This window comes from Paenibacillus sp. FSL R7-0331 (assembly GCF_000758645.1).
GTDB lineage: Bacteria > Bacillota > Bacilli > Paenibacillales > Paenibacillaceae > Paenibacillus_AQ > Paenibacillus_AQ camerounensis.
In genome coordinates, this window is the sequence record NZ_CP009284.1 from 752,843 (window position 1) to 810,513 (window position 57,671).

Annotated in this window: 44 protein-coding genes (2 of these 44 running past the window's edge); 31 read left to right on the plus strand and 13 right to left on the minus strand. The window is 50.8% G+C overall.

Annotation, left to right across the window (positions count from 1 at the left end; all coding sequences use genetic code 11):
* The 6 genes from R70331_RS03270 to R70331_RS03295 all read left to right on the plus strand — a co-directional run.
* Nucleotides 1–1,238, plus strand: partial view of an EAL domain-containing protein gene (locus tag R70331_RS03270; protein WP_052418898.1) — the end only. The gene continues 1,846 nt to the left of window position 1, outside the view; only the last 1,238 of its 3,084 coding nucleotides appear in the window; its start codon lies beyond the left edge, outside the window; it ends in the stop codon at nt 1,236–1,238.
* Nucleotides 1,239–1,334: 96 nt separating this feature from the next.
* Nucleotides 1,335–2,204, plus strand: coding sequence for a hypothetical protein (locus R70331_RS03275; RefSeq protein ID WP_231576482.1), 870 nt, complete (start codon nt 1,335–1,337; stop codon nt 2,202–2,204).
* 147 nt (nt 2,205–2,351) lie between these two features.
* Complete coding sequence (locus R70331_RS03280) at nt 2,352–3,647, plus strand: carbohydrate-binding domain-containing protein (protein WP_197071386.1); 1,296 nt, start codon at nt 2,352–2,354, stop codon at nt 3,645–3,647.
* Between the two features lie 807 nt (nt 3,648–4,454).
* Complete coding sequence (locus R70331_RS03285) at nt 4,455–12,431, plus strand: S-layer homology domain-containing protein (RefSeq protein ID WP_197071387.1); 7,977 nt, start codon at nt 4,455–4,457, stop codon at nt 12,429–12,431.
* A 109-nt stretch (nt 12,432–12,540) separates the two neighbouring features.
* On the plus strand, nt 12,541–12,894 hold the full coding sequence (locus R70331_RS03290) for a carbohydrate-binding domain-containing protein (RefSeq protein ID WP_331281508.1): 354 nt from the start codon (nt 12,541–12,543) through the stop codon (nt 12,892–12,894).
* Between the two features lie 183 nt (nt 12,895–13,077).
* Entirely contained in the window at nt 13,078–14,499 is a 1,422-nt protein-coding gene (locus tag R70331_RS03295) for a stalk domain-containing protein (protein WP_042172840.1), read from the plus strand.
* A 114-nt stretch (nt 14,500–14,613) separates the two neighbouring features.
* Here R70331_RS03295 and R70331_RS03300 read toward each other — a convergent pair whose 3' ends face one another.
* On the minus strand, nt 14,614–15,222 hold the full coding sequence (locus tag R70331_RS03300; protein WP_042172841.1) for a DUF4304 domain-containing protein: 609 nt from the start codon (nt 15,220–15,222) through the stop codon (nt 14,614–14,616).
* 146 nt (nt 15,223–15,368) lie between these two features.
* Here R70331_RS03300 and R70331_RS03305 point away from each other — a divergent pair, with 146 nt between their 5' ends.
* Both R70331_RS03305 and R70331_RS03310 read left to right on the plus strand, forming a co-directional pair.
* On the plus strand, nt 15,369–16,106 hold the full coding sequence (locus R70331_RS03305) for a hypothetical protein (RefSeq protein ID WP_042172843.1): 738 nt from the start codon (nt 15,369–15,371) through the stop codon (nt 16,104–16,106).
* Between the two features lie 136 nt (nt 16,107–16,242).
* Nucleotides 16,243–17,409 carry a DUF4317 domain-containing protein gene (locus R70331_RS03310; RefSeq protein WP_042172845.1) on the plus strand — a complete coding sequence of 389 codons (1,167 nt, stop codon included), beginning with the start codon at nt 16,243–16,245 and terminating at the stop codon, nt 17,407–17,409.
* Between the two features lie 510 nt (nt 17,410–17,919).
* Here R70331_RS03310 and R70331_RS03315 read toward each other — a convergent pair.
* Together R70331_RS03315 and R70331_RS03320 are read right to left on the minus strand one after the other, a co-directional pair.
* Nucleotides 17,920–18,105, minus strand: coding sequence for a hypothetical protein (locus tag R70331_RS03315; RefSeq protein ID WP_042172847.1), 186 nt, complete (start codon nt 18,103–18,105; stop codon nt 17,920–17,922).
* Between the two features lie 42 nt (nt 18,106–18,147).
* Nucleotides 18,148–19,089, minus strand: a complete 942-nt coding sequence (locus tag R70331_RS03320; RefSeq protein ID WP_042172849.1) for an AraC family transcriptional regulator — start codon at nt 19,087–19,089, stop codon at nt 18,148–18,150.
* Nucleotides 19,090–19,366: 277 nt separating this feature from the next.
* Between R70331_RS03320 and R70331_RS03325 the strand changes: the two genes are divergently transcribed.
* From R70331_RS03325 to yaaA, 3 genes are all read left to right on the plus strand, one after another.
* Nucleotides 19,367–20,386, plus strand: coding sequence for a glycoside hydrolase family 88/105 protein (locus R70331_RS03325; protein WP_042172851.1), 1,020 nt, complete (start codon nt 19,367–19,369; stop codon nt 20,384–20,386).
* Nucleotides 20,387–20,398: 12 nt separating this feature from the next.
* The gene (gnpA, locus tag R70331_RS03330; protein WP_042172853.1) at nt 20,399–22,558 is read left to right on the plus strand and encodes a 1,3-beta-galactosyl-N-acetylhexosamine phosphorylase; all 2,160 of its coding nucleotides are present in this window, start codon (nt 20,399–20,401) and stop codon (nt 22,556–22,558) included.
* A 153-nt stretch (nt 22,559–22,711) separates the two neighbouring features.
* Entirely contained in the window at nt 22,712–23,455 is a 744-nt protein-coding gene (gene yaaA, locus R70331_RS03335) for a peroxide stress protein YaaA (RefSeq protein WP_042172855.1), read from the plus strand.
* Nucleotides 23,456–23,506: 51 nt separating this feature from the next.
* Here the strand turns inward: yaaA and R70331_RS03340 are convergent, their stop codons facing one another.
* A complete protein-coding gene (locus tag R70331_RS03340) occupies nt 23,507–23,908 on the minus strand; it encodes a retropepsin-like aspartic protease (protein WP_042172857.1) in 402 nt (133 codons plus the stop codon).
* A 401-nt stretch (nt 23,909–24,309) separates the two neighbouring features.
* Here R70331_RS03340 and R70331_RS03350 point away from each other — a divergent pair, with 401 nt between their 5' ends.
* The 4 genes from R70331_RS03350 (at nt 24,310) to R70331_RS03360 (ending at nt 28,173) form a co-directional block, all read left to right on the plus strand.
* Complete coding sequence (locus R70331_RS03350) at nt 24,310–25,578, plus strand: helix-turn-helix domain-containing protein (RefSeq protein ID WP_042172861.1); 1,269 nt, start codon at nt 24,310–24,312, stop codon at nt 25,576–25,578.
* Nucleotides 25,579–25,632: 54 nt separating this feature from the next.
* Complete coding sequence (locus R70331_RS03355; protein WP_042172864.1) at nt 25,633–26,799, plus strand: GyrI-like domain-containing protein; 1,167 nt, start codon at nt 25,633–25,635, stop codon at nt 26,797–26,799.
* Between the two features lie 558 nt (nt 26,800–27,357).
* Nucleotides 27,358–27,531: a hypothetical protein gene (locus R70331_RS31395; RefSeq protein ID WP_156131070.1), complete on the plus strand. Its 174-nt coding sequence runs from the start codon at nt 27,358–27,360 to the stop codon at nt 27,529–27,531.
* A 135-nt stretch (nt 27,532–27,666) separates the two neighbouring features.
* Nucleotides 27,667–28,173 (plus strand): hypothetical protein, encoded by a 507-nt coding sequence (locus tag R70331_RS03360; RefSeq protein ID WP_042172867.1) that lies wholly within the window; start codon nt 27,667–27,669, stop codon nt 28,171–28,173.
* Between the two features lie 58 nt (nt 28,174–28,231).
* On the opposite strand, the gene R70331_RS03365 is transcribed toward R70331_RS03360, so the two are convergent.
* Nucleotides 28,232–28,645 (minus strand): VOC family protein, encoded by a 414-nt coding sequence (locus R70331_RS03365; RefSeq protein WP_042172869.1) that lies wholly within the window; start codon nt 28,643–28,645, stop codon nt 28,232–28,234.
* Between the two features lie 17 nt (nt 28,646–28,662).
* Complete coding sequence (locus tag R70331_RS03370; protein ID WP_052418900.1) at nt 28,663–29,649, minus strand: phosphotransferase enzyme family protein; 987 nt, start codon at nt 29,647–29,649, stop codon at nt 28,663–28,665.
* A gap of 116 nt (nt 29,650–29,765) precedes the next feature.
* Here R70331_RS03370 and R70331_RS03375 point away from each other — a divergent pair, with 116 nt between their 5' ends.
* Nucleotides 29,766–30,149: a DUF7674 family protein gene (locus tag R70331_RS03375; RefSeq protein WP_042172871.1), complete on the plus strand. Its 384-nt coding sequence runs from the start codon at nt 29,766–29,768 to the stop codon at nt 30,147–30,149.
* 406 nt (nt 30,150–30,555) lie between these two features.
* On the opposite strand, the gene R70331_RS03380 is transcribed toward R70331_RS03375, so the two are convergent.
* Nucleotides 30,556–31,077, minus strand: coding sequence for a ClbS/DfsB family four-helix bundle protein (locus tag R70331_RS03380; protein ID WP_042172873.1), 522 nt, complete (start codon nt 31,075–31,077; stop codon nt 30,556–30,558).
* A gap of 362 nt (nt 31,078–31,439) precedes the next feature.
* Here R70331_RS03380 and R70331_RS03385 point away from each other — a divergent pair, with 362 nt between their 5' ends.
* From R70331_RS03385 to R70331_RS03425, 9 genes are all read left to right on the plus strand, one after another.
* Nucleotides 31,440–32,771 carry a methyl-accepting chemotaxis protein gene (locus R70331_RS03385; protein ID WP_042172875.1) on the plus strand — a complete coding sequence of 444 codons (1,332 nt, stop codon included), beginning with the start codon at nt 31,440–31,442 and terminating at the stop codon, nt 32,769–32,771.
* 78 nt (nt 32,772–32,849) lie between these two features.
* A complete protein-coding gene (locus tag R70331_RS03390) occupies nt 32,850–34,403 on the plus strand; it encodes a glycosyltransferase family 39 protein (RefSeq protein WP_042172877.1) in 1,554 nt (517 codons plus the stop codon).
* 3 nt (nt 34,404–34,406) lie between these two features.
* On the plus strand, nt 34,407–34,658 hold the full coding sequence (locus R70331_RS03395; protein WP_042172879.1) for a hypothetical protein: 252 nt from the start codon (nt 34,407–34,409) through the stop codon (nt 34,656–34,658).
* Between the two features lie 165 nt (nt 34,659–34,823).
* Nucleotides 34,824–37,100: an AraC family transcriptional regulator gene (locus R70331_RS03400; RefSeq protein WP_042182092.1), complete on the plus strand. Its 2,277-nt coding sequence runs from the start codon at nt 34,824–34,826 to the stop codon at nt 37,098–37,100.
* 507 nt (nt 37,101–37,607) lie between these two features.
* On the plus strand, nt 37,608–38,534 hold the full coding sequence (locus R70331_RS03405; RefSeq protein WP_042172881.1) for a hypothetical protein: 927 nt from the start codon (nt 37,608–37,610) through the stop codon (nt 38,532–38,534).
* 86 nt (nt 38,535–38,620) lie between these two features.
* Nucleotides 38,621–38,884: a hypothetical protein gene (locus tag R70331_RS03410; protein WP_042172883.1), complete on the plus strand. Its 264-nt coding sequence runs from the start codon at nt 38,621–38,623 to the stop codon at nt 38,882–38,884.
* Nucleotides 38,885–39,139: 255 nt separating this feature from the next.
* Entirely contained in the window at nt 39,140–40,099 is a 960-nt protein-coding gene (locus R70331_RS03415) for an ABC transporter permease (RefSeq protein WP_042172885.1), read from the plus strand.
* Nucleotides 40,100–40,114: 15 nt separating this feature from the next.
* The gene (locus R70331_RS03420; protein WP_042172886.1) at nt 40,115–40,987 is read left to right on the plus strand and encodes a carbohydrate ABC transporter permease; all 873 of its coding nucleotides are present in this window, start codon (nt 40,115–40,117) and stop codon (nt 40,985–40,987) included.
* A 68-nt stretch (nt 40,988–41,055) separates the two neighbouring features.
* Nucleotides 41,056–42,738 (plus strand): ABC transporter substrate-binding protein, encoded by a 1,683-nt coding sequence (locus R70331_RS03425; RefSeq protein ID WP_042172887.1) that lies wholly within the window; start codon nt 41,056–41,058, stop codon nt 42,736–42,738.
* Between the two features lie 1,166 nt (nt 42,739–43,904).
* Here R70331_RS03425 and R70331_RS03435 read toward each other — a convergent pair.
* Complete coding sequence (locus R70331_RS03435; RefSeq protein WP_042172889.1) at nt 43,905–45,680, minus strand: ABC transporter ATP-binding protein; 1,776 nt, start codon at nt 45,678–45,680, stop codon at nt 43,905–43,907.
* Complete coding sequence (locus tag R70331_RS03440) at nt 45,667–47,442, minus strand: ABC transporter ATP-binding protein (RefSeq protein ID WP_042172890.1); 1,776 nt, start codon at nt 47,440–47,442, stop codon at nt 45,667–45,669. Before R70331_RS03440 ends, R70331_RS03435 begins: the two co-directional genes overlap by 14 nt.
* A 306-nt stretch (nt 47,443–47,748) precedes the next feature.
* Between R70331_RS03440 and R70331_RS03445 the strand changes: the two genes are divergently transcribed.
* Entirely contained in the window at nt 47,749–48,651 is a 903-nt protein-coding gene (locus R70331_RS03445) for a GNAT family N-acetyltransferase (protein WP_042172891.1), read from the plus strand.
* Nucleotides 48,652–48,775: 124 nt separating this feature from the next.
* Here R70331_RS03445 and R70331_RS03450 read toward each other — a convergent pair whose 3' ends face one another.
* Entirely contained in the window at nt 48,776–49,762 is a 987-nt protein-coding gene (locus tag R70331_RS03450) for a DUF4003 family protein (RefSeq protein WP_042172893.1), read from the minus strand.
* Between the two features lie 198 nt (nt 49,763–49,960).
* Here R70331_RS03450 and R70331_RS03455 point away from each other — a divergent pair, with 198 nt between their 5' ends.
* From R70331_RS03455 to R70331_RS03465, 3 genes are all read left to right on the plus strand, one after another.
* Complete coding sequence (locus R70331_RS03455; protein ID WP_042172895.1) at nt 49,961–50,302, plus strand: zinc ribbon domain-containing protein YjdM; 342 nt, start codon at nt 49,961–49,963, stop codon at nt 50,300–50,302.
* A gap of 135 nt (nt 50,303–50,437) precedes the next feature.
* Nucleotides 50,438–51,139 carry an ABC transporter ATP-binding protein gene (locus R70331_RS03460; protein WP_042172897.1) on the plus strand — a complete coding sequence of 234 codons (702 nt, stop codon included), beginning with the start codon at nt 50,438–50,440 and terminating at the stop codon, nt 51,137–51,139.
* A gap of 13 nt (nt 51,140–51,152) precedes the next feature.
* Entirely contained in the window at nt 51,153–53,801 is a 2,649-nt protein-coding gene (locus R70331_RS03465) for an FtsX-like permease family protein (RefSeq protein WP_042172899.1), read from the plus strand.
* Between the two features lie 84 nt (nt 53,802–53,885).
* On the opposite strand, the gene R70331_RS03470 is transcribed toward R70331_RS03465, so the two are convergent.
* Nucleotides 53,886–54,332, minus strand: coding sequence for an acetyltransferase (locus tag R70331_RS03470; RefSeq protein WP_042172901.1), 447 nt, complete (start codon nt 54,330–54,332; stop codon nt 53,886–53,888).
* 184 nt (nt 54,333–54,516) lie between these two features.
* On the opposite strand from R70331_RS03470, the gene R70331_RS03475 reads away from it, so the two are divergent.
* The gene (locus R70331_RS03475; RefSeq protein WP_042172904.1) at nt 54,517–55,413 is read left to right on the plus strand and encodes an SDR family oxidoreductase; all 897 of its coding nucleotides are present in this window, start codon (nt 54,517–54,519) and stop codon (nt 55,411–55,413) included.
* A 516-nt stretch (nt 55,414–55,929) separates the two neighbouring features.
* A complete protein-coding gene (locus R70331_RS03480; protein ID WP_042172906.1) occupies nt 55,930–56,583 on the plus strand; it encodes a M48 family metallopeptidase in 654 nt (217 codons plus the stop codon).
* 27 nt (nt 56,584–56,610) lie between these two features.
* On the opposite strand, the gene R70331_RS03485 is transcribed toward R70331_RS03480, so the two are convergent.
* Nucleotides 56,611–57,516, minus strand: a complete 906-nt coding sequence (locus R70331_RS03485; protein WP_331281509.1) for a GNAT family N-acetyltransferase — start codon at nt 57,514–57,516, stop codon at nt 56,611–56,613.
* A gap of 30 nt (nt 57,517–57,546) precedes the next feature.
* Nucleotides 57,547–57,671, minus strand: partial view of a GNAT family N-acetyltransferase gene (locus R70331_RS03490; protein WP_042172910.1) — the 3' end only. 460 nt of this gene lie beyond the right edge of the window; 125 of the gene's 585 nt are visible here — the last part of the coding sequence; the start codon falls outside the window, past its right edge; the stop codon is at nt 57,547–57,549.

Genomic DNA, 57,671 nt, shown 5'->3' on the forward strand with positions numbered 1-57,671 from the left:
AGAGTATCCGGTCGGCCGGGGAGAATGACAGGCATATTGGTGTGCTTTTTATTGATCTGGATGCCTTCAAAATCGTCAACGACACAATAGGACACCTCGGCGGAGACGAGATGCTTAAGCAGGTGACAAGCAGAATAGCCGGGTGTCTGCATGAACAGGATATGGTGTCGCGTTTTGGCGGCGATGAGTTCCTGGTAAAGGTGGCCGGGATAGAGCGGGTAGAAGACATTGAAAAAATGGCTGAAAGCATCATAAATGCGATTGCCCGGCCCGTAATTGTCAAAGGCCAGGAATTCTTTATTACGGCCAGTGCAGGGATCGCGGTCTACCCCGGAGACGGGGAAAGCACGGAGGAGCTGATCCGAAATGCTGATCTGGCGATGTACGCGGCCAAAGAAAAAGGTAAAAACCAGTACCTCTTATGCTCACCAGCTATGAAGGAGCAGGTATCGGAGAAAACACAGCTTACGAACAGCCTGTACCGGGCACTGGAGCGAAATGAGCTTGTTCTACACTACCAGCCGCAGGTGAATGTGCAGACGAAAGAAATTGTAGGTCTGGAAGCGCTGATCCGTTGGAATAATCCGGAGCTAGGCATGATTTCACCGGCTGCCTTTATTCCCTTGGCTGAGCAGACCGGACTGATCCTGCCTATCGGCAAGTGGGTGTTAGAGACCGCCTGCCGGCAGATGAAGGAGTGGCAGGAGCTGGGGGTGCAGGGGATACGCATGGCAGTGAACCTGTCGGTTGTCCAGTTCAAGGACCGGAACCTGCTTAGCATTGTTGAACGGACACTCCGTGAGACGGGCCTCGGGCCGGAGTACCTGGAACTGGAGATCACTGAAAGTGCTGCCGCTGACGGTGATGACAATATTCTAGAGGTGCTTCATGCGCTTAAGGAGCTGGGCGTCAGTATCTCCATTGATGATTTTGGGTCGGGGTATTCCTCTTTAAGCAGATTAAAGACCATGCCTGTAGACCGGATCAAAATTGATATGCAGTTTGTGCGCGGGATTTCAACAGGCAACGAGGATGAGGCTATCGCCAAGACGATCATTCAGCTGGCCAAAAACCTGAAGCTTCAGGTTATTGCCGAGGGTGTCGAAACCGGGGAGCAGTTCGCCTTTTTCAACAAGAATAAGTGTGATGAGATCCAGGGGTACTTCTTTTATAAGCCGATGCCTGCGTCAGAAGTGGAGTCTATTTTGTTGGATATGAACGGAATTCCAAATAATTGAATTAATTGATAATTAGTGAATAATGGTACAGGGGATTCTATTCCGTGTATACTTATGCTAACGAATATATTAGCAGGAGGGAATACGTTGAAGAAGGTGATTAAAGCGTTTTCTTTGGTGATGGCATTCTTTCTATTACATATGGTGGTTTCACCGGCACCTGCAGCGGGCGCGGAAGGCAGTCAGGCTACTGTAGAGCAGCTGACGCAATTAAGCGGAGAAGAGGTCCTGGATAATCTGCTTGCGAACGGACTCCGGTTACCGGAAGGCCTGGAAGCGGATAAATTCACACGGAATGCGGCAAAAGAGATCGTCACAGGTATTGAGAGCGGCGCAATAACTGCAGACCGTATCCCGTACAGCTACACGAAGATGGTGGAGCTTGCACACAATATTTTGGAGGTCACCGGTACCCCCGCGGTTGCTGCAAGAGGCATCTCTGCCCTGGCCGGCTATACGCTGCAGGATAGTACCTTAATCGGGGCCTGGTCGAATGACTACAGATATTATAATTGCTACGGATATGCGATCGGCCAGCAGGTCTTTAAGGACCCGGGCTACCACTCCGGAAAAAGCTTCTCGGTAAGCATGGGGGTTGCAGAAATAGCAGATTTGGCAGTCAGTGACCTCAATGCGCTCGGATATTGGGGATACAAGACTACGTCGAAGCCCAGCTCCCTGGCCTATTACGAGCGGGTGGTTGCAGTCCGTAAGGGAAGCAACGATTATCATTTTATGAAAAGTGATACTTCAGCCAATGACTGGACGCATAAACCGGCGGGAAACCAGCCTATGCGCTGGAACTATGCTTCCCCGGGATATAAGATCTGGACGAATGAGAACTCCTTCCAGAATGTTAACTATGCAGGGACCGTTAGCTATAACAGCACTATTTACTACATTGTCTACTGGGCTAAGAACGGCGCCGGGCCGCAGCCTACCAAGAAAATTCAACCTGTACTATAAAAGAAACAGAGGGGTGCTATCCGGCATCCCTTATTTTTGTGTCTGTTTAAGCTTGGTTAAAGGTATACGGGTTATTCTTTGTATAAGCCAGGAGGCAATAATGTTTATTCAAACAACGATTGCATCTGATTATACAAGGAGTGTTCAATGATGAAAAACAACAGTCTGATCAGCATAAAGGTTCTAACGTTCGCCGCATTATTAAGTCTATCTGTCGTAGGGTGCTCGAGTGTACAGGACAATAGCGCGGCAGTAGTTACAAGTACACAAGCAGCAGCTACGCAGACAGCAGCTTCTACCGTGTCTTCCGGCACAACGTCAACAGGTGAAGCAGCTGAAGGCACTGCAACAACCGGAACAACGGGAACAATGGGAACAACGGGTACAGATACATCGGCACTATTCACGGACCGTGATCTGGAGCAGACGGCGGATCTGACAGCTGCCACCCGGATGAATCTGGTAAGCAATCAGGATGTCACCCTGAGCGAGGAAGGCGTATATGTCTTAAGCGGTGATGTGGAGAATGTAACAGTGACGGTCGATGCTGCCGAGGAGGCAAAGGTGCAAATTGTTCTTGACGGTGTCAGCATAACAAATGATGATGCACCTGCCATTTACGTAAAAGCAGCAGATAAAGTCTTCGTTACCTCGACTGACAGCGATAACTATATGGAGGTTACCGGAACCTACACGGCGGATGGGGAGACCAATCTGGATGCGGTGATTTTCTCCAGAGCCGATGTGACCCTGAACGGAACCGGAAGCCTGAACATTGTGTCGGCTGAGGGCAATGGTATTTCTTCCAAGGATGATCTCAAAATCACCGGAGGTGTCTATACCATTAATTCATCGGCGGATGGGCTTGAAGCCAACGATGCCATACTGATCAGCGATGGAACGATTACCATTGATACCGGTAAAGATGCGCTGCATAGCGAAAATGAAGAGGACACTACACTTGGAAATATCTACATTGCAGGCGGCACTCTTAATATCACTGCTGCGGATGATGGCATTACGGCTAACAACCTTGTGCAGATCGACGGCGGAACCCTTAATATTGAGACCGCTGTGGAAGGCATCGAGGGTAATAATATCATAATTAATGACGGTCAGATCACAATATATGCGACAGATGACGGCATCAACGCCACGCCAAAGGTGAACGATAATGCGTCCATTGAAGTCAACGGCGGTACGATCAAAGTAACGATGGGCAGCGGAGATACGGATGCTTTTGACTCGAACGGTAATCTCTATATTAATGGAGGAACTATTGATGTAGAAGCCACTTCCGCCTTTGATGCGGACGGGACTGCTGAGCTGAACGGCGGCACGGTCACGGTTAATGGCGAGCAGATCACTGAAATTACCGAGTCGCGCGGCGGCGGCGGCGGATTCCGGGGTGGCGCTGGCGGTGGTAGAGGGACGGGGCAGTAATTTAGGGACTGGAGTCAAAACATTGATCCGTTCAGTAATAAGATGAGCAACAAAGCGGTGTCATTCGTCTGGACAGCATATAGAGGCTGCATCCAGGCGATGACTACCGCTTTTTTCATGATGAATCGTCATTATTCCTCTATCAATCAATTGTCTGTATGGTCCACGCTTGTTGCTCACCTTATTGAATGGCATACCTCCTTCTGCTGGTGTTTGAGCGGATTTGACCGCTATATAGTAAGTAATTATTATAGAACTATTTCTCTAAAATTTGTGTTATTATCGAAATTACCAACACGAAGAATTTGCTAATGAAGCCTATCCATTTTCAGAAAGGCCAGGTGATAGAGCGGACCGCTGAGATAGCGACAGACCAATGTTTTCAAGGATAGATATAATTCATACGTATTACGTATAAAGAGGGATATCTTCCGAGGGAGGCGTTACGAACTAGTAGCTGAAGACACTATACTTATAGCGAAAAAAATAGATTATAGTCGAGATTGATCGCATCGTGCCGGGAATTCTTCACTAAAGCATAATGTTGTGACAATATGAAAGGAGTGAACTTCTATGATTCTCGGATATTTAAGGAGAAAGAAGCTGCCTGCTGTATTCGCTTTAAGGTGGATGACCGCTCTTGTATTAGGTTTACTTTTTCTTTGTTTTTTTGGTTCCTATGCATTGGCCTCAAATCAGAATTTAATTAATATAACAGGGGCTGATTCCAGTTCCAGCATTACTGTTAGTGCTACTCAGGTAGATGGAAGCGGTAATACATATACGACGGGTTTTTTTAACGGTAATGTGAAATTCGATGGAATAAACACGGTTGTCGATCCGAATACCGGGACAGGCAGCTCTATTTTTATTGCCAAGTATGCTTCCGATGGTACTTTAACTTGGGTAAAAGTGATCGGAAGTGTAAAGAGCGCCTCCAGCTATGGCGATTATGGAAGAGGAATTGCCGTTGATAGTTCGGGAAATGTGTACGTTGCCGCGCAATTTATGGGTGACGGCACAACGGGGCTGTTAGATGTAGACCCGGATCCTAACGCAACTCATACGATTCAAGGGGAAACAGCGAACAGCCAGGCTTTCCTATTAAAATTAAATAGCTCGGGCGTATTTCAATGGGTCGTTACGAATCGAGGCCCCCTCTCCACCACACCCAACGATGCCATAGCCATTAACAGCGCAGGTACATCGGTTCATTGGGGAGCCGCATCCAGCCCGCAGAGCGGTAAATCTAACACTGTTACTGACGGTACAGGTGCTATATTCACTCAAACGGCAACGACAACTACTCTTTTTGTTATGAAAATAAATGCCGCTACAGGCGCCTTGACCTGGTTTACAGCGAATCCAACAACAGACAGTTCAAGTAGTAACCTTTATTCACTTGCTGTGGATAGCAGTGAAGATGTGTATGCAGTGGGTAATGTCTACGGAGCTCCAACCTTCGGAAGCAAAACTTTTGAAAATACCGGCACTGCTAATTCTTTTGTATGGAAATTGAACAGCTCCGGTGTTACCCAGTGGGCGGACCAATTCAAGTCTTCCTCAATCAGTCATGCCAGAGGTGTGATCACGGATAGTACCGGAGTATATGTTACAGGGCTCTTCCAAGGAACCAACGATTTTGACCCAGGAACAGGTACCTCCAACGCCACATCGGCAGGTGCTAATGATGTGTATGTGGTGAAATTGAATCCTTCAGACGGGGCATTGCTTTGGAAGTTTACTGGTGGAGGTACCGGAGCCGACATTGGATCGAACTTAAACATTGATGATTCCGGAAATCTGTACGCATTAGGTACTTTTAATGGAACGGCAACTTTTGGTTCCACCAATGTTACTTCTGTTGGGGGCACGGATTTGTTTGTAATCAAGCTCTCTTCCTCCAATGGCAGTACGCAGTGGGTTAATACTATCGGAAGTAGTGGCGGAGATGCTGCAGGTGGAATAGGCATCTACAGCAACGGCAATATCAAGGTTGGTGCTACCATTAAAGGAATTGCCGATGTTGATCCAAGCGGAGCGACCTTGAATGCTACGAACAATAGTGGAACCAATTCAGCTATCGCTTTGGTTACATGGAACTCGTCAGGGCAGTTGCCGAGCGGCGCAACCGCGCCGACAGTTATAACAAGCTCTTCTGTAACAGGGCTTACTAGCAGCTTAGCAACGATTGGAGGGAATGTGACCTCAGACGGCGGAGCAGCTATAACAGAACGAGGTGTGGTTTATTCCGAAAGTGCAAATCCTACGATAAGCAACAGTAAGGTCACTACCTCGGGAACCACTGGAACATTTAGTATAAATTTGAGTGCCTTAAATGCAAATACGACCTATCATTTCCGCGCTTATGCGAAGAACTCGCAGGGAATCAGCTACGGAAGCGATCAGAACTTTACAACCAGTACGACGAATTCTAGTATTTCACCTGCCATTGCCAGCTTCGATAAGAAGACAACGGCGCAGGCGGACGTAACAACGACGATGACGCTGAACGGCAACACGCTCAGCAGCATCCAGAACGGCGCTTCGACGCTAGTTCTGAACACGGATTATACCGTATCCGGCAGCACGGTAACGATCAAGAAGGAATACTTAGCGCAGCAGTCGGCTGGCACGGCGAGCCTGACGTTTACCTTCAGCGCGGGCAATACGCAGACGCTAACGATTACTGTAAGCGATACGACGCTGACGCCGGAGGCAACTCCGACAGCAGCGATTGATTTTGCAGTGGAGGAACTGACTGGCCTGACAGCCAACGGGACGTACACGGTGAACGGTACAATCGTGACGGCTGATTCAAACGGCCAGATCGCAATAGACAGCGGCTGGCCGGGTACAAGCCTCTCGATTGTGAAGAAGGGAAATGGCACAACGACGACAGACAGCGCAGCGCAGACGCTGCCAGTGCCAGGCCGGCCGGCGGTACCGACAGGTGTGACGGCGACGGATGAAACGTCAATGAATGCGAATAACGGCACGCTTACAAATGTGGTAACCACCATGGAATACAAGCAAGGCACGACAGGCACGTGGACGGCTATCACCGGCACGAGCGTAAGCGGACTTGCCCCGGACACCTACTACGTCCGGGTGAAGGCAACGTCAAGCGCATTTGCTTCTGCTCCGGCACAAGTGACGGTTGGAGCCTTCACAGCAACGGCGGAGGCAACCCCGGCAGCAGCCATTGACTTTGCTGCCGAGAAACTGGGCGGTCTGACAGCCAACGGGACGTACACGGTGAACGGTGCAACCGTGACGGCCGATTCAAACGGCCAGATCGCAATAGACAGCGGTTGGCTGGGTACAAGCCTTTCGATTGTGAAGAAGGGAAATGGCACAACGACGACAGACAGCGCAGCGCAGACGCTGCCAGTGCCAGGCCGGCCGGCGGTACCGGCAGGTGTGACGGCGACGGATGAAACGTCAATGAATGCGAATAACGGCACGCTTACAAATGTGGCAAGCACCATGGAATACAAGCAAGGCACGACAGGCACGTGGACGGCTATCACCGGCACGAGCGTAAGCGGACTTGCACCGGACACCTACTACGTCCGGGTGAAGGCAACGTCAAGCGCATTTGCTTCAGCTCCAGTACAAGTGACGGTTGAAGCCTTCACAGCAACGGCGGAGGCAACCCCGGCTGCAGCCATTGACTTTGCTGCCGAGAAACTGGGCGGTCTGACAGCCAACGGGACGTACACGGTGAACGGTGCAACCGTGACGGCTGATTCAAACGGCCAGATCGCAATAGACAGCGGTTGGCTGGGTACAAGCCTTTCGATTGTGAAGAAGGGAAATGGCACAACGACGACAGACAGTGCAGCGCAGACGCTGCCAGTGCCAAGCCGGCCGGCGGCACCGACAGGGGTGACGGCGACGGATGAAACGGCAATGAATGCGAATAACGGCACGTTTACAAATGTGGCAAGCACCATGGAATACAAGCAAGGCACGACAGGCACGTGGACGGCTATCACCGGCACGAGCGTAAGCGGACTTGCCCCGGACACCTACTACGTCCGGGTGAAGGCAACGTCAAGCGCATTTGCTTCTGCTCCGGCACAAGTGACGGTTGGAGCCTTCACAGCAACGGCGGAGGCAACCCCGGCAGCAGCCATTGACTTTGCTGCCGAGAAACTGGGCGGTCTGACAGCCAACGGGACGTACACGGTGAACGGTGCAACCGTGACGGCTGATTCAAACGGCCAGATCGCAATAGACAGCGGCTGGCTGGGCACAACGCTGAGCATCGTGAAGAAGGGAAATGGCACAACGACGACAGACAGCGCAGCGCAGACGCTGCCAGTGCCAGGCCGGCCGGCGTCACCGGCAGGTGTGACGGCGACGGATGAAACGGCAATGAACGCGAATAACGGCACGCTTACAAATGTGGCAAGCACCATGGAATACAAGCAAGGCACGACAGGCACGTGGACGGCTATCACCGGCACGAGCGTAAGCGGACTTGCACCGGACACCTACTACGTCCGGGTGAAGGCAACGTCAAGCGCATTTGCTTCAGCTCCAGTACAAGTGGCGGTTGGAGCATTCACAGCAACAGCGGAGGCAACCCCGGCAGCAGCCATTGACTTTGCTGCCGAGAAACTGGGCGGTCTGACAGCCAACGGGACGTATACGGTGAACGGTGCAACCGTGACGGCCGATTCAAACGGCCAGATCGCAATAGACAGCGGCTGGCTAGGCACAACGCTGAGCATCGTGAAGAAGGGAAATGGCACAACGACGACAGACAGCGCAGCGCAGACGCTGCCAGTGCCAGGCCGGCCGGCGTCACCGGCAGGTGTGACGGCGACGGATGAAACGGCAATGAACGCGAATAACGGCACGCTTACAAATGTGGCAAGCACCATGGAATACAAGCAAGGCACGACAGGCACGTGGACGGCTATCACCGGCACGAGCGTAAGCGGACTTGCACCGGACACCTACTACGTCCGGGTGAAGGCAACGTCAAGCGCATTTGCTTCAGCTCCAGTACAAGTGGCAGTTGGAGCATTCACAGCAACAGCGGAGGCAACCCCGGCAGCAGCCATTGACTTTGCTGCCGAGAAACTGGGCGGTCTGACAGCCAACGGGACGTACACGGTGAACGGTGCAACCGTGACGGCTGATTCAAACGGCCAGATCGCAATAGACAGCGGCTGGCTGGGCACAACGCTGAGCATCGTGAAGAAGGGAAATGGCACAACGACGACAGACAGCGCAGCGCAGACGCTGCCAGTGCCAGGCCGGCCGGCGTCACCGGCAGGTGTGACGGCGACGGATGAAACGGCAATGAATGCGAATAACGGCACGCTTACAAATGTGGCAAGCACCATGGAATACAAGCAAGGCACGACAGGCACGTGGACGGCTATCACCGGCACGAGCGTAAGCGGACTTGCACCGGACACCTACTACGTCCGGGTGAAGGCAACGTCAAGCGCATTTGCTTCAGCTCCAGTACAAGTGACGGTTGAAGCCTTCACAGCAACGGCGGAGGCAACCCCGGCAGCAGCCATTGACTTTGCTGCCGAGAAACTGGGCGGTCTGACAGCCAACGGGACGTACACGGTGAACGGTGCAACCGTGACGGCTGATTCAAACGGCCAGATCGCAATAGACAGCGGTTGGCCGGGTACAAGCCTTTCGATTGTGAAGAAGGGAAATGGCACAACGACGACAGACAGCGCAGCGCAGACGCTGCCAGTGCCAAGCCGGCCGGCGGCACCGACAGGGGTGACGGCGACGGATGAAACGGCAATGAATGCGAATAACGGCACGTTTACAAATGTGGCAAGCACCATGGAATACAAGCAAGGCACGACAGGCACGTGGACGGCTATCACCGGCACGAGCGTAAGCGGACTTGCACCGCACACCTACTACGTTCGGGTGAAGGCAACGTCAAGCGCATTTGCTTCTGCTCCGGCACAAGTGACGGTTGGAGCCTTCACAGCAACGGCGGAGGCAACCCCTGCTGCAGCCATTGACTTTGCTGTCGAGAAACTGGGCGGTCTGACAGCCAACGGGACGTATACGTTGAACGGTACAATCGTGACGGCTGACTCAAACGGCCAGATCGCAATAGACAGCGGTTGGCCGGGTACAAGCCTTTCGATTGTGAAGAAGGGAAATGGCACAACGACGACAGACAGCGCAGCGCAGACGCTGCCAGTGCCAGGCCGGCCGGCGGTACCGGCAGGTGTGACGGCGACGGATGAAACGTCAATGAATACGAATAACGGCACGCTTACAAATGTGGCAAGCACCATGGAATACAAGCAAGGCACGACAGGCACGTGGACGGCTATCACCGGCACGAGCGTAAGCGGACTTGCACCGGACACCTACTACGTTCGGGTGAAGGCAACGCCGACAGCGTTCGCATCGGCAACGCGAAGTCTGACGGTTAATGCGTTTACGACATCGCCGGAAATGACTCCGGCAACGGTGATCGACTACGCCACTGAGCAACTGACCGGCCTGACGGCAAACGGCTCGTACACCGTAAACGGCACAGCCGTTACGGCGGATGGCAACGGCAAGCTGGCGCTGGAAAGCAGCTGGCTGGGCGCATCGTTGAGCATTGTGAAGAAGGGCAATGGTGCTACGACTTCCGACAGTATAGCGCAGACATTGAGTGTTCCGGCCCGTGCGGCTGCGCCTGCAGGAGTTACAGTTACAGATGTGACGTATAAAGCGGCTAATAACGGCGCTATTAACAATGTGACTCTGCAGATGGAGTATAGAAAAGGAAGCGCCGGTCCATGGGCTGACGTTGAGGACACAGTAATAGCAAACCTTGACCCGGACATTTACTATGTTCGTACAAAGGCAACAGCAACGGCCTTTGCTTCGGTCGCTCTTCAGGTTACTGTGCATGACTCCGAGGCGGTTACCCCTTCTGCACCTGCAGTTACGGCTGACGACCAGAACAATGTCATCATCGGTCTGGATACAAGCATGGAGTTCTCGGTGGATGATCAACCTTATGTGAAGTACGATGGTACCAACCTGCCGGATTTGAGCGGAGAGCATACAGTCAAAGTACGGGTGGCTGCCAGCGGTTCTGTGCCGGCTGGACCTTCTGCTACGCTGACCTTCACGGCTGATGTACCTGTTCCCGCTGGCGGCCTCACTGTGAGTGCCAGCGATCCAAGTGGCTCGGCTAATGACGGTAAGACTCTGGTTTCCATCACACCAGCAACTGCTGACGGACATCAGCTCTACTATAAGAATTTTGGCACTGGAAATGCTGTGACCCCAAATGTGGGTGAGCTTCTTACCGGATACACACTTGTAGGCAGTGACAGACTGATTCCTTCAGCTAACGGGGAGAAGATAGGTATTGCAGAAGTGGATGCCAGCGGCAGAGTGGTCAAATACGGAAGTGCAACCGCAGTAGTAACTGCTGAACCAGTGAGTATTCCGGGCGGCAACAACGGCAATACCGGAGGTAATACTAACAGCGGTAACACTTCTGCTGGCACAAATACTGTAACTGATGTAATTGTCTTGGTTAACGGTAAACAAGAGAATGCCGGTACAGCGACGACAACAGTTTCCGGGAACGTAAAAACAACTATAATCACCGTTGACCCGGTAAAACTCCAAGCAAAGCTGGATGCGGAAGGCAACGGGGCAGTGATTACGATTCCTGTAACGCTGGACTCGAATATTTTTGTCGGTGAGCTCAACGGCCAAATGATCAAGAATATGGAAAATACAGCGGCGACGCTGGTGCTTCAGACGAATAATGCTTCCTATACTTTGCCGGCATCGGAAATCAACATCGGGGCGTTGGCAGAGGCATTGGGTACAGGAGTGAAGCTGGAAGATATCAAATTGAAGATTACCATCGGTGAGACTTCAGCTGCTATGAATCAGGTGATTGCAGAAGCAGCGGGCAGAGGCGGCTTTACCCTTGTTGCGCCATCCCTGGATTTCACTGTCACTGGCACGTATGGCAACAGAACGGTAGAAATCAGCCGGTTCAATGTGTATGTGAAGCGGACAATGGCCATTCCTGACGGTATCGACCCGAACCGGATTACGACGGGAATTGTAATCGACCCGGACGGAACAGTGCGTCATGTCCCAACCAGAATCATTCTGAAGGATGGACAATATTATGCGGAAATCAGCAGTCTTACAAACAGCTCCTATTCGGTGGTCTGGCACCCGCTGACTTTTGCGGATGTAGCTAATCACTGGGCCAAGGATGAAGTTAATGATATGGCTTCACGTATGGTTATTAATGGAGTGAATGAAACCACCTTTAATCCAAATGCGGACATTACCCGGGCAGAATTTGCAGCTATTATCGTACGGGGTCTGGGATTGAAGCTTGGTAAAGGAAACACTGCCTTTGGGGATGTGTCACCGGATGCCTGGTATGCAGGAGCGGTCGAAGCTGCTTCTGAGTACGGCTTGATTACCGGCTTTGAGGATGGAAGCTTCCGTCCGAATGACCCAATTACCCGTGAGCAGGCAATGGTTATTATCGCCAAAGCAATGAAGCTGACAGGACTTGCCGAGCGGACTGGCGCTGCAGATGCAGCAGAGTTGCTTGCGGGCTTCCAGGATGCAGGCAGTGTAGGCAGCTGGGCGAAGGACGGTCTGGCACTTGCTTTCAGGGCCGGCCTAATTACTGGACGCAGCGGCAATAAACTGGATGCTAAGTCTAATGTTACGCGTGCAGAAGTGGCTGTCCTGATTCAACGGCTGCTACAACATTCAATTCTTACCAACGAATAATATTACAAGCAGAAAAAACGGATTTCAGACCAGGTCTGAGTCCGTTTTTTTGTTGCAACCGGGATAGGGATTGAGTACAAATTGAATATTGTGACTGCTGTGGAAAGGCATCAAAGGCAATAATATCATAATTAATGACGGTCAGATCACATTATATGCGACAGATAACGGCATCAACGCCACGCCAAAAGTGAACGATAATGCGTCCATTGAAGTCAACGGCGGTACAATCAAAGTAACGATGGGCAGCGGAGACACGGATGCTTTTGACTCGAACGGTAATCTCTTTATTAATGGAGGAACTATTGATGTAGAAGCCACTTCCGCCTTTGATGCAGACGGGACTGCTGAGCTGAACGGCGGCACGGTCACGGTTAATGGGGGGCAGATTACTGAAATTACCGAGTCGCGCGGCGGCGGCGCTGGTGGCGGATTCGGTGGCGGCGCTGGCTGGTGCTGTTAAAGAGCCCGGTTCGGCTGCTGGTCCGCCTTCTTCGCTGAAGCTGATGCCAAAGTTCCGCTGCTTCCGCTAACTCTTTTACCAGCAATGTTTCTTTCCTCTTGGTTAAAGGTAAAAATATCCATAGTGTATAATGGAGCTAACTAATCTTAGCGTGTATTCCTAATCCAAGAGGAGGACAAATCTATGAAAAAATCAGCTATACTGGCTTTCATCCTTACGATCCTGTGCCTGACGGTTCAACCTTCGCCTACATATGCAGCCTCGCCTAAAATCACTGAGTTTCACACTGCGGGCAGCTATACGTATTTCTACAAAAGCGACGACAGCCTGTGGAGGTTCGGGATGTATGAGTCCGTTCCGCACCGTGTCGAGCTGCCGCAAAAGGCTGTTAAGTTCCTTATGGACGCTTATGATACGCTGGTGCTGTTCGAGGATGGCACGGTGTGGAAATATCCCTCAGAGGGCAGCAGTGCTCCGTCACAGATGACGGCTCTAAACGGTACTACCGATATCGAGGGCAGCAATAATCATTATCTGGCTTTAAAAGAGGACGGTACCGTCTGGGCTTGGGGCATTAATTCCCAGGGTCAGCTTGGAAACGGCCAGCTCAGCGATTCCTGGGACAATCCTCCACAGCAGGTGCCCGGTCTCAACGGGATCAAGGCAATTGCTGCCGGGGAATACAGTCTGGCGCTTAACAGCCGCGGAGAAGTATACACATGGGGAGGCTGGGAACATCTTAGCAGGGTTACTTCATCCAATCCTTATGGCTTCCGGATCAGCCCGCTGCGGGTATACAGTCTTCCGGAGATTACGGCGATAGATATGTACGCCACCAGGGCATTGGCGCTCGATGCTTCGGGCCATGTTTATACTTGGGGCCAGAATTTTTTAGGTCTGAATCCTAAAAATAATTACGGAATTTTAGATACCCCGGCACAGATCCCCGGGCTGGATGAGGTGAGGGAGATTTCGATTGGGCATACAGCGCTGTTCCTGAAGGCAGACGGGAAGGTGTACGAAGCGGGGGTGGATTACAGCAAGCCAAATCTGGCTCAGGCAGAGTATGAGCAGATGCAGCGTCCGCATCCGGTTCCTTCCTTAAAGGGAATTACGGATATTGCCTCAAAGGGGGATCAGCGCTTTGCCCTGGATGCCACAGGTGACTTGTATGCTTGGGGTAACAGCTCGTTCGGGCGGTTGGGCGACGGGCTGATGACCTGGAAGAGCCGGCTGGAGCAGCCGGTCCGGATTCTCGATACCGGTACGGTCATAATCGACGGTGTTCAGCAGGACTATCCGGGCGTTATCCGTGAGGGCGTAACGATGGTACCGCTGCGTAAGCTGGCTGAGCCGCTGGGGGCGGCGCTGTCTTTTGTAGCACAGACCAAGGAAGTAACGATCAGCTACCGTAATCAAAAGGTAACGATGAAGCCCGGCGGCGCCACTGTAACGGTTAACGGCAATAAGGTGCTGCTTGGGGGACCGATCCGGATCTATAACAATGAGACGCATGTTCCGCTGCGCTTTATCAGTGAGCTGTTTGGAGCAGAGGTGGGCTGGAACGCGGATAAAGCTGAGATTAGTGTAATAACGGCAAAATAAAGCTTGATAACCGAGCTGCTTGGACCGGACTTCTCTGAGCTGTAACCATAGGCAGCCCAAGAGGCGGACTCAGACCTGTTCTGAAATCCGCTTTTTGGGGCATATTTATTCCCTTCATTTATCCAGCCCGTACTCCGCCCAAATTGCATCATACTTCCGCTCAAAGATCGCCCACCGCTTCTCGGCACCGTATTTCTCTTTAAGTCTGGCTAAGTAATCCGTTGCCGTCTCCTGATCCCCTGAGTGCAGCAGTAGCCGGAAAATCTCTTCACTCATATACAGTGCTGTCCTATCCATATAGTAATCTGCGATGTCCCTGGCGCTTGTCATGGCATGCATGAAGCTGAGGGCCTCCTCCAAATGACGGATAAGCTCAGCTGTGAAGGTCTCCCGGTCCGTCTCGGGTGTCAGCGTATAATGTTGGGGAGCAGCGGGACAGAGCTCTCTGATCCGGGCGTTTAAGTGAGCCTTGAAGTCCAGAGGCGGCAGAGCAAGATCCTCGGGCTGCTTGGACTGGAAAGGTATCAGCTCGGCAGAATGGACACTGCAATTGATATAGAACATAAGCTTGCTCGAAGTATTGTATGGGTACTTTTGAAAATTGATTTTGTAGATAAAGCCAGCCTCTGTTTTGTGGAAATTCAAATCCTTTTTACGGTAACCATGCTGTTTGAAAAAGGGTTTGATGTCATTCGTAATGATCTCTTTAAACAGCTCTTTCATAAGAACCCTCCCGGCTGAAATGAATTAGGATGAACCTCATTTTTTCCTATAACTATGTATACCCTTAATATAGTAAGGTGCCGCCGTCACAATCCACGCTTGGTTGGGTAATAATGTATTAGCGCTGAAGAAAGGGGAATCGGTACGTGAAGAAGAATGCTAAGGTTTTGCTGTACGTTTCTTTATTTACAGTTGTTATGGTCATGCTGTTCGGCTGGGTTTTGCCTGCGGTTTTGCAATTTTATCTTCATAATATGTACATAAAAGGGTTAACGCTGCTGTTCATATTTAGTGTGGTGGTGCTTACCAAACGCTTTACGTGGAACAATAATATGGTTTACGTTATTGCGGTTTTCACGCTGCTCAGCATGCTGCTGGACACCTCTGGTAATCCGGTAACCAATAAGCCGCTTGAGTGGGTAGTTTCGCCCATCGGGAAGCTGCAGGTCATGCAGGATGTCAACAATTATGCGCCTGGTGAGTATGTCATTAGGGATAATCTAACGATTCTGAAGGAGAATGGCGAGGTGCTGGAGCTCAGCACAGTCTGGCTGTATCTGTACCGGTTCGTACAGTATCTGGTCCTGTATTCGGTAGTCGGAACTCTGCTCGGCGCCATAATTGGAAAGAGGCCGCAGCGGGGGATGCCGTTCATCCAGACCGCAGCTGAAGCGCCGCTGACTGCAGAACAGGAGCAGCGGGCAGCCGCTGAAATGAAGCGCAGAGGAGAAGCCGGAAGTGTCCGGCCCATTCCCCCGCAGGAGATCCTGGACGCAGTCCGCCAGATGAAGAAGGACGGGAAGCTCATTGCCGCGATCAAGCTCGTCCGCCAGCATTCGGATATGTCTCTGGGCGAAGCGAAGCAGTATGTTGAGCAGTTATAAAAGGAATGATTCTCAGGAGGAATACCTGCGGCGGAACGCCGCGGGTATTTTTTTATCGGTGAGGCCTTAGAAAATTCCGGCGTGATCATTTATACTGGGTGAAGTGACATTTTATCGAAGGAGCCCCGAATCCATTATGAATAAAAAAGAAGTAGCGCATATCCGCAAGCAGTTTAAGCTCGACCATGATTTGCTTAGCCTTTACGATATTCTGAACGTGTACGTCATGAAGGAAACCAACGAGATTTACCACTGGGAGCGCCTGCCGTTTGGTCTCGTGGACCGGGAGAAGCAGGAGCTGTACATGGGCAATTTCAAAAAACTGCTGACCGGCGAGCTGGACCACAAGCTGTTCGAGCTGAAGTTTCAGGATGAAGCAGAGGAGCCGGCCAAGGTTATGCTGCACCAGGGTCTGGTAACCGGTGATCCGGAAGAGTGGCAGGACCTCATGCTGCTGCTGGTCGACCGGATGCTGGCTGATACCAAGTATGAAAAGGACACGGTAATCACCTTCGTACGCGGGCAGTACCACCGGCCGACCAAAGCCAGAAATGAAGCAAGTGAAGAGAGCGAGAAGAACGAGACGTTTGCACACCAGTTCATTCTGTGCAGCGTGAATTCTACCGAGCAGCAGCGGAAGCACCTCATGTTCGACTATGTAGAGAAGGAATTTAAATATAGTGTCATCGTTGATCCGATTGTGAAGCTCAGCTCACCGGAGCAGGGGTTCCTCTATCCGAGTGTGACGGACAATTATTCGGATATTAACCGCGTTCTGTACTGTACGGGCAAATCAAATTATCCGGACCCGCAGTTCATCGAGCAGGTGCTGAATGCAGAATCTTCTATAACGGCGATGGAGGAGAGAGCTTATTTCGAGGATATCGTGAAGGAGATTGCCGGCGAGCATCTGGATTCAACCACCATCGCCCAGGTGTATGAGCAGATTCAGCAGGTTATCGAGGACGGGCAGGGTGAGGAAGAGCCGGCTACGCTCGATTTCAAGGATGTGGAACGCGTTCTGAAGGTAAGCGGCGTGGAGGATGTTACGGCGGAAAAAGTGGAGCGTGCCTTCGAAACGATCATCGACGACCGGAATTACGAGATGAAGGCAGCCAGCGTAATGCCGAAATTCACCACCAAATCGATCAAAATCGAAACCAAGGTAGCGACCATCTCCGTCAGCCCGCAGGATCTGCGATATGTGAAGCAGGTTAATTACCAGGGCAAACGCTGCATCATGATCGAGGTTGATGAGGATGTAGTAATTGAAGGATTTACGCTTAGTACGGAGGAGTTGTAATTTAGGCAGGAGCTTGGCGTATGGATAAGCTGTATTTTAAAAGTTCATCCTTTCAGTTAACCGGTTAACTCCGTTAACTGGAGTTAACATCAATCCATCTTTGTGGTATACTCGGCTTAGAAACAGCGTACAATGCAAAGAGAGCCGTGCGCGAACACGACTCTCTGTTGCAACAGCCGCTTTTAAGGGCGGAGGCTTAACAAGGTTTACCTACCGAAATAGGACCGCTACCTTTGACCGGGGCGGCCTATTTCTTTTTGTGGAAAGATAGAATCAACGCGGGCCAGAGTCGCGAATGATATCATTAGCGTCAATGCTTGGTATACCTCCACTGGCATCACCTGAACGCTTTCATAGAAAGCGACTTCGTAAGCATATGCTTTTCCGGGAGATTAGCCGGCCTATAGTATGCTGATTAATTGATTGGATATATTAAACAAAAACAGGACTCTCCTTGTTATGCAAGGCGAGTCCTGTTTTCACTATTACTTCTATTATCCAAGCAATAATTCAGTCGCTTCCCTTTGACTCGCCAAAGAACTTTATCGCTGCCTTTCGAATAGCAATTTCCTCTTGCATCTCAGCAATCAGTTTATCTTTACGCTGAATTTCTTTTTCCAGTTCGGCTATCTGCTGCTCGTTCTGGCGATCATGTTCAATCTTGCCGGCTTCGCTGTTTTTCTGTGGTTTAGCCATAGTCAATCCCTCCCTGCTGCATTTATTCTTCATTATTCCTCACTACACCCAGCCTGTAAACTCCAGGATTGACGCCTTTGCCGACTGCGCCTCGGACTGTGCACCTTTGCGCCATTCTTTGGGCGAGGCGCCCATCAGCCGGGAGAAGCAGCGGTTAAAGCTGGAGATGGAGTGAAAGCCGACCTGCTCGGAGATGGAAAGGATGGAATCATCCGTGCTTTTTAGCTGCTTGCAGGCTTCCTCGATACGTGTGCTGGTCAGGAAATCGAGCGGGGCCGTACCCATGATTTCGTGGAATTTTCTGCGGAAATGGGTGGTGCTCAGGTGGCATAGCTCGGCCAGTGAATCAATCGTGATCGGCGTCATGTAGTGCTTTGTTATATACTCCAGCGCCGGAGAAATCACAAAATCCCCCTTCAGCGCCTGCTCGCTTTCCTGTCCGGCCAGCAGCTCACTCGCAGAATAAATCCTTAGCAGCTCGATATAGAGCGATTGCAGCAAACCATAGGCACTTTCCTGATAATACGGCCGCTGCTGCTTCAGCTCCTCCACGATGGAGGTAGCCAGATAATACACCTTGGGGTGCAGCTCCCTGCTCAGCACACAATTTCGGCCCTGAACTCTCCACAGATTAGGCTCGAAGCTGCTGTAAGCGCTTTTGAAGGAATGCTGGAACAGCTCCTCCGGTGAGAAAAAAAGATAGGACCATAGGCTGGCAGAATCCTTCGAGCTGTAGGTGGTATGGGGAAGGAAGCGCGGCAGAAAGGTAATATCTCCGGCTTTAAAAGGGACGGCCTCCCCTTTAATCTCCATGATCCCGCTGTCCGAATAGCAGATCCCAATTTCCAGATGGTTGTGAAAATGCAGATGCTCCGATTTGATGTCGGAAATTCTCCAGCGGTCCCCGCTCAGCAGCAGGACAGGGAATTGAATGGGCAGGCTGTAGTGGCGGTACTCGATGACGGGCTTCTTTTTTCTGGGCATGTCCGTATGGCCCCCGTTCCAATATATGGATTAGTAATTAAATTACACTATAGTAGCTAGAATGATAGCATTGTGCCGGCGTTAAGAGAATGGGATAGAAATCCCAACTTTACAGAATTTAATTATAAATGATCGAAATTGCGCAGGTTTGATATGAATATGCTTAGAATATGACTATTATACACCTTACAATAGAATTCATAAAGCGTTTACAAACTGTCAGACGGCTCTCAATCGCCATTGGGGGACCGTGTGCGAAGGAGAGGGGAATTTCAACATGCTTCAACTGGATTATGATAAGGAACTGATTTTGAGCGTTATCGACAAGGTTGCCAAGAAGACACTGGCTATGGACTTAACATGGGACTGGCCTTGCGGCGTAGCTTATTACGGGGTATCCAGAGCCTACAAGGTTACTGGTAACAAAGAGTATCTCGACACGCTGATCCGCTGGGCAGATGAATATATTGAGCTGGGCCTGCCAACCTGGACGGTTAACACCTGTGCGATGGGGCACATGCTGATTACACTCTATGAAGAGACCGGCAACCAGAAGTACTGGGATATTGTAATGAGCAAGGTGGACTATCTGCAAAATAGTGCGCTCCGCTTCGGAGACAACGTGCTCCAGCATACGGTATCGGCGAACAATGATTTCCCTGAGCAGGCTTGGGCGGACACGCTGTTCATGGCAGCCTTCTTCCTGCTGCGTGTCGGCAGCAAGCTGAAAGACCAGACCTTGATCAACGATGCCCTGAACAATTACTACTGGCATATCAAATATCTGCAAAATCCAAGCACAGGCTTCTGGTATCACGGCTACAACAATGTGAAGCAGGATCATATGTCCGGCTTCTACTGGGGCAGAGCGAATGCCTGGGGTGCGTACACCATGTCGCAGGTTAAACCGCTGCTGCATGACTGGTACCTGTACCCGCAGTGTATGGACATTGAGTGCTCGGTACGTGACCAGCTGGCAGCTCTGAAGCTTGTCCAGACTGAGAACGGCCTCTGGCGCACGATACTGAATGACGAGGGGTCCTATGAGGAAGTGTCCGCGTCTGCAGGTATTGCGGCAGCAATGGTTAACAACGGCAATCCGCTGCACACCAAATATGTACAGAAGGCACTTAAAGGTGTTCTTGAGAACATCAGCGAAGACGGACGTGTACTGGGTGTATCCGGCGGCACTGCTGTCATGAAGGACCGTGAAGGCTACTGCAACATTCCAAAAGACTGGATTCAGGGCTGGGGCCAAGGCTTAGCGCTTGCCTTCCTGTCCGATATGATTCAATAGGAGGTAAGGAATTTGACTGAACATACTAAGGGCTCTTTTACACTGCCGGGCGAATCCGGATATGAAAAGCTGACACTGGAGCTGGCTGATCGCTGGGGTGCGGATGTGATCCGTGACAGTGACGGCACCAAGCTGTCTGATGAAATTATCAACGCGGGGTACGGCATCTATTCCACAATCTGTATCATCCGTGACCATAATGAATGGGCGTCGCAGAATCCTGACAAGCTGCAGCAGTCCTTTCTGATCACCAATCCGAAGGTAGCGGTACAGGATTACTTGTCCATCTATGTTATGGAGGATTTCTTTGCTGACCAGTTCAGAGTGAACGACTCCAAGGAAGCGTTCAAATACTGGCAGGTTGTTGACCGTACGACGGGTGAGGAGCTTCCGCGTGAGCAGTGGAATTACGACCGTGAATCGGGGAATGTGGTGCTGACCGGGATTACGCCTTGGCATAAATACACCGTCAGCTTCATGGCTTACCGCATCTGGGAAGAAATCTCCATGTACAACCACACCACGAACAACTGGACCAAGGACCACCTCATGCAGATCGACCCGATGTACTCGGAGACTCAGGAGTATATGCTGGACTGGATGGAACAATGGTGCGTGGAGCATAAAGAAACAACCGTAGTCCGCTTTACTTCCCTGTTCTATAACTTCGCCTGGATCTGGGGCAGCAGTGAGCGTAACCGCCACCTGTTCTCCGACTGGGGTTCATATGACTTTACCGTGAGTGCCAGAGCGCTTGATCTGTTTGCTAAGAAATACGGCTATTCCCTGACCGCTGAGGATTTCGTTAACGGCGGCAAGTACCGTGTCAGCCACATTCCGGCCGAGCAGCGTAAGCTGGACTGGATGGAGTTCATTAACGACTTTGTCATTGGCTTCAGCAAGCAGCTTATCGATATTGTACACAGTCACGGCAAGCTGGCTTATGTCTTTTATGATGACAGCTGGGTTGGCATGGAGCCTTACAATGACCGGTTCGAGGAGTTTGGCTTCGACGGCATGATCAAATGTGTATTCTCCGGTTATGAAGCGCGGATGTGCTCCGGTGTCAAAGTGGACACGCACGAAATCCGTCTGCATCCTTACCTGTTCCCGGTTGGACTGGGCGGTGCTCCTACCTTCATGGAGGGAGGAGACCCTACCCTGGATGCCAAAAAATACTGGATCAACATCCGCCGCGCCCTGCTGCGCGAGTCGATTGACCGTATTGGACTGGGAGGCTATCTGCATCTGGTTGAGCCATACCCGGACTTCTGCGACTACATCGAGAAGATTGCCGATGAATTCAGAGAGATCAAAGAGCTGCATAGCCAAGGCAAGCCTTATCAGGTGAAAACCAAGGTAGCCGTGCTGCATAGCTGGGGCAAGCTTAGATCCTGGACGCTGTCCGGCCACTTCCACGAAACCTTTATGCATGATCTGATTCATATCAATGAAGCACTGTCCGGCTCGCCGGTGGAAGTGCAGTTCATCGATTTCGAGGACATCCGTCAGGGCGTACTAAGTAACGTTGATGTAGTAATCAATGCAGGTGCAGCAGGTTCCGCCTGGAGCGGCGGCAAGCACTGGAACGACAGCAAAGTGGTCGATATTCTGACCAAATGGGTATATGAAGGCGGTACGTTCATTGGGGTGAACCAGCCTTCTGCAGTAGAAGGGTATGACACGTTCTTTAGAATGGCCCATGTTCTCGGTGTGGATGAGGATACGGGTGCCAGAGTGGTGCATGGCCGGTGGGCTTTTGAAGCCAAGGATGAGCTGGGCCTGCTGCCTGAAGGAGCGAGCATTGAAGCGAAGCAGGGCATTTATCTGACTGATGGTGCGGCTTCGGTTGTGCAGCAATCGGGAGGCAGAATCACGTTGTCCTCGAACGCTTTTGGCAAAGGAAAAGGGATCTACCTGCCTTCCTTCGAGTTCAACCTGGAGAATACAAGACTGCTGCTCAACCTTATCCGTTACGCGGGCGGCGAGCTGAATGACAATAAGTACATCACGGATAACCTCTACACAGAGTGTGCTTACTATCCGGAGAGCAAGATTCTCGTTGTAATCAACAACAGCTCGGAGACGCAGAAGACCTCGGTTGAGACGGAATTCGGCGTGCAGACGCTGGAGCTTGCTCCTTATGATACTGTGATTAAGACGATCGGCTAATATTAGTAGTATTACAAAGCTCAAGCGTGCGGCGGTCTGCCGTATGCTTGGGCTTTTTTGCTGTGTGGCAGTTGGAGATAAGAGCTGCTGAGCACAAAATATGATAGGATAAGAGTACATTATTACCGCCATTGGGCCAGAAAAGAGAGTAGCATGAAAATCATTATTTCACCTGCCAAAAAGATGAAGATCGACACGGATGTATTTACTGAGCGTCAGCTGCCGCAGTTTATCAGCGAGTCGGAGACACTGTTAGCCGCATTACAAAAACTGAATTATGATGAGTTAAAAAGCATCTGGAAATGCAATGACGATATCGCCGCGCAGAATGTGGAGCGCATTACCCATATGAATCTGGAGCGGAATCTTACGCCGGCGGTGTTCGCTTACGAAGGGCTGCAATACCAGTACATGGCGCCGGGCGTGCTGCAGATGGAAGAGCTGGAATATCTGCAGGAGCATCTGCGGATTCTCTCCGGATTCTACGGGATGCTGCGTCCGTTCGACGGTGTGGTTCCTTACCGGCTGGAAATGCAGGCCAAGCTGGCCGGACCCGGCTATAGCTCATTGTACAAGTTCTGGAACCGGAAGCTGGCGGACCAGCTGTTTGCTGAAACCGGCTGCATCGTGAACCTGGCCTCCAAGGAGTACAGCAAGTGTATCTCTCCGTACTTGGGCGAGAATGCTCGTATGGTCACATGCGTGTTTGGGCAAGAGGTCAATGGGAAAGTAACTGAAAAAGCCACCTTCGCCAAAATGGCCCGGGGCGAAATGGTCCGCTTCATGGCCGAGCGGCAGATTAGCCGCGTGGAGGAGATCAAGGAGTATAAAGGGCTGAACTTCGCTTACTCGGATGAGCTATCTGATGAGGGGACTTATGTGTTTTTGCAGGGGTAGGGAAGCATAATGCCATAATTGATAGAACGGGGCAGGATGACCCCACGCCCCTTATCTATTTTTTTCGGAGTCCCCGGCGTACATTACCATATGCTGCAGGTCGATAACCATATTGCAGCTTTTAAGAATATCCAAACCAATGAGACCATTAATATAGTTAATGTCTTCATGAAAAATGCCAAAATCAATAGGAATATTGCTTACAATTAAATCTCCTATAATGATTTGATCAACATGTTTTTGAAAAGTGTATTCATCCCCGCCAATACCAAAGTTACGTATAAGCTTATCTCCGTTTTCGAACTTGATTCCAATTTCAGATACAACATCAGAGGACAAAAGTGAGTGGGCTGCTCCCGTATCTATTACTAGGTTGTCGATAGTTAGAGAGCGGCCTTTGTAATAAATCACCATAGAAATTTGAAGTAAATCATTAATATAGTTAATCTGCATCTTTTCGAGTCCTATACAAGGGATGGTGTCTAAGCTCAATGGCTATTTCGTCTTGTCCGGTATGATATACAATACTATTATTTTTGCAGCTAAGTAGTAATCTGGTAGCTTCATTAGGATCCTCTATTGACCGTACTAGAGCAACGTCGTCTACAAATTGAATGTTATCTTTAGTATGTGAATCTAGTATTTCAAGTAAGACATATTGATTAGGATATATTGTACGCACTTCTTGCCACTGCATCGGTATCACGCTCCAATATAAGGCCTTAATACATATTATTATACCCTATTTAAACATCTATGCCTGTGGAGGAATTATCAAAGCCCTTGTGGAAATATTAGGATAATGAATTAGACGTGCTTCATCTCCTATACTCTAATCTTCACGGAGGACCACTATGGACAAAGCAGCCCGATTCAAGAAGTCCATCTCTTACATAGAAGAACATCTGCATAGCGAGATCAGCCTTGAGCTGGCGGCACAGGCCGGATACACCTCCCTAATGCAGCTCTACCGGGACTGCTACACCTACACTGGGCATTCGGTAAAGGAGTACATCCGCAAACGCCGGCTGTCGGTTGCCCTTGCCCTGATTAGAGCGGCAGAGCTGCCGCTGGCCGAGATTGCCTATGCCTGCGGCTACAGCTCCCAGCAAGCCTTGTGCAAATATGTGAAATCCGCCACAGCTATGACTCCGTTGGAATACCAGAAAAATGATGCCTGCTATTACTTCCCCGCATACGACAGCCAGCCTGTAAGGCAGGTAACGGTTACTACAGATATAATCCCCAAGACGCTGCATACTGCTTTTTATTATCCTGAACCAGACGGCATTGAACACCGGGCATTACACGCACTGAGCACGCTTTTACCAGAATATAAAGGAAGAATCTTTGGCAGTAACGGGCAGCCGCGCAGCGGAGAGTTCTGTTATAAGCTTGCTGTAGAATATGAGCATGAGTTAATAGACCGCTTTGCTGGCAGTGTTTTTCAGGAAGCGGCTGTGCATCCGGAGGTCACCCGTACTTTTGCCAAAATAACGGTTAACAATAATGAAGCTGAGATTACGCCGGCCTGGAACTACCTTTACGGGGAGTGGCTGAGAGTAAGTATGTTCAAGCCGGCTGAGGGCGGTTATTTTGAGGAGTATATAGGCAAGAGCCGTGCCATAAACAGGCTGGTCCTGTATCTGCCGGTGGTCAAGCGGCCGGATTATAACAGTATCCGTGTGGAGTATTGTGATGAATGGTTGTTTCTGGCCGCCAACCGCTTGGGAGAGGACGCCGAGGAACAGGCAGCTGCAGCGGTAATCGCATACTTATCCATCCATAATCCCAGTGCGATAAGACAAGACGGAGAATTCTACGTATCTCAAAATGGCCTGAGCTGTACGTGTGGTGTTAGGGTGGAATCAGCTCACGTGCTGCCGGCAAATTGCGGGCTTGAGCTTTTGCAGCTTCCCCCAGGCCAATATGCTGTATTAGAGAGCAGCTGCTGCAGCGACAGCAGGGTGTTCGGCGAATTGCTGGACAGCTGGATCAGAGAAAACGGATGGAGCAGGGGGAAGGAGCCCGCTTTTACTACATACAAGACAAACGGCAGTCATGACCCGGAGAAGATACAGATGAAGGTGCGGATCAGGCTGGAAGCTGTTATAAACCGATAATACCGCAGGCCTGATTGTAAATAAAATAAAGGTATGAAAGGAGCTGGAACAAACATGAGTCTAAGAAAAAAGGACCTCCCCGAACAGGCTTCGGAAGGTTACAGCCCCCGGGTTAAGCCGGCAATACTGAGAATGGTGGAGGAGATGAGCCAGATGGAGCTTCCAAATGAAGTGCTTGTGGAGCAGGTTACTGAGTTATGTGCGATTGTGGACAGGCCGGAGATGAAGATTGTCGGAATTGCGCTGCCGGTGACGTTCGAAAGCCGGGGTTATGGGGGATTTTCAGGATTCGGGCATGCGGGCTGTATTCTAAATGACTACTTTTATACCAAAAAGCTGATATCCGAAGGTGATATGACCCTGCTCTCCAGCCTAATCAGCAGCAGACTCCAAGGCGGGGATAATGTTATTACAGTACGGACAGAGGTTAAAGGCGACGGCAACTATAAGGTGATTGTGGGCTATGAGGTGGACAGTCTGGAGGACTTGCCGGACCATTTGCCGGAGTATACGGAGACGCTTACAGTACCGGCCTGCCGGTATGCCAAGGTCCTGATTAATGAGGGGCAGCAGGAAGGGCGGCTGGGGTACGGCGAACGTATGCACGCGGATGAGTACTTTGTGGGGGATTTCCGCAATGATACCAGCTATGTATATAATCCTGCGGGCTGCGGGTTCAATACATATGACGGCAAGGGAGAGGTTCTGACCAAATATGAACCGGTTATGACGGCACAGACGGTTGCCGAGCGCTACGCCTCCCTGCGTTTTAAGGCCGTTACTCTTCCAGAGATGAAGATCGCCTGCAGTATGACTCTGCCGGATAGCGAGGAGTTTGTGATTACGAAGTATTTTGGCGTGCAGGACCAGGTGTTTGCCACTGAAGCAGCAAAATATTATCTGCATGATTACTACGGGTTTGCAGCGGATAGCGGTCAAGAGGGGAAGTACAATTCCTGTTTTGGCACAAGAGTCAGCTCGTTCACCGGACTGCCGGATGGCGTAGAAAAGATAACGCTGCCGGGTGGCATCTATCTGCATATCAGCCAGCTTGAAGTGAACGGTGATAATCCCGGTATCCCATATGATGCTGCGTTCAATCATCTGGAGGAGCTGTATCTGTCAGAGCATCCCGAGTACCAGCGCGACTGGAACAGACAGGTCATCGCCCGGTTCCGGCAGGCTAATGCGGCTTCGGTGTTTGTTCCGCTGATGATGTGAAATTGAACGAGAAGAGATGCGAGATGAAAGATAAACGATGAGGCCCTTCCCGGCGGGAAGGGTTTTTTCGGCGGGAAGGGGAATTTGTATGTAGGGTGTAGTATGTAGGCTGAATCTGTTGATGAGCTGTGTATTTGCCATGGGCAGAGATTTTTTACGTAAGGTTATTGCGCGAGTGCAGTTTTTAATAATGGAGGCGAATTTAACATCTCTACTACTGTCTATGTAAATGTCCGGCACTGGCTGTTCTGGTACGGGCTTTATGGGTTTTGTAACAAAAGTGCTAACGATGAGATCACTATATATGCAGATGAAGGGAAGAGTAAGCGTCTGGGGTATTTTGACCTTATAACAGAGCCTTGTCTAGCCTATATTTTAAAGCATGATCTGGATCGGATTGACGATGCGGAGTTTTGTGAGGAGATTGAAGCCTTTTTACAGGGAGAGCAGGATGTAGCCTATAGTTACAGTTATCCGCCTAATGAAAAAGAGCTTTCCCGTCAGGTAGGCCATTCCGCACCCATAAATGATGAAGGGTATAAGCCTGTTTACATCACAATGTTTTCGAAGCTGTCAGCAGCCTGGGATATGTATGCGATTGAACGAGCTGTGAAGATCATTGATGAAGAATTTTTGCATATAAAGGTTGAAAAAATAGAGTTTCTGGATATGCCGACGTACGAGGAGGCTAAGGTGTCTTATGAGCGGGATTACGCGCCTTATGTAGGCTGAGCAGATATTGACTTGAACGCTGATAATAGAGTAAATGCTAATAACCATTGTGTAGAGAACCGGAATATCTGATCCCGGGATATATACAGTGTTCAGCTATTAATGGGTAAATAAAAATAAAAAGGAGAATCAATCATGAGGTTTGAGCTGTTTATTGCTATTCCTATTGTAGCGGCTCTTATTGTAGTAATCTGGTGTATAACTGTAATTATACGGAGACAAGCGATCCGGAGAACAATGGGTAACCGGCTGCTGATCGTCAGGGATGCAAGGTTTACTCTTGATGTGATTTTCGGATTGTTATTTTTAGCTATCGGAGGGTATCAAGTGATCCGGTTCTATGGAGCAGAGGGCGATATAGAGCTGATGTTTATATTTTGGCCGATGTACTTAATCCTTTTGGCACCTGTTTATTTGGTAAGAGCGCTCAGTAAAATTGAGATTTATGATCAGGGCATCCTAACGAGAGATGGTATGTGGAGATGGGAGCAGACAGAGAAAGTGTCCGTTAAAGATGAGGGCAATTCTGTAATAGTCAAATTTAAACTAAAACGCAATTGGCTTAATAACAAGAAGATAACCATAAATAAAAACGAAAAAGAGAATGTAATAACGTTGCTGAATGATGTCATTAAATTATAAAGGGATCTACCGGAGCCGTCCGAACTTTAATGAAGGGGGCGGTAATCCGCCCTCTTTCTTAATCCTCCATCATCAGTCCCCAGCGGAAGCCAAACCTGTCCACCACGGAAGCCATAGAGGAGCTGTATGTCGTTGTGCGCAAAGGCTGGATGATGCTCCCGCCTTCCTTGAGCGTTTCGTAGGCTTTTTTCACCAAATCATCTGTTTCAAAGGTAATAGTCAGGACGAGATTGGGGTTTCCGGAGGCCTCCGGCCCGATTTCATCCGCGAGCATAATGCGCTGAGTGCCGATGTAAGCCTCTGCGTGATATACATAGCTTCGTTGCTCTGCCGTTATGCTGAAATCCCAGTCTTGCGGATCGGCGTCTGCATAGTGCAGAAGGTAAGTGACTTGCAGGCCGAACGCTTTCTGATATAAACCGATTGCTTCTTCACATTGTCCATAAAAATGCAGAGTAGGTGTAACAAGCATGAATGTGCAGCTCCTTTTTAGTTCAACAGGAAGGGTTCCCCGTTCAGATACTTATTGCAGAAGCGTTCAACTACATAAGGAATGGTTCTGGACAACTCTTCATGCTCCAGCGGATTAGCGGAGAGGAATGCAAAGTTTCTGAGAATAGCCCAGATAAAATAGCTCTCCAGCAAGTGCTCATATTCCGGCGGCAGCTCGTTGTGGCGGGTGTAGGCAGAGATAAAGGTGCGGCGGTTATCGGGCGATAAGTGCAGGAAGGTCTCCGCAACATCAAACAGATAGAAGCCGTACCCGCAGCCGGAAAAATCAATCGGTCTCGGTTCACCGTCACAGAACACGTAGTTGCTCTCATGCAAATCGGAATGGATGATGCCATAGTTATCCCTTGTTAAAGGCTGCTGTTCGATGACCTCCGCAATGCTGTTGGCCGCTGATTCCAGTAAGTTGAACTGCTCTGTGGATAAAAGGCCGGAAGGGAGCTGACGCTGCATTTGTGCGAGCGAGGACAGCAGGTTCTCACGGTGATAGACCGGGCGGACGAATCCGGCTGGTAATTCCCATTGCTTCGAATGCTGATGCAGCGCCGACATGAGCTGTGCCAGCTGCGTTACTTCTTCCGGGCTCGGCTCCCGGTCAAGGGTATCACCGTCTACCCAGCGGCAGCAGGTGGCATTAAGGTGTCCCAGTGTTCCGTAAGTGATTACGGTAACCAGCTCTTGCTCCCGGTTTTTTACTGGTGTGGGAAGGGTTAGCTTCGTATCGCGGGATAGGGCCTCCAGCCAGATGAGCTCTGATTCGATACTGTCTCTGGTTTTTCTTTCGCCCTCGGAGTAATGCAGCTTTAGCAGAATGTCCGGGTTCTCTGCAAGAGTTCGGACCCGGAAAGTGACGCTGCCGCTTTTGCCCAAGTAATCCAGTTCGCTGCCCGGAAAATCATACTGCTCCAGCGCAGCCTGCGCCATTAGGATAAAATCTTGCTTTGTGTATTCTTGCTTTGTGTACAAATCACCAGCTCCGTTGTTTGTTTTCAATATTCTACCATATTGTTGACGGGGAGTAGCTGTTACTATAATGAACAAAATATGGAGGTTCCGGTATGAGCACGTGGAGGAGGAAGGGCTTGGAGCTGTTTTATGATATCAGGGGTTCGTTCACCGGTAAAGAGGATACGATATACACCTTGATGGTCCAGCTGCGAAGTCGGGTGAAGGATGCCCATCTGAAAAAGGATACGGATGAGCTGGACAAGATTTACGGGTACGTGGAGTGGTGCTTCAATCAGCGGAAGCGATGCTTTGACCTCTGCAACGCGGCGGCGGTGGGCTTCTATGAGCATTTGGTGGAGGAGGAGATTACGAGGCATGCGATTCCTTACCGGGTGAAGCTGGAGATCTTCGAGCAGGTTCAGCCGCTATTTGAGTGGATGCTGGAGCGTGAGGCAGAGAAGTATGAAGAATTGGTGCTGGAGTACAACCGGGTAAATCATACGGCGTTTGAGTGTTAGGATGGCTGGGCATGTGCGGAACAGCGAAATCAAAGGTAAAAGTGCCGTTGATACCGTCCGTGTGAGGCGGAACAGTGGAATCAAAGGTAAAAATGCCGTTGATTCCGCCCGTGTGAGGCGGAACAGTGGAATCAAAGGTAAAAATGCCGTTGATTCCGCCCGTGTGAGGCGGAACAGTGGAATCAAAGGTAAAAGTGCCGTTGATACCGTCCGTGTGAGGCGGAATGGTGAAATCAAAGGTAAAAGTGCCGTTGATTCCGCCCGTGTGAGGCGGAACAGCGGAATCAGCGGGAAAAATCCCTCTGATCCCCCTCTAACGCGCCAGATCCGCGATACTCGCCCGTCCGACACTCCGTTCTTACTCCGCAACTCTCTCCCGTCTGCCACTCCGCGACTCCGCCCGTGCTCACTCCACCGAAACATGCTTCTTCCACTTTCTAATCTTCGCCCGGAAGGTTTTGAACGGAGCTGCCGAGTTAATGTGAATCCATCGGGCCATCGGCCAGTTGTCCTTGCTGCCTGTCCAAGCGCGAATCCCCTGAGTAAACAACGCCTCCTCCGTCAAGCCACCTACCCATTCCAGCCACTCCTGCTCCGTCTGACGGAGCAGCTCCCGGAGTTCTGTGAGCGTGTAGCCCTCGTACTGTTGATAGAAGGACTGGTACAATCCACCCAGCTGGTTCCATTTATAGTCTGCAGACGGCATCGGCACACTTTGGCCTGCAAGCTCCGCCTTGTCCCAGCCCATAACCAGATGCAGCCAGCCCAGCTGATAAGCAATGATTTCCCCCGGTGTTTTATCCACCTCAGGTATCCGCGTGTTTCTGTAACGGTCGTCGATCCCTGCAAATTCGGCATCGAACAATATGTAGTTAGTATGGATCGTATCCAGCAGCTCCTGCTTAGAGCTATATTCATAGCTTGCCATGTTATCCATATCCCTCCCTGTATCTTTAACTAGGTTATACCATAGAGCAGTGACACCAGTATGTCTGGTTTAACTCAATTAATACCATTAATCATTACAGCTGAACCGTTTGCCGCCCCTCGCGAATTATGCTCCTTGCGACTCCCGTCCCTCCGCCACACCCGTCCCTCCGCCACACCCGTCCCTCCGCCACACCCGTCCCTCCGCCACACCCATCCATCCGCTACTCGAGTCACTCCGCCCCCCATGTCACTCCCGCCATCCACCACCTCACTAATCAGTCTGACCATCTCCGTTTGTTTATGTTCAGTTAATCCGGCTGGGTTATGGTAGAGGCATCATCTTTTGCGGGGGAGAGGCATATGGGCATTAAGAACCGGTTGTTGAATACTACTGTGAACTCTATTAAGTTCAAGCTGGTGCTGGCGATTGTGATTGTGCAGGTGCTGAGCACGAATATCGGACAGGCTGTGAATTATCTGCTGGACAGAAGCGGAGAGGTCATTGAGATCGTCGGAGGGGACTCCAGATATATCGAAGGAAACGTCGGCTTCCTGGTCTCATCGGGACTCAGTATTCTGATTTCTGTGTTCATTATTGTTTTTGTATACGATAAGCTGGTCCTGAAGCGGCTGAAAAAGGTACTGGCGTACACCGAGCAGCTGGGGGAAGGCGTGTTGTCGGGGGAGCTTAAGTTTGGCGGCAATGATGAGATCAGCAGACTCGGCCATTCACTCGATAAAAGCGCTGCCCATATCAAATCCTTAGTCTCCGGAATCGCAGATATTTCGGGCAACATCAATTCGGCCAGCTATGAGCTAATGGAATCGGCCCGTAATTCTTCGGCCAGCATGAACACGATACATACGACTTCATCAACCCTCGCGGATGATGCGTTAAGTCTGCTGCACTCCACCCGGGAAGCGAATAGCTCCTTCGAGCAGATCCATGAGCAAAACCGGTTGCTGCTGGCAAATGCCGGGTCGGCCTTGAGCTCAGCGGATGAAATGGAAAACCGCGCTTTACAGATGAGCCGGCAGGTCATTGCGTCCCTTGAGCAGGCCGACCGGACCTACAGGGAAAAGCAGGATAATATTCTACAAGCCATCGCAGCCGGCGCAATTGTTGAGGAGATCAGCGTCATCTCCCATAGCGTCAAGGCAATCTCGTCACAGACCCATCTGCTGGCTCTGAATGCATCGATTGAGGCAGCCAGAGCGGGTGAGCAGGGCAGAGGGTTTGAGGTGGTTGCCGGAGAGGTGAAGAAGCTGGCAGACCAGTCTGCTCAGGCCATTTCGGGAATTGAGGAGCTTGTGGTACAGGTTCGGGAGGTATTCGAGCATCTGTCGCGCAGCTCCCAGGATGTGCTGGAGTACATTGACCATAATGTAAAAGCGGATTATGAGCTCCTGCTGCAGACCGGCCGCCAATACCAGTCAGACGCGGCGCTGATCCACCGGATTTCTACGGAAGTGAACGGGTCTGCGGCCAAAATGAATGCCTCCATTAAGGAGATCAGTAAGGTGATAGATACAGTTGTAGATACCTCCGGGAATGCTTCTGCCTATACGGCCGAGATTAATGCCAGCCTGTCCGACATTAATGTGGTGATGAATGAGGCGGCAGTGTCGATGGAACAGCAGTCTGCGCTGGCGTCACAGTTAATCGAGTCAGTAAAAAGATTCACTTTTTAATAAAACATCATTTTCATCTAACGTTCAGCTTCATTATGTATACTCCGGTTATCATACTGCCTTAAGGGGAGGCTCATCATGGCCAGGGGTATTCACAAATCACTTTATATCATCCTTAGCTTGTTCATCGGACTGTTCATTGCATCCTCGTTTTTTATCAGGGCGAAGTACAGTTATTTCGTGTATGGCGATACACCGGTGCTCGAGAAACAGCAGCTCGGCCTGTTCATTCTGGTCATCGTTCTGATGCTGGCAATAAGCGCCGCGCTCTATACAATAAGCCTGAAGCTCAATAGGTTCAGCAGACGGATCGTCATTCCTGCCGTTCTGGCGGTGTCCTTTGCCCTTCAGCTGGCTATTATTTTCCTGTTCCCCCGTCTGCCGACGGATGATTCTGAGACGGTGCTTAATCTGGCGCTGGATATGCTATACCGCAGCGATTATTCGTCCTTTGAGACGGGCGGGTATCTGCATATGTTCCCGTTTAACTTCTCAACGGTACTATACTTAAAGACGCTGCTGTATATTTTTCCGGATAACTACCTGACAATTAAAATATTCAATATTCTGTTCACACTGTTAACCGCGTTAATGATTTACCTGCTGTATAAAGAGCTTAACGTTAAGTCCCGGGAGCATGACTACGGGGTTCTGGTATTTGCGGCAGCCTATCTGCCGGCCTTGTTCATGAGCAACTTTATTTATAATGATGTGATTGCTACCGCTTTTCTGACGAGCGCATTATATTTTGCCGTGAAATTTATACAAAGAAAATCCTTAAAGGACATTCTGTTTGCAGCCATCCTGCTGGCCATCGGGAACTATTTCCGCAGCGTCGGTGTCATTGTGCTGATTACGGTACTGATTAGCCTGCTGCTGGGTATCCGTAAGCTGGGTGTGCGGAAGACACTGGCGGCGTTATTCATTACGGGTGCGCTGTTTAATGTACCAGGCTGGACCCAAAATGCGGCGCTGCAGGCAGCGGGTGTAGTGGATGAATCCGTCAATACCAATTCCGCACCGGTCTATATGTGGCTGAATATGGGCATCAATCTGGAGACGTTCGGCTTCTGGGACAACCGGGAGAGCTATACGATTTACCAGCAGGATGCTGATTACAATAAGGCGGCAAGTACGGAGCTGTTCAAAGAGGAGATCAGTAATAAGCTGGCGGACGCAAGCGCAGGCGATCTGGTCAAAATGTATTATAAAAAGCTGATCTGGACCTGGACGGAAGGCACCTACCAGATGGAACGCTACGGACTCGGTAATGACAGCTCCTCCGGCGACAGAGGGCGCATGGTGGGTATGGTCATGGACCGCTACAGCTACACGAACGCAGCCACTGATCTTTTTAAAGGAGCTTCCGGCTACCGGAGCGGACTGCTGTGGATGATGTATGGGCTGAATCTGCTGATGTACGGCGGTATCCTGGTCCGGCTGATCGGAAGTATCAGGGCTGGACGCTACGGGGAAACTCCGCTGGTGCTGAGCATACTCGGGTTTATCGGATTTTATCTGCTGTGGGAGATTAAGTCGCGGTATATTTTCCCGGTGTATCCGCTGCTGATCGTGTTCTCGTACATGGGCTTTAAGGATGTATATGATTACTTTACCGGAAGGAGGAGATGAAGAATGCGGACCAGACGTTATACTGCTCTGATCATAGCTGTGCTCAGCTGCTCTATGGTGCTGACTTCGTGCGATGCCATTTCCTCTCAGACAATCTCCAGTGACGGCAGCGGCTCAGGCTCGCGGATGAACAGGGGACAGGGCTTTGGCGGCGGCCGCGGCACGGATGGCGGGTTCCCCGGGATGAACGGCGGGATGAGACGTAACGGCGGGCAGGGCATGGATAGAGGCAGCGGGCAAGGCGGACAGAATTAAGCAATCTGCTCCAGGGGTACCGGATTTCCCCCGCAATACACAAATTGAACATGCAGGTTCAATTTGTACATCAACCCTGCACAAGGATCGTGCTATCATTGGTAATGTACAAAAAGAGTGACATTACAAAAAGAACAATGAGGCAGGGGATCAGTATTGGCTTGGATGCGGGGAAAATTCACCCGGAGTGTAGCTTACCGGCTATTTGTTTCGTATGCTGTGATTCTATGTATACCGGTCATACTCAGCTTAATCATATACGGCCAGACCCGGGAGATCGTCAAGCGTGAAATCGTGCTGGCCAGCGGCGCAATGCTGCAGCAGGTCAGGTACATCGTGGACGGGGAGCTGCTGCAGACGGAGAGTCTGGCGGCCCAGCTGGCTATCCACCCGGATGTGCGCAAATTAATCTCATCCAGAACGGAAAGCGCTTACGGAGTATATGAGATGAAGCAGGAGCTGAACAAGCTGCTGTCGGCGAATGATTTTATACAGGGTATTTATCTGTACTCGAAACCGCTGCAGACGGTGCTCTCAAGCGAAACCTATGTGAAGGAGCAGGACTTCTATGAAATGAAGCTGCAGACGGACACGTTCAGCTACGGCAGCTGGCAGGAGCTCATCAACGGGGAGCAGACGCGCGGATATGTGATGCTTCCTGTAGAGAATCAGGGGAATATCGTCTACACTCCGGCTTATGTCCGGTCACTGACGAAGCAGGGAAGCTCTGAGACGGCAGGGACGCTGATTATTGCGCTTAACGCTGAGAAAATCATGACCATGCTGGGCAATATCGACTGGGTGGAACGCGGCCAGGTGTTCATTATGGATACGAATAATCAGGTGCTGATCCAGAATGCCGGCCGGAATACAGTTGCTCCTCCGCTGTACCGGGAGTGGAGTGACCGCGGGACAGGGACGTTTACGGGCTCCTTTCAGGAAGTGGAATCGATGATTACCATTGAATCCTCAGACACAACGGGCTGGAAGTATATCAGTGTGTTTCCGACAAAGGTATTCTGGGAACGCGTCGGCACCATCCGTAATTTGAACCTGCTCGGGCTGCTGCTGTGCTTTGTGATCGGGGGGGCGGTAATCACTTATTTTGCCCGGAAAAATTATGACCCGATCAGGCAGCTGGTGAGCGTGTTTGCCCGTAATACGATGCCGCGCAGCGGGGCGTATCTGGATGAGTACACCTTTATCCGCAGCAGTGTGCTGGAGACGATCCGCGAGCGCGATGATATGAACAACAAGCAGGCCCAGCAGCTGCGGGTGCTGAAGGATTATTATCTGGTCAAGCTGCTGAAGGGGCAGACGGACCGTAATGTTCCGCTGACGGAGCTGGCGAAGGCCTACCATTTGTCATGGACGGGGGACACCTTTGCCGTAATGCTGTTTTATATTGAGAGCAGTGAGGACGGAGTGACCGATCTGGCCTTATCCCAGTTCATTGTCTCGAATATCGCTCAGGATACGGCGGGTGAGGGAGTGATGCTGCATTTTACAGATGTGGACGGAATGCTTGCTGCGGTGGTAAATGTACATCCGGAGTTCACGGAGCAATGGAAGGAGCAGTTAGAGCAGGATCTGGCGAAGGCCGGCAGCTTCATTCTCGAGCGGTATAGGCTCCGGTTCACCGCAGTGGGCAGCAATCTGCTGAGCGGGATGGACGGGATTCATCAGGCTTTTGTGCAGGCGCTGGAGGCGCAGGAGCACCGGATTATGCTCGGGGAGCGGGCGCTGATCTGGTACGGGGATATCAAGCCCGGCGAGAGCAGCTATTTCTTCACTGTGAACGACCAGATGATCCTGATCAACTTCCTGAAGGCGGAGGAATTCGGCAAGGCACAGCAGATGATCAGCAATGTGATCGGGCAGGCATTCCAGTGCGAGGCTTCCCATGAGATGGCCAAATGCGTGCTGCTGGATCTGGCAACGACGATGATCAAAACGATTCCCGACTCGGAGCAGGCCGGTATCGCCTGGGAGGAATGGCGGCCGCTCAAGCGGCTCTTATCTTGCTCCACCAAGGCGGAGTTTGAGCAGGAGCTGATGGATATTTTCGGGCGGGTATGCGGACTGCTTAAGAGTAAGCAGAATAATCAGGCCGGCACCGGGATCAGCGAGAAGATTATTGATTATGTGCAGAAAAATTATAATGACAAGAATCTCAGTGTCGCCCTGATCGGAGATGAATTCCGGCTGACTCCGCAGTACGTATCCCGCTTGTTCCGTGAGCAGACAGGAGAGACGGGGCTGCACGATTATATCAACCATACCCGGGTGGAAGCAGCAAAATCGCTGCTCATAGAGGGAGTAAGCATTGACGAGACGGCGGCCCGCGTCGGCTTCGCCAGCAGCCATGCGCTGATTCGTGTGTTCAAGAAGTATGAAGGCATCACCCCCGGCAAGTACCGAACGATTCAGGAGCAGGGGTAAACTATTGTATGAGCATTTCGAATAATTAACTGTTTACAAGGTCTTTACAAGTCAAACCGTAAAACGATGATGGTGTTTAACAAATCGGCTAAGCCAATAATGGTAACAGAGCCGCAGGTCAAACTCCAATTTGTGCGCTAAGGCAGTAGACGTATCGATATTTTTTAAAAGGAGTAGTGGGTAATGAGCGAAGTATGTCTTAGGAACAATGTTCATTTTCTTCTCGGGGGGGAGGGGGAGGGATTTCTCTATTTTTTCATGTAGGCACGTCAGCCGATGCATACTGCTTGAGCATGCCGACCTGCTAGATATCTATCTTTGAATGTTGTTTGTCTAAGGTTTGTTTCAATGCTGTGAATGATATATATATCATTTACTCCTTTTGTTTACCAATATTAAATATCTCAAAAAAAGGATTATTTTATAAAAAAAGATAAATAGTTTACAAAAAGGAAAAATAACTATATTATTAAATGGTACAAAATACATTATTTAGGAGATGAAGTCGTGAACTTAGTGAAAAAAACTGCACTTTTATTGTTTACTTCTGCAATTGTTGTAAGTGGTTCTGCTTATGCCGCTGAAGGTAGTGTTGACAGTCAATCTACTGTAGTGAATATCAGTAATCCGTTTATTACAAAAGATGCACTGATTGTATCTCCAAAAGTGGTTGATGTTGTAGAATCTTCTATAGTTTACAGGGAAGCAGCACCTTCGTCAGATCAGCTTATCAGGGTAGAAAAGGTTGCTGATTTGGAAGGTATTGATAAAGAAACGGGAAAGATTTTGGACGAGAGAGCGCTAAAAGCATCTTTAGAAAAGCTATATAACTCGGACAACAGTAAAATAAATGGTTCTAGTGCTGCGAGTATTTTCAATAATATTGCCGAAATCCAAACTACTAAAGCATCAAATAATATAATTTCTCCTATGTATGCTGATGGACAAATTGTCATGGAATCGTGGACATCAGGACCATATTTGGCCTCCCAGGACTATATGGTTCGCTATCAACCGTCATGGATTTCTGAAGATAACTACAGATCAGCTGTCCCAATTAAAGTTACATATACGAAAATGCAAAAAGTTGCTCTTACCATAAATTTTGCTGGCTCAGATGAAATTAGAAAGAAGTATGGATTTACAGTAGGGGGGTCAGTAGAACAGACAACTACAATTGCACAGGGTGCTGATATCCCAGCATGGACTGTTTGGGGAACTCGACCTTACATTAAATACAGAAATGATAATTACACTGGAGAATATACCGTAACGATATACGCATCAGGATCCTTAAATAATTATACGTATACAAAAACAGGTACCAATACCAGTGTAGTTACTAAAGCAAATGAGTATTGGTCAAGGGAAAATACAAGTAAATCGATTAATGCAACTACACCAATACCACCAACCACAGCTCCTAACGTTTAACGGAAAAGCTAAACAAGTGTCCTCGACGTAAAATCGAGGACATTTTCCGTTAGTTTATGTAATAATTAGGTTGAGGAGGGGGTTGTATGAAAAACACTCTTATTGGATCAGTATTTTTATTCTGTGGGACTATTGTCTGTTTAGCCATTATTATATTGGCGACTAACTTTTTGCCATCTGTAGATACTTATAAAGGAACCAAAATATGGTTCGCTATATTTGGTGCATCTGGTTATAAAAGCTATAGTTTGAATCTAGGTATACCATTTACTATTGGGCTAATCTTCGTGGTCCTAGGAACTATTGTTTTGATTAAAGAGTTAGTTGGGAATTATTTAATAAAAAATTAGTTGGGTACTGAAAAATAATCACTTAAATGAAAAGATGGTCTCCGAGGTAGCCCGGGGCCATCTTTTTTTTACCTACAGACAAGTCAAATTCGCCAAATCATCCATCATGTTCAAAATATCAGCTGCCAAATCACGGGTTTCGTACATCATTTTCCTTAATGAACATTGCTGCACAGGCGGAGGACGGGGTACAGTCGGGATGTAAACGGATTCATGTTGGACGAGATGAATTTTTATTAAGGAAGTGATCGCATAATGGCAGCTCAGCCGCAAATCAGTGGGGCAGCCCGCAAGCAGCTTAAGAGGAAAGATCAGACGCCGCTGTGGAAGCATGTTAAGCAGGAATGGAAGCTCTATTCGTTCCTGGTCATTCCCGTACTTTATTTCCTGATTTTTAAGTATGCTCCGATGCTGGGGAATATTATTGCCTTCCGCAAGTACAGGGGCGGGCCGAATATTTTTGGAACGGAATGGGTCGGCTTTACTTACTTTGAAATGTTCATGAAGGACCCGACCTTCTGGCGGGCATTCTTCAACGATCTGACGCTGAGCGTGAGTTACCTGGTGGTTAAATTCCCGCTTACCCTGCTGTTTGCGCTCCTGCTCAACGAAATCCGCAGGCTCAAATGGAAAAAATTCGTCCAGACCGTATCCTATCTGCCCCATTTTATCTCGATGGTTATTGTTGCAGGGATGATTAAAGAAATCCTCTCCTTAACCGGTCCGGTTAACAGCCTCCTGGACACACTTGGACTTGAGAAAATCGCCTTCATCTCGCTGCCGGAATGGTTCACACCCATCTATGTTACGTCCGGGGTATGGCAGGGGCTGGGCTGGGGAACGATCCTCTATCTTGCTGCAATGACCAGCATTGATCCGGCACTGTATGAGGCAGCCAAAATGGACGGGGCCAACCGGATGCGTCTCGCCAAGCACGTTACGATTCCCGGTATTCTGCCGACGGTCATGGTGCTCCTGATTCTCGACATCGGCAGCATTCTAAGCTCTAATTTTGAGAAGATCCTGCTGCTCTACAATCCGCTTACCTATGAATCGGCAGATGTCGTCTCCACCTATGTGTACCGGATGGGGATCACCGGCGGTAATTTCAGCTATGCGACTGCAGTCGGCCTGTTCGAGGGCATTATCGGGCTGATTCTGGTGACGACGGCAAACACAGTATCCAAGCGGACTACGAAATCAAGCTTATGGTAGAAAGGAGCAGAGAACATGAAGACCAGCAGAACCTTCAGTCTGTTTAACATCATTAACAGTATTTTTATGATCCTGATTGTGCTGTTTACCCTGTATCCGTTCGTCTATCTGGTGGCCCAGTCCTTCAGCTCGGAGGCGGCGATTTATGCAGGTTCGGTCTCGATTTTTCCGGTGGAATTCACAACGAAGACGTATCAGGTCATTCTTAGCAAGCCGGACTTTTTCTTATATTACTGGAATACCCTCGTGTACTCTGTCATCGGTACTTTTATAGCTGTAGCTGCAACCGCAGTCATGTCTTATCCGCTCTCCAAAGATAAACTGCGGCTGAATAAGTTTTTTATTCCCTTCGTGCTGTTTACGATGTATTTCGGCGGCGGACTCATTCCCAACTACATTCTGGTAGCCAAAACCTTAGGGCTGCGGGATACCATCTGGGCGATTGTTATTCCGGGAGCGATCAGCGCGTTCAATGTCATTCTGATGAAGACGTTCTTCGCCGGTCTGCCGGGTGAGCTGGAGGAGGCGGGGCGTGTTGACGGCCTGGGGGTATTCGGGATTTTTACACGGATCATTCTGCCGCTGTCGAAGCCGATACTCGTCACCATTATGCTGTTCGTGATGGTTGGGATGTGGAACAACTGGTTCGGCCCTTCCCTGTATCTGCAGTCGAAGGAGAAATGGCCGGTGGCTCTATATCTGAAGCAGATCATCGATAATGCGATCAGTCCGACGGAAATCGGAGCCACCTCCGACCAGACGAGCCAGATTGCCGCAAGTGTAAAATCTACAGCCATGGTGCTAACGTCATTACCGATTATCTGTATCTATCCTTTTGTCCAAAAATATTTCGTACAGGGCATGATGATCGGGGCTGTCAAAGGGTAACGGTATAACCGGATGTGCATACTGCGCTCCGTTATATACAAGCTTGAACCATAAAGGGGAGGCACAATATGAAATTCACGAAATCAGTAGGCATGGGATTGATGGCAATGCTGCTTGTGTTTACTTCGGCCTGTTCATCCGGTAACAACGGTGCAGCGAACAGCAATAAGCCGGAAGCGACGAAGGCGGCGAATGCGGGGGCTTCTAATGCGGAAGCGGGTAAGGCTGAGGATTATACTTTTGGCGAGGACCAGACCTTCCGCTCCAATGAGCCGGTCAGCTACTCGATGATGTACAGTGACCATGAGAACTATCCGTACAAAGCAGACTGGAGACTCTGGAGCGCCATTCAGGAGAAAACCAATGTAACCTTCGATCTGGCTATTACAGCCAGAACCGAATACGAGAATCAGAAATCCCTGCTGGTCAACAGCGGTGATGCCCCTTATATTATTCCCAAGACTTATGATGAATCCGCTTTCGTAGCATCCGGCCAGATCGTTCCGGTCAGTGACTGGGTCCAGTACATGCCGAACTATTCCAAGGCAGTTAAGGACTGGGGGATGGAAGGGGACCTGAAGATGAAGCTGCGTGACGACGGCAAGTACTATGTGCTTCCGGGCATGTGGGAGATTGCGGGCGGCGGCTACTCTTACATTATCCGTAAGGATGTTTTTGAGGCGGCCGGAGTGGATGTAGAGGGGGAGCAGGGCAACTGGACCTATGAAGAATTTGCTGCAGCCTTGAAAAAAGTAAAAGATTACACCGGCTCCCCATACGTTATCTCTGACCAGTTCAAAGGTGAATCTGCCCTGAATATCGCTGCTGTGCAGTATGGCGTTACCGCCGGCTGGGGGATTTCTAGCGGCCTGACATTTGATAACGACAAGCAGCAGTTCACTTTTGCCGATAACTCGGATGATTTCAAGAGCTTCGTGGGCTATTTCAATAAGCTCGTCGGTGACGGCATTCTGGACCCGGAAACGTTCACCCAGGAGGACGATGCGGCACAGGCGAAGTTCTTCAAAGGCGATACCTATGCCATCAGCGGCGTATACCAGGTACTCGCTGACTTTAAGAGCAAGGTGCAGGACCCCAATGCCGAATTGTATATGATTACCCAGCCTGGCGGTCCGAAAGGCAAGCTGCAGATCGAGAACTCCCGGCTGGAGAATGGCGTTATGATCAGCCAGAATGCGCTGGATGACCTGGGTGAAGAGGGCTTTATCAAAATGCTGCGCTTCATCGACTGGTTCTGGTACTCTAATGAAGGCCAGATGCTGAGCCTGTGGGGTGTAGAGGGCGAGACGTATACGCTTGATGCAGACGGTAATGTAGTGCTGAATCCGGATATTTACTATAACGGAATGAATGAAGGCGCTCCTAAGCAGCTGAATGTTGATTACGGGTTCGCCGGCGGGATGTTCGCTTACGGCGGCTCGGAGAAGCTCCGCTTGTCCAAAATGACCGAAGGCGAGCGTGACTTCATGACCCGTATTCAGGATACACGCGAGACGCGTAAGCTGATCCCGCCGATCATGGCGACGGCCGAGGAGAGCGAGCAGATGAAGCTCATCTCCACCCCGCTCATGGATTACGTCAAAACGATGACCCTGAAATTCGTCACCGGCCAGGAGAGCCTGGATAACTATGATAGCTACAAAGCCCAAGTAGAGGCTAACGGCAGCACACGTTACACGGAGCTGGCAAACGAGATTTTTGCGAAGACTAAGAGTTTGCTGGGATATTAGGTTTGTTGGAATGCTAGGTTTGTTGAAATAATATAGTTGTTAGGATACTAATGGTTGTGACAAGCCAGGCGCTGTTTCCCTTTTGGGGAGGTGGCGTTTGGCTTTTTGGGGTGGGATTGTGTTGGGGGAAGTGGCAGAAGGTGGAGGAGTACAGGAATGGGGGTGTCAAGGAATGGTTAGAAGGGGGATGGTATGAGGATCGGCGTTTAGGTGGCGCGATGTGCGAAGTGAGGGTGTGGGAGTAACAAGAGTAATAAGAGAAGTGAGCGCGGATGGCTGAATGTGCGAAATGAGAGGCAAAATACCTTTGATTTGGGCGTTGGCGGCACAAGTATGCGAAATAGAGGGACTTTTCCCTTTAAGCAAGCTCAAGAGAGCCGGAAATATGCGAAATAGAGGGATTTTTCCCTTTAAGTAGGCTCAAGCGAGCTGGAAATGTGCGAAATAGAGGGATTTTTCCCTTTAGCAAGCTCAAGCGAGCCGGAAATGTGCGAAATAGAGGGACTTTTCCCTTTAAGCAAGCTCAAGAGAGCCGGAAATGTGCGAAATAGAGGGATTTTTCCCTTTAAGTATGCCTAAGCGAGCCGGAAGTGTGCGAAATAGAGGGATTTTTCCCTTTAAGCAGGCTTAAGCGGACTGGAAATATGCGAAATAGAGGGATTTTTCCCTTTAGCAGGCTCAAGAGTGCCGGAAGTGTGTGAAATAGAGGGACTTTTCCCTTTAAGTAGGCCTAAGCGGACCGGAAATGTGCGAAATAGAGGGATTTTTCCCTTTAAGTAGGCTCAAGCGAGCTGGAAATGTGCGAAATAGAGGGATTTTTCCCTTTAGCAAGCTCAAGCGAGCCGGAAGTATGCAAAATAGAGGGATTTTTCCCTTTAAGCAGGCTCAAGCGAGCCGGAAGTGTGCGAAATAAAGGGACTTTTCCCTTTAAGCAGGCTCAAGCGAGCCGGAAGTGTGTGAAATAAAGGGACTTTTCCCTTTAAGTAGGCCTAAGCGGACCGGAAGTATGCGAAATAAAGGGACTTTTCCCTTTAGCAAGCTCAAGCTGAGCCGCGAAACCGGCTAAGTCCGTGCCGGTCCAATCAGCCTCGCGCCACGCAGAGGCAAAAAAAAACGGATACCCCCCACAAAGGGGAGTATCCGCTCCACTATCCACAAAGTAAATGTTAAGCCTCCATCTTCTGCGCCGTGTAGAGCCGGTGGTAGAGGCCCTTGCGTGCAAGCAGCTCTTCATGCGAGCCGCTTTCGGCGATACCCTTGTTAGCCACGTACATAATGCGGTCGCAGTTCTTCACGGTCGACAGGCGGTGCGCGATGATGAAGGAGGTGCGGCCCTTGAGCAGCTCGTTCAGCCCCTTTTGCAGCAGCCGTTCGGTCTTGGCATCAATCGAGGAGGTTGCCTCATCCAGGATGAGAATGCGCGGATCGGCCAGCAGCGTTCTGGCGAACGAGATCAGCTGCCGCTGCCCCTGCGAGAGCTTGGAGCCGCGCTCATTGACCTCGGTCATATAGCCCTGCTCGAACTCGCGGATGAATTCATCGGCGCAGACGGTTTTGGCTGCAGCGATGACTTCCTCTTCCGTAGCATCAAGCTTACCGTAACGGATATTATCCAGAATCGTGCCGGAGAAAATAAAGCTGTCCTGCAGCATGATGCCCATCTGGCTGCGCAGCGACTTCATCGTTACCCCGGCAATATCCTCGCCGTCGATCAGAATCCGGCCGCCGGTGAGGTTGTAGAACCGGGAGATCAGATTGACGACGGTAGTTTTACCGGCCCCGGTTGGTCCAACCAGAGCGACGCTTTCGCCGGCCTTGACGTCAAAGGAGATGTTCTCCAGAATATTCAGCCCCGGATCATAGGCGAAGGTTACATCGTCGAAGGTTACCTGCCCGCGTGCTGGCGGAAGCTCCTTAGCACCTGGCACGTCGCTGACCGTAACCGGCTCATCCAGTGTCTCGAAGATCCGCTCCAGATAAGAAACGGCATTAATAAAGCTGTTGTAAAGGTTGGACAGGTTGAGAATTGGCTGCCAGAAGCGGCCCGCGTAGCTGCTCATAGCGAGAATGACACCGAAGGTGGCATCCTGGGGACTCAGCGTCAGCAGGCCGACCAGAAAGATCAGCGTCATAACGGTCGTAGCCAGATTATCAACGGTGAACGGGATGAGTGAGTTATACCGCAGGGCTCTCATCCATTCGGTCCGGAAATTACCGGCGAGCTTGGTGAAGGTTCCCTCATTATGCTGCTCGCGTGAGAACATCTGGGTGACGCCAATCCCGCTGATGCTCTCCTGCAGGTAGGCGTTCAGATTAGAGCTCTTATTGGAGACAGCCTGCCAGGCCCGGCGCTGCTTGTTCTTGATAAGCAGCATAATGCCGAGGAACACGGGCAGCCCGGCCAGTGTTACGAATGAGAGCCGGACATCGACCGCGAACATGAAGGCCGCGATAAAGATCAGGTTCACGATTTCCAGGATAAAGTTGATAATTCCGTTAGACAGTACATCCGAAACCCCATTGACATAGTTTACAACCCGGATCAGGATTTTTCCCTGCGGACGGTCATCGTAATACTTGAACGGCAGCTCCTGCAGATGCTTGAACAGATCCGTCCGGATATCAAAAATAATATCCTGCCCGACCTTAGTCATTATACGTGAACGGATCGTTGCCAGAATAACACTGACTACAATAGTCACCAGCATTAGCGCTGACCAGCCGACCAGTGCGCCTTTGGCTTTGGCCGGGATCGTCACGTCAACAACATGCTGCATGATCAGCGGTGCTGAGAGGGAAATTGCAGCCGAGAGGGCGCTCAGAATGAATGCGAGAATCATCGGTTTCTTTTTACGTCTGATATAGACCATGGCACGCCGGAAATGCTTAATATTAAACGGCGACTCCAGATTCTCATCGACGTCGAATCTATTCCTTGCCACTCTGGCTCACCTGCCTTCCAATACCTTCGTTTTGCAGCATAAATACATCGTAGTAATAACCCCGCTTCGCCAGCAGCTCGGCATGTGTGCCTTCTTCAATCAGGCGGCCGCGGTCAATAATCAGAATACGGTCTGCTTCACAGGTGGTAGATACCCGCTGGGCAATGATGATCTTCGTGCACGGATATTCCAGCTCACGCAGACTGCGCTGGATATGCTCCTCCGTCTCCAGATCGACCGCAGAGGTCGTATCATCAAGAATCAGAATCGGCCGGTGCACAGCGAGTGCCCGCGCCAGCGCAATGCGCTGCTTCTGTCCGCCGGACAGACCGACGCCGCGCTCACCGACTACCGTATCGTAGCCTTCCGGCATTTTGGTAATAAAGTCGTGGGCTGCAGCCTTCCGGGCATATTCCATCGCATCCTCTTCGGGCAGATCAGGATCGCCGTAAGCAATGTTGCCGTCTATCGTATCCGAGAACAGCAGCACATCCTGGGTAGCCATCCCGATATTGCCTCGCAGCTCATCAAGCTCCAGATTGCGCACATCCACGCCGTCCACCAGCACTTTGCCTGAGGTTGCCTCATAGAAACGGGGGATCAGGTTGATAATGGTGGTCTTGCCCGCACCGGTTGAACCCATGATAGCGACCGTTTCACCAGGCTCAACAGTAAAGCTGATATCATCCAGGACGAGAGCGCTGTCATATTTGAACCGGACGTTCTGAAATTCGATTCGGCCTTCGTACCGGCGCTTCTGCACAGGGTTATGCTCATTGGCAATTGCCGGCTTGGCATAGTAGATGTCGATGATTTTGGATAAGCTGGCAAAAAACCGCTGAATATCATTAATAATAATACCGATATTGCGCATGGGGTTTGAGATCGCCCAGATCAGTGAAGTGAAGGCTGCAAACTCCCCGAAGGTAATTCTTCCTTCCATCAGGAACAGGCCGCCGGCCAGCATCAGGATGACGTTGAACGCCTGGGCAAAGCTCTCCAGATACGGGAAGTAATCAAGCCAGACGAGTGCCGCCTTTTTGTTGGCCGCCGAATAGTTCTTATTCTTGTCTGTAAATTTTTCAATTTCAAATGCTTCGCGGGCAAATGCTTTGACAACACGATTCCCGGAGATGTTCTCTTGTGTGGTCGTATTCAGCTGGGACAGCCGTTCACGCAGGTCGATATACATCGGGCGTACGCGCTTGGCAAATATGTAGGCCACAATAAAAATCGGCGGTGCCAGGACCAGCATCCATAAGGTCAATACCGCATCAATGGTGAAAAAGTAAATGACAGCGGCTGCAAAAATCGTCACCGACTCGATAATCGTCTTAAAAATCCACGCCATCGAGTGCCGCACCATATCCAGATCACCGGTCATTTTGGTCATAAGGTCACCGGTACGGTTGCGGTCGTAGTACTCACGGTCCTGCCCCTGGATTTTGTTGTACAGATAAATACGGATGTTGTACATCATGTTCTGCGAGGAACGCTCATACTGCATTGTTGTCAGATAGGCCAGACCGGTACGCAGCAGCGAAAAGCCGATCATGCCCAGACAGAGTGCAATCAGCAGTCCGCGCTTATCGGTCAGATTCTGGGCTGCATGATCGCCGGCTATGAACGTGTCGACAATGCGCTGACTGATGTACGGGTTGACAATGGTAAGTGCGGAACCCACCACCGAGAGGCAGAGTGCCAGAATATACCTTACCCGGTTTCCCTGCAGGTTCTGCCACAGCCACTTAAGCTCAAACATTTCATCACCTGTTTCTGTTTGTTCTGTTCACGTGTGCTTCTTACAAACGAATAAATCAGAGTGATTATAACACAATAATCAGCCGATACCCGCCGCATGGAAGATTTGTTGTTACAATCACTTGAACGGGCTGGAATGCAGCTTTATCATCGCAGAATTATGGCCTGAACACCATGTGCAGATTAGTTATATTCAACTTTTACCTTGCATATTTCAGTAAGCTTATCCACTATTAAAAGGGTATTATTACCAAAAAAATGCTGACTTCGCGGCTTAATGAGTGAGGCAGACGGGGGACGATGTTTGTTGGGAGATTGGATTATCCGGAATGTGAATGACGGAGATGAAGAGACGGTAGCGTCATTTGGCTTTGCGCTGCATATGCATTACCTGTATCACGGTGATTTTGAGCAGAAGAATATGTTTTTGGCTGGAAAAGAGAACGAAGCGCTCGCAATCGCCAATTTGACTTACCATGATACGTTCCACGCAGCCGGGCATGATGATGATCCGGGCTTTATCCGCTATCTCACCGGTGAGATCAGCTTTGCCGGCGAAGATGAGGATGAAGCTGTTAAGGACGCCCTGCTCAATGCGCTGATTGCTCGGACACGGGAGATTAAGGCACAGCATCCGGAGAAACGGATTGTGCTGAATCAGTATATTGACCCTGACAATCTTGCGGAGCAGAGCTATTACCTGAAGCGCGGCTTTACTATTTACGAGAGCATTGTTATTTTAAAATACGATCTCAGCCGTCCGGTTCCTGCATATCCATTGCCGGAAGAAGTGCAAATCCGCCCCTTTCTGCTGAATAATGATGAGGCCCGCGAGAAATACACCCTGGCAGAGCAGGACTCCTTCGACGGGGTAGCCTGGAGCCTTAACCATCTGGCCTGGATGCAGGGCACTCCTGAAATAGTGAACTTCTGTGCCTTCAGCGGTGATCAGTTTCTCGGCAACACCTCTACCTGGAGAATTAGCGATAGCCATAGCGTTACGGAGAACGTGTTCGTTATTCCGCAGTGGCGCAGCCGGGGCATCGCCCGGAACCTGCTCTGCACCGCACTTGCATATCTGAAGGAGCAGGGCAAATCCGTTGCTACCCTGGGCACCTACGGCACCAATAAAAAAGCCATCCGGCTATACACTCAGCTTGGTTACGAGCTGGACGGCTTCCGGCTGACGCTGGGCTACGAGCTGGATTAACCTTCCGGCAGAGAACGATACGTTAAATGGGCAGCCGGGCTGGAATAGCACTAAACAAAGGGACTATGTTACCCCGTAAACGGGCGGCATAGTCCCTTATTAAGTATTTTCCAATCGTTAAATATCAGTGCGAAGAGGAAGCTGCCGCAGCGGAAGAGGCGGCGGCTACGGCAATTGCCGTCTGCTGGGCAATGACGATATTGGTCAGGCTGGTGGAGAGCGCCGAGGCCAAGATGCCGCTTTGTACGGCTTCAATATGCTTGTAGGATACCAGGGCGGCGCTGAGCAGCAGCAGCTCCTGCTTGGTGACGGACCAGCTGCCGAAGCCCTTTTGGGTCCGCAGATAATCATGGGTATCCGAAATATCCTGGACAAGCGTCTCATCGTCTGCCGGCAGCAGGGATAGAACACCGAGCGAGGATAACGTGTATTCTCTGTCCATCCGGAGTCCCCTGCTGCGGAAGGCATCGCGCAGAGCAAGCACACGTGCAGCAGCCCCGGGCGTCTCTGCGCCCAGCGCCAGCACTTGTGTCAGCGCCTGCACACTGTTGCCTGACAGGAATTCCGGCTTCAGCTCCGTGTACAGTTGCTCCATCCGGGCTGCACCCTGCTCGGGCTCCAGATCCGACAGCGCGAGCATGGCGGAGAAGATATAATCATCCTGCCCGGTCAGAAAACGGTGATATTCCTTCATGCTGTCATAGAACTGGCGGGTTCTGTCAGCCATACGCTGATGCTGGTCAAAGGCGGAATGGGCAGCAATCTGGTACGCAGCGGCGACCAGATAATCGGAGGCCCGCAGCTTGCGTTCCTTCAGCAGCTCATAAACAGCCAGAGTATCGGAGAGCTGTGTCTTCCTGTCACCTGACAATGACAGCAGGGCAGCAATACAGACTGACAAATTGCCCCGGAACGTTGAAAATAGGCCGGTTGAGCTCTTGATCAGCTCGCTGCTGTCACGGATAGCGTCAAGGTCCGCCGCTTTATTTTCTACTGTGTACAACAGAGCAGCCAGCCGGTTGATCTGTCCGCTTTTCCAGGCAAAAGCCTTTTTAATCTGCTGGTTATTCTGAACGAATAAATCAAGCCGTGCTGCAAAATGTTCCTTCATAGTGAGCTCCTCTCATTAATTCGCGGATAGTCCATATGAAATATTTTACTATAATTAACATAAGGGCAGGTATAGGAATATTGGGAGAAATAACCCGGCTGCCCGGATTATGGGGGTTCTTTTTGGCGCGATATGCTAGAATAAAGGAGCTGCCGCAAGCCGCAGCAGGGAACTCAAAACGAATGGAGACATGAAATAATGAATGAATTACCGAATTGTCCGCAGTGCAGCTCAGTCTACACCTACGAGGATGGAACACAGCTGGTGTGTCCGGAATGCGGGCATGAATGGACTGCCGGGGCAGAGAACGGGAACAGCGAAGACGTTAAGGTGGTTAAGGATGCCAACGGAAATGTGCTGAGTGACGGAGACTCTGTAACGGTAATTAAGGATCTGAAGGTCAAAGGGAGCTCCTCCGTGCTGAAGATCGGGACGAAGGTAAAGAACATCCGGCTGGTGGACGGCGATCATGACATAGATTGCAAAATCGACGGCTTCGGCGCGATGAAGCTGAAATCGGAGTTTGTGCGGAAGGCATAATGTTCTGGAAGACAGAGACAAAGCTGCGGAGAAGGTGCCGCAGCTTTTTTGAATAGGAGCGGGCAGGATTAGACAATATTTTTATGATAAACTGGAAGGTAAAGGCGTTGCTATAGGGAAACAGGAGGATGAGGAATGAGTTTTGTTGCTGTAAAGAATGAATACAAGCGCTACAAGATGGGCGAGACGATGATTATTGCCAACGATGGAATCGATTTTGAGATTAATAAAGGTGAATTTGCGGTCATTGTCGGTCCCAGCGGTGCGGGCAAATCGACTGTGCTCAATATTCTGGGCGGTATGGATTCGGCTGACGAAGGCCAGGTTATTGTGGATGGTACCGATATTGCCAAATTCAACAGTAAGCAGCTGACCGGCTACCGGCGTAATGACGTGGGCTTTGTGTTCCAGTTCTACAATCTCGTTCCCAATCTGACCACACTGGAAAATGTCGAGCTGGCCTCGCAGATCTCCCCGCGTGCGCTGGATGCACGTAAAGTGCTTGAGGATGTAGGCTTAGGGGAGCGGCTGAACAATTTCCCGGCCCAGCTGTCCGGCGGGGAGCAGCAGCGTGTTGCGATTGCCCGGGCGCTTGCGAAGCAGCCGAAGCTGCTGCTCTGCGACGAGCCGACTGGAGCACTGGATTATAACACCGGCAAGCAGGTGCTGAAGCTTTTGCAGGATACCTGCCGGAACACCGGAACAACCGTCATCGTCATTACGCATAATCTGGCGATTGCGCCGATGGCTGACCGGGTGATTGAAATTAATAACGCCAAGGTACGGAAGATGGTTGTTAATCCTGCGCCGGTATCCGTCGACGATATCGAATGGTAAGGAGCAGACAACGATGACGAAACGGGCATTATGGAAGGATACTTTCCGCGAGATCGGGCATACCAAGGCCCGCTTTATTTCGATTTTTGCGATTATTATGCTGGGCGTCTGCTTCTTCTCGGGGATTAAGGCTGCCGGACCGGATATGCTGGATACCGCAGGGACCTTTTTCAAAGAAAAGCAGCTGATGGATCTGAAGGTGCAGAGCACCCTCGGCCTGACAGAGGATGAGCTTACGCTGCTGAAGGACGTCCCGGGGGTTGCCGAGCTGCAGCCGGGTTATAGTTCGGATGTGTTCGCCGGTGATAACGGGACGCTCCTTAAAGTGTTTTCGTACAATCCGGACCAAGCGCTTAACCGGTACCGCCTGATGGACGGGCGTCTGCCGGAGCAATCCGGGGAGATTGTGCTGGATGACCTGCTGTCCGTGGAGTATGCACTCGGTGATAAGATTGTGTTCACCGGGAACGGTACAGAGGCGGGCCTCTCAGGAAGCTTCGTGACGCCGGAGTATACCGTTGTCGGATTCGCCCGCAGTCCGCAGTTCATTGAAAAAAACAACCGCGGCACGAGCACAATCGGCAAAGGCACTACAGATGCGTTCGCCGTCATTTCAGAGGCGGATTTTAAGCTGCCGGTTTACACGGAAGCGTATCTGTCTTTCGGGGATACTGCCGGGATTAAAGCGTACACTGCGGAGTATGAAATGCTGCTGGAACAGCATACAGAGGCAGTGGAGCAGGTGATGGCAGGTGTGCCGGAAGCGCGGCTCTCCGGGCTGCGCGCTGACGGGGAAGCGGAGCTTGCCAAGGGGCGTGCGGAGCTGGAAGCTGCCGAGCATCAGCTCGCGCAGGCGGCCGGCCAGCTGACGGAAGAGCAGCGGCAGGCCCAGGCGGGAGCAGGCAGCGAAGCGGCTGAGCAGCTGGAAGCAGCCAGGGAAGAGCTGGCTGAAGGGGAAGCGCAGCTGGCGGCGCTAACGCTGCCGAAGATCTATGTCACGGACCGGAATGCCAATCCGGGCTATGCCGAATATAAAGACAACGCCGACCGGCTGTCGGCGATTGCCAGCGTGTTCCCGGTGTTCTTTTTCCTGATTGCGGCGCTGGTCAGTTTGACAACCATGACGCGGATGGTCGAGGAGCACCGGCTGCAGATCGGTACACTGAAGGCGCTCGGCTACGGCAACCGTGACATTATGGCTAAGTTCCTGGTCTACGGCACGCTCGCCAGTCTGGCGGGAGCTGCAGTCGGCTTAGCTGTAGGGTTCACCCTGCTGCCGGCCATTATATTTGATGCCTACAGCTCGCTGTATAATCTGCCGGATCTGATTAAGAGCTTCTATCCGTCGTATTCAATCATTTCTATTATAGTAGCGCTGGTCTGCACCACCCTTACAGCCTGGTTCGCTGCCCGGGTGGAGCTGCGGGGCAACGCTGCCGTCCTGATGCGTCCCAAAGCGCCGAAGAGCGGCCAGCGTATCCTCCTTGAGCGGATCACCTTTGTCTGGAAAAGGCTGAGCTTTGTCCAGAAGGTGACAGCCCGCAATCTGTTCCGCTATAAGCAGCGGATGTTCATGACGGTATTCGGGGTGGCAGGCTGTACGGCGCTGATTCTGACCGGCTTCGGGCTCAAGGATTCCATCGGCAGCATCGCACCGAAGCAGTTCGGCGTCATTATGAAATACGATGCACTGGTAGCCTTGCAGACGGACGCCACAGCGGAAGCTCAGCAGTCTTATGAACAGCTGATCAGCGGTGAACCGGCTATTACCGGTACACTGGATGTAGCCCAGGAGACGATGACCGCACGGGCCAGCGGTGTTAACGATCAGGATGTGTACCTGTTTGTACCGGAAGCTGCTGATTCGCTGTCCGATTATGTATCACTGCAGGATCGCAGCACCGGTGAAGCCCGGAAGCTGACGGATGAGGGGGTTATTATCTCCGAGAAGCTGGCTAAGCTGTACGGGCTCAAAGCGGGAGATACCCTGACCCTGGCGGACAGCAAAAATGAGCCGTTCGGGCTTCTCGTGACAGGAATCACCGAAAATTACGTAATGCATTATGCTTATATGACCCCGGCGTATTACACTTCCGTATTCGGCAAAGAGCCGGTATTCAACACCTCTCTGCTGAACTATAACGCACCGGACAGTGCCTGGGAGGAGCAATTCGGTGAACGGCTAACCGCTAACGGGCGTGTAGCCGCAGTCAGCTTCTCAAGCAGCGTCGGAACTGCCTTTGACGATACGATGAAAAGCATGGATGTGGTCACGCTGGTACTGATTGTGTCCGCAGCGGCATTGGCCTTTGTTGTCCTCTATAATCTGACCAACATTAACGTGTCTGAGCGGATCCGCGAGCTGTCGACCATCAAGGTGCTGGGCTTCTACGATAATGAGGTGACAATGTACATTTACCGGGAAAATATTCTGCTGACCCTGCTCGGCATCGCCGCCGGTTCGGGCCTCGGCATTGTACTGCACAGCTTCGTCCTGCAGACGGCCGAGCTGGATGCGACGATGTTCGCTCCGGTTATTGAGTGGCCGAGCTACATTTATGCGGCGGTGTTGACTATGCTATTCTCAGGCATTGTTATGGCCTTCATGCATATCAAGCTCAAACGGATTCATATGATTGAGGCCCTGAAGTCGGTGGAATAGGCTGTCGGTGGAATAGGCTGTCGGTGGAATAGCATGATTAAGACCCTTCCGGGAAGCCGGGAGGGTCTTTTTGCTGCGGCGGGTTTACCGCAGCTTCATATGCAAGATCGGGAACGGGTTGCCCTGTTCATCCAGTTCAGAGCGATCAGTTACATAAAACCCCATATGCTCATAAAAGCCATGTGCCTGTGGATTCTGTTCATTCACATCCACGCTTTGTACATTCAAATGCTCAATGGCATGGGTAACAAGCTTTTTGCCGATACCCTGTCCCATGGCCCCGGGGCTGACGAACAGCATTTCAATTTTATGGTCCTGCACGCCCATGAAGCCGAGCGGCTCCTTACTGTCAGCGGTATAGAGGAGCAGCTGGTCTATTCCGCGGAGTCCTTGCAGGACAAGGGGGCGCAGGGCTGCAATGTCTTTTTCGGAGAGAAAAAGATGCGTAGACTGGACAGAGGTCTCCCAGATGTTGAGCAGCTTTTGCAGTAAGGATTCGTTGCGGGAGGGGCTGGATAAAGAGTTGATCATCGGTGTACTCCTTTATCTTAAATTCATAGTAAATAAGCGCTGGCCGGAAAAACAGGCAGCTTCATCAATGAGCTAACTTTAGTTTAAAGGATAACCAACCCGGTTACATAGAAAGAGTCGAAGGATTTAGTAATTGAATAGCCCTAGTCACCAACGAGTGGAAATCACAGAGGAGGAATGTACGATGAGCAATCAATTTACGGTTCAAGACCCTACCACACAATATCAGAAAGCCACAGAGGCATTCGAGCAGCAGCAGCCTGCTCCTGGGCTGGAAACGGAAATGGTTCCGAAGCCGGATGACGGCGCGGAAACCTATAAGGGCAGCGGACGGCTGACCGGACGCAAGGCGGTAGTTACCGGAGCGGACAGCGGGATCGGGCGTGCGACGGCGATTGCTTTTGCCCGCGAAGGGGCTGACGTTGTCCTGGCCTATATGCCGGAAGAGGAGGCCGATGCGCGGGAGGTCGTTAAGCTCGTTGAGGAAGCCGGACGCAAGGCGGTCGCCATGCCGGGCGATCTTAAGGATGAGCAGTACTGTGAGCAGCTGATTGCTACCGCGGTAAAAGAGCTCGGCGGCATTGATATTTTGGCGAATATCGCGGGCATGCAGCAATACGTGACTGACATCGCCGATCTGACGACAGAGCAGTTCGATGCTACCTTTAAGACAAATGTATACTCGCTGTTCTGGCTCTGTAAAGCAGCCATTAAGCACATGAAGCCGGGCAGCACGATCATTAATACCTCTTCGATTCAGGCTTATACGCCTGCACCGATTCTGCTGGATTATGCGACGACGAAGTCGGCAATCAATACCTTCAGTAAATCACTTGCCCAGCAGGTAGCTGAAAAAGGAATCCGCGTCAACGTTGTAGCGCCAGGACCTGTCTGGACTCCGCTGCAGATCAGCGGCGGCCAGCCGGTAGAAGTGCTTAAGGACTTCGGTGCCAAGACACCGCTCGCCCGTCCCGGACAGCCGGCCGAAATGGCACCTGCATACGTGTTTCTGGCCAGCCAGGAATCGAGCTATGTCAGCGGTGAGACGCTGAATGCGAACGGCGGCATGCCTACGCCGTAAGCGATAGGCGCTGCTGCGAAGCGGCTGCCATGATAGCAATAACCACAGCCCCCGGCTGTAGGCCTGAGCATGCTCAGGTCTATCGGCCGGGGGCCTTTTGGCGTGCTAATGATTAGGAGACATGCCCGCTCGGCTAACGGACACAGATGACGTTAATGACGTAATTGGGCGGAATTTACTTATCCAACGGACTCAGGTAACCTTATTTGGCCTAATCCTATGTCCAAGCAGCCCTAACTGCACAAATGACGTCATCTGAGTCCGTTAGAGGATGATTAACCGGAATAAGCGGAGATTAACGGCTCCTGAGTCCGTTACAATCTGAATCCAACTGTTTTCCCGGATAAGCCTGATTCGTAGCACTTCCCGGCCGGCGCAACGTACCTTTCAAATAAATGTGTCACTGCAAATCCCGGAATTCTGCACAGTTAGTGTGAAAGACATCTTTCCATGAATTCATGCTATAGTTAACCCAGACAGCCTTGCCGCTGATTTATACGATAAAAGAGGTAAACCATGCAAATCCAGATCGGAGACCAGACCCTGACGCTGAACGTCCAGTACAGTAAAGGTAAAAAAATATCGCTGAAAATAGACGGGGCCGGCCGGCTCAATGTTAAAGCCCCCAAGGGGACAGCGGATGAGGTTATTCTTAACGCAGTTCAAGGACATAGTGCCTGGATTACAGAGAAGCTGCGCAGCCTGGAGGCGGCCAAGCAGGTACCGCAGCCGAAGGCATATGAAGAGGAAGGAAGCTTTTTATACCTGGGTAAGGAGTATCTCCTGCATGAGCTGATCGGGACCGGTGAGCGGGATGCGGAGGCGTTGAAGCTTGCGCTGAAGAAGTTTTATTTTAACAGTCTGAAGAAAGTGGTTGCCGAGCGGATGCCGCCCTATCAGAACCAGCTGAAGGTTAAGCCGAAGTCGTTCGAGATCGTAGAGTCCCGGACCAAATGGGGGAGCTGCAGCGCAGATAAAAAGCTGACCTTCAACTACAGGCTGGCTATGGCTCCGCCGGAGGTAATCGACTATGTCATTGTTCATGAGCTGTGCCATCTGCTGCATATGAACCACGACCGGTCCTTTTGGCGGCGGCTTGGCGGCATCATGCCGGACTATAAGGACAAGGAGGAATTCCTTGCCCGTTTCGGCGGGTTCATGACCCTGTAATTCACGGGCTCCGGTAACCGGACCCGTCTAGGCGATTGAAGTGGCAGGATGCTTGATGCCCCCGGGAAAAGCGTCACCGGAGCAGGCTCTTACAAACAATCCGCTGTCATAAGGAGCGCTGCTTATTTCAAGCCCGCTGTAATCAGGCGTGTAATGAAAGATAATCCGTGCCGTGCTGCTACCCGCAAGCTTAGACAGTATGGCATTAATATCGGGTGCCTTGCGGCTTATAACGTCATACATATGCAGCTCATTCTCCTCCTGCTGACATATCACAATGACCTCTTCCTCCTCCAGGTAATAGAGATCCCCGCTGAACACATTCAGACAGTAAAACATCAGCAGCCCCAGGCCGCCGTCTGTACCGAAACGCTGCGAGACCGGCAGACGCCGGGAGGCGAAGGTATGAATGAATGCCAGATCCTCTGAGCAGGAGCCATCCAGTTTGCGTATAAAGGTCTGCTTCGCGGTAAGGGACTGCTGAGACCCATATGCGGCAGTAAAAAGCTCTTCCCGGGCCGTAGTGAAGCCAAACCGCGGATAGAAATCCAGCACACTGTCATTGGCGAACAGATACATGAAATCACAGCTGCCGCTGTAGGCCTCCATGACTTTGTTCATTAATGCTGCGGATAAGCCCTGCTGCCGGTAATCGGGATGTGTCATCACGGTGCCGAGCTGAACGGCTTTTTTGACGCGGCCCCCAATAATAACATCCAGCAGGCTCACCGAGACATTCGCAACAATCTGCTCCCCCGCAGCATAGGAAAACGGGATATACCGTTCGTCCCAGAAGCCCGCCTGATACCAGCGGTTCAGCTTCAGGCCGAACGTATCCGCAGCAAGCCGGGTGAAGCTGGTCCTCAGCTGGTCATTTTTTTGTAGTCTGTAACAAACTGCAAATGATCCATATCTATGCCCCCTAATATTGATCCCTACATGTTACCTGTACCCCTCACTGCTTCAATACTCCACCCCGCGTACCCTGGCAAAAATCATCGTATCCCGCAGCTGGCCGTCCACATCACATTTGTCATTACGGAGGATGCCTTCGAGTGTGAAGCCGGACCGTTCAGCTACCTTGGCGC

Excerpts from the sequence above, each read along its gene's own strand:
- R70331_RS03280 (WP_197071386.1), top strand. The coding sequence starts at position 2,352 with ATGATGAAAAACAACAGTCTGATCAGCATAAAGGTTCTAACGTTCGCC.
- R70331_RS03295 (WP_042172840.1), top strand. The coding sequence starts at position 13,078 with ATGAAAAAATCAGCTATACTGGCTTTCATCCTTACGATCCTGTGCCTG.
- R70331_RS03300 (WP_042172841.1), bottom strand. The coding sequence starts at position 15,222 with ATGAAAGAGCTGTTTAAAGAGATCATTACGAATGACATCAAACCCTTT.
- R70331_RS03310 (WP_042172845.1), top strand. The coding sequence starts at position 16,243 with ATGAATAAAAAAGAAGTAGCGCATATCCGCAAGCAGTTTAAGCTCGAC.
- R70331_RS03315 (WP_042172847.1), bottom strand. The coding sequence starts at position 18,105 with ATGGCTAAACCACAGAAAAACAGCGAAGCCGGCAAGATTGAACATGAT.
- R70331_RS03320 (WP_042172849.1), bottom strand. The coding sequence starts at position 19,089 with ATGCCCAGAAAAAAGAAGCCCGTCATCGAGTACCGCCACTACAGCCTG.
- R70331_RS03325 (WP_042172851.1), top strand. The coding sequence starts at position 19,367 with ATGCTTCAACTGGATTATGATAAGGAACTGATTTTGAGCGTTATCGAC.
- yaaA (WP_042172855.1), top strand. The coding sequence starts at position 22,712 with ATGAAAATCATTATTTCACCTGCCAAAAAGATGAAGATCGACACGGAT.
- R70331_RS03340 (WP_042172857.1), bottom strand. The coding sequence starts at position 23,908 with ATGCAGATTAACTATATTAATGATTTACTTCAAATTTCTATGGTGATT.
- R70331_RS03350 (WP_042172861.1), top strand. The coding sequence starts at position 24,310 with ATGGACAAAGCAGCCCGATTCAAGAAGTCCATCTCTTACATAGAAGAA.
- R70331_RS03355 (WP_042172864.1), top strand. The coding sequence starts at position 25,633 with ATGAGTCTAAGAAAAAAGGACCTCCCCGAACAGGCTTCGGAAGGTTAC.
- R70331_RS31395 (WP_156131070.1), top strand. The coding sequence starts at position 27,358 with ATGTTTTCGAAGCTGTCAGCAGCCTGGGATATGTATGCGATTGAACGA.
- R70331_RS03360 (WP_042172867.1), top strand. The coding sequence starts at position 27,667 with ATGAGGTTTGAGCTGTTTATTGCTATTCCTATTGTAGCGGCTCTTATT.
- R70331_RS03365 (WP_042172869.1), bottom strand. The coding sequence starts at position 28,645 with ATGCTTGTTACACCTACTCTGCATTTTTATGGACAATGTGAAGAAGCA.
- R70331_RS03380 (WP_042172873.1), bottom strand. The coding sequence starts at position 31,077 with ATGGCAAGCTATGAATATAGCTCTAAGCAGGAGCTGCTGGATACGATC.
- R70331_RS03385 (WP_042172875.1), top strand. The coding sequence starts at position 31,440 with ATGGGCATTAAGAACCGGTTGTTGAATACTACTGTGAACTCTATTAAG.
- R70331_RS03390 (WP_042172877.1), top strand. The coding sequence starts at position 32,850 with ATGGCCAGGGGTATTCACAAATCACTTTATATCATCCTTAGCTTGTTC.
- R70331_RS03395 (WP_042172879.1), top strand. The coding sequence starts at position 34,407 with ATGCGGACCAGACGTTATACTGCTCTGATCATAGCTGTGCTCAGCTGC.
- R70331_RS03400 (WP_042182092.1), top strand. The coding sequence starts at position 34,824 with ATGCGGGGAAAATTCACCCGGAGTGTAGCTTACCGGCTATTTGTTTCG.
- R70331_RS03410 (WP_042172883.1), top strand. The coding sequence starts at position 38,621 with ATGAAAAACACTCTTATTGGATCAGTATTTTTATTCTGTGGGACTATT.
- R70331_RS03415 (WP_042172885.1), top strand. The coding sequence starts at position 39,140 with ATGGCAGCTCAGCCGCAAATCAGTGGGGCAGCCCGCAAGCAGCTTAAG.
- R70331_RS03420 (WP_042172886.1), top strand. The coding sequence starts at position 40,115 with ATGAAGACCAGCAGAACCTTCAGTCTGTTTAACATCATTAACAGTATT.
- R70331_RS03425 (WP_042172887.1), top strand. The coding sequence starts at position 41,056 with ATGAAATTCACGAAATCAGTAGGCATGGGATTGATGGCAATGCTGCTT.
- R70331_RS03440 (WP_042172890.1), bottom strand. The coding sequence starts at position 47,442 with ATGTTTGAGCTTAAGTGGCTGTGGCAGAACCTGCAGGGAAACCGGGTA.
- R70331_RS03450 (WP_042172893.1), bottom strand. The coding sequence starts at position 49,762 with ATGAAGGAACATTTTGCAGCACGGCTTGATTTATTCGTTCAGAATAAC.
- R70331_RS03455 (WP_042172895.1), top strand. The coding sequence starts at position 49,961 with ATGAATGAATTACCGAATTGTCCGCAGTGCAGCTCAGTCTACACCTAC.
- R70331_RS03460 (WP_042172897.1), top strand. The coding sequence starts at position 50,438 with ATGAGTTTTGTTGCTGTAAAGAATGAATACAAGCGCTACAAGATGGGC.
- R70331_RS03465 (WP_042172899.1), top strand. The coding sequence starts at position 51,153 with ATGACGAAACGGGCATTATGGAAGGATACTTTCCGCGAGATCGGGCAT.
- R70331_RS03470 (WP_042172901.1), bottom strand. The coding sequence starts at position 54,332 with ATGATCAACTCTTTATCCAGCCCCTCCCGCAACGAATCCTTACTGCAA.
- R70331_RS03475 (WP_042172904.1), top strand. The coding sequence starts at position 54,517 with ATGAGCAATCAATTTACGGTTCAAGACCCTACCACACAATATCAGAAA.
- R70331_RS03480 (WP_042172906.1), top strand. The coding sequence starts at position 55,930 with ATGCAAATCCAGATCGGAGACCAGACCCTGACGCTGAACGTCCAGTAC.